Origin of the sequence: Paenibacillus germinis, from assembly GCF_013141785.1 — a bacterium.
Taxonomy (GTDB): domain Bacteria; phylum Bacillota; class Bacilli; order Paenibacillales; family NBRC-103111; genus Paenibacillus_E; species Paenibacillus_E phytorum.
Genome location: NZ_WHOC01000073.1, coordinates 1 through 57,671 on the forward strand (window position 1 = coordinate 1; position 57,671 = coordinate 57,671).

The following is a 57,671-nucleotide window of genomic DNA, read 5'->3' on the forward strand; positions in this document are numbered from 1 at the left end:
CATGGATTACAAACACATAGCAATGTTTTATTTTTCCAATTTAAATCTTTTTTTAAAGATAAACAAAAAAGGCAGATTCCAATTAGGAATTGCCCTTTTTTGTCGTCTTCTTATCGTCTTCTTAATGGAGATTCTTTTTAGGATCTACATGACCCTAGGTTTTGTGGGATCACAATTCTGCGGGGGAACAACTCCGCTTTGAGATAACTTCAATAAATAGTAACACTCTTCGCGATACATATGATCCGGCACGAGAGGGTTAATCCGCGATAACAGCTCTGCACTTAGCCCAAGCTCCTCGACTTCTTTCAAGAAAGCCATGAATATAGACATTTCCATATTAACATCAGAATGGAACTTCATAATTGAAGGGTAACTAGCTCGCAACGTTCGTAAATAACCTGCAAGTTCTATCGCTTTTAAATAAAACTCATTGAAATTCTTTTCAAATTGCTCGCTTTTCTTGATTAATCTCTTCTCTACCATATCCAAGTCCGTCGCAATAATTGCCGCATGACCTGCAGCATCAGTCAGCCAAAGCAAATGATGATGTAAAGATGCATACTTCGGGACCGACTTACCCTCCAGAAGCACGATGAGTATTTTGAAGTACTCCTCAAGCTCATTCAACATATGATTGAGAAATGTCGGTGTTAATCCGAGCTTTATTTGCCCGAGTAAGAGACGATCTAAAAGATTCAGTTTATACTCGCGTAAATTTGCCGTTAAATCGTAAGCCTGTTTGTTTAATTGAGCCAAATTGGCAGCTTCCTTCATTCGCGCTTGACCAAGGAGTTGATCATATAGGTTTATGTAAGAATGGGCGATAGCAATATCTTTGAGCTCCACAGGAGCAAGGGCATTATAAATAAACCTCGCATGATCCCCTAAAATTTGCAGCCAAAATCGATGCTCAAACAACGTTTGATCCATCAGCTCGTGCCCCTTTCCCGCTAACACTTTATCTAATTGTATGTAACGATCTAATTATAAAAACCAATCTCTGTTACTTTTAAGATAAAATGAAAAAAGACGCCTCGTGGCGTCATAACGGGAAGCAACTATTTAACTAATACATAGAAGCTTCTCCAGAATCTCATCATAGTTAGGAAAGGGTTACCCCTTACCCTCTTACACGATCAGCTTTAACCTTTGTTAAAGCCACTTTATATCGACCCAAATATTGTGTCCCGATCACCCCCGCTAGAATCATCACAGAACCAATCAAGTGATATACCGTCACTTTTTCCCCAAGAAAAAGGGCTCCCGCAGTTATGGAGACAATAGTTGATAAATTAGTGAACACGCTCATTTTGGAGGCTTCTATCTTGGACAAGACATAGTTACCTGTCAAAGCCGTCACCAGTGAGGAGAACAAGCCCAGGAATAGAATGGCCACAATGAAAGAAGGGTTAGACAATGGTGAAATAAAGGCCTCAAATGTCCCCGCACTAGCATGACTCGAAAGCGAAACAACAAGGAAGGTAGCAAATCCGATACCGAGCATAAAATAACTGATCTCCGCTGGGCTAAACTGTTTCGAAAGCGAACGAGCCAGAACACTGTATCCAGCAAAAGCCACACAAGTAAGAACCAATAGGATGATCCCTGTCATGTTTGACAAATCTACCGTGCTCCCTTTCATGATGAAAATAAACAGAACGCCGAATACAGAGAGGAAAATCGACAGTTTCTGGAAGACGTTTGTGGTTTCCTTTAGAAACAATGAAGCCAACACCATCGTTACGATCGGCGTGAATGCGTACAGGATGCCTCCCTCTGCGGAAGAGGTATGCTGCAGCCCATACGCTTGAAGCGTGAAGAATCCTAGTGGATATGTCGTTGCCAACAATAGTGCTTTGATTAGCGGTTTGCCACGGTAATTCAACTTAACCAAACCTAGCGCAACAGGGATAGAGAAGACTGCGAACGAAACGGCAAAACGATAGGTGAGCGTATCGAGTGGGTTGGCATGATCAAGAGCTATTTTGGCAAACAAGAAAGAAAATCCAATGATCACCGCATTTAGTATGGCAAATATATAGGCAAGTTTGATTCCTTTTCGGTTATTCATAATTTTCCCCCGCTTCCTAACGAATTATGGTACTTTATTGATAATGGTGCCGGCCGGCTGTTGCTTTCAAGCATAGAACGAATACTGTCTTACTACAATCTATTTACGGACCAACTGTACCGGTACAATTAAAGAGCGGGGACATATATATGCATAAATATTCGCTTATTTTCAATGACATCGAACGGCGAATTGAAAATGGACAAATACGATCCGGTCAAAAGCTGCCGTCAATAAGGGAGCTGTCTATCGCCTATTCCTGCAATAAGAGCACGGTCATTCGTGCTTATACCGAGCTTGAGAATCGCCATCTCATTTACTCTATCCCCCAAAGTGGGTATTATGCGGTACAGAAGCGAACAGATGGCATCCATCCTACGGAACAATCAGCCTATGATTTCTCATCAGGTGCACCGGACCCTGAGCTGTTTCCTTATCTGGATTTTAAACATTGTATTAATAAAGCGATTGATACCTATAAGAAAGAATTGTTCGTGTACGGAACTCCGCAAGGACTACCATCGTTATTAAAGGTGTTAACCAAGCATTTGGCCAACTATCAGGTGTTCACGAATCCAAGTAACATTCACGTTACTTCAGGCGTGCAGCAAGCCTTGTCTGTCTTGGCTTTGATGCCTTTTCCGAATGGAAAACGAGGGGTGTTGCTTGAACAGCCTAGTTATTATTTATTTATACGCCTATTAGAACTTTATCAAGTCCCTACTTATGGCATCACAAGAACAGTCAGCGGCATCGATCTGGATGAATTAGAGCGCTTGTTCCGTACAGAAGATATTAAGTTCTTCTATACCATGCCCCGCTTCCATAATCCTCTCGGCAGTTCTTATTCGGAACAAACGAAGAAAGAAATAGCCCGATTAGCCAAACGCTATGACGTCTACATCGTCGAAGATGATTATCTGGCCGACTTGGAGAACGATACGAAATCTGACCCCATCTTCGCTTATGCTTCAACCCATGTTGTTTATTTAAAAAGTTACTCCAAGATCTTGTTTCCAGGATTACGAGTGGGCGCAGCCGTCCTCCCTACAGACCTCACACTCACGTTCAGCAACTACAAGAAATTATCGGACATTGACAGTTCTATGCTCTCGCAAGCCGCATTAGAAATTTATATTCAAAGTGGTATGTTTGAACGGCGCAAGCACAAAATCAGAGATTCTTATTCGCGTAGACTGATGCATCTGAATAAATCCTTACTTGCAAACAGTGACACTGCATATCTACCTCTATCTGAAGTGATTTCGGGTGTGTACACTCATATCATCGTCCCAGCCCATCTGCACATCCCCACCCTGTTGGATAGATTGCGTAAGAAGCGTGTTATTCTGCAGGACCTCCAACCATATTACTTATCTGCGTTTAATCCTGAGCAATTGTTAAGTCTTAGTGTAACGCAAGTGTCAGAGGAGCGGATCGAAGCCGGCGTACGACTTATTGCGGATGAGATCAAGCGGATGCTTGGGTGAAACGGAGTTCCTTCGCTCCCCGAAGGCAATCAAATACCTATTTAAAAGCAAAAGCCCTTCTGATTCACTTTCATCAGAAGGGCTTTATTTATACATTCATCTGCTAGGAGATTCCGTAAAGAAGCAGATCCCAAACCGAAGCAAATTCCTGTTCAATCGTGTCTGATGACCATTCCTTCGCATGTACAGGATGATGAAAACGGGAAGTAGCGATAAAAATAGCTCTCGCAGTAACGATTGGTTCAAAGGATTTGAACTCCTGGGACTTCATTCCTTCTTCGATAATGCGGGCAATCTGATCGATTAATTGATTGACATGCGTATTTATCATTTCGACTGCATCTAATGTAACAGCCGCGTACATGGCAAACATTTCGGAATCATTGATTGCATAGGCCTTCTTCGTACGGATCAAGGTTTCAAACCACGTGCGTAAACGCTCTGTAGCACTACCACCAGACTGGACGGCAATAGCTTCTAAGGGATCTAAGATGATTTTGTGCAGCCATCGCTCAGTTACCGCCTCTCTTAATGAGGCTTTACTTGCAAAGTGTCGATAAAGAGTGCCATGGCTAACTTGAAGTGCTCGAGCCACATCGACTACGGAAGTTTTGTCAGGTCCATAACGCCGAAGCACCTGTTCCGCCGCATCTAGTATGGCTTCTTTCGTTAATGGAAGATCATTGGACATGTTGCTCCCCCTCTCTATTAGTAGTTCCATGATATCACAGTAAGTATCAAAAACAAAATGACAATATCGTTATTTTGTATTATGTTTTTACATACAGGAGGGGTTTTTCGCATCATAAAAAACAAAATGCTAGGTCATCATTCGTTTGACTAATTCTCGATTGCGCTTTTTAAATACTTCATTATGCGAAGACACCATGGCAACCTTATTAGCCTCAGGCTGGATATATTGCTTTGCTTTATTTACAGCGTTTGCAGCGTCTTGGAATGCACCGGCAATTAAATGCAGCTTTCCATCGTGGTGTAAAATATCTCCAGCCGCATAAATTCCATCTATCGAAGATTCGCTAGCCGCATTACCAGCAATGTAATAGTTATCTGCGATCGCAATCTTTACTTCACTATTCTTAAGTAGTGTTGTATCACGTTCATAACCATGATTAATAATCACTTCATCAATGGGCAAATACGACACCTCACCTGTTTCATGGTTGGTAAGTTCGACACGTTCAATGACTTCATGATTACTGCTAGCAACTAGTTTGGTTATGGACGTATGGAAGAAACAAACAACGGAACTCTCCATGAGCTGCTTTACTTGTGCTTCGTGACCTGTTAAAGCCTCTTTTCGATAGGTTAAATAAACGTTTTTGGCGATAGGCTCTAGTTCATTTGCCCAATCAATTGCAGAATTGCCCCCGCCAGAAATGATCACCGTTTTGTTTCTAAAATGCTGCAAAGACTTCACGGTATAGTTCAAATTCGACACTTCATATCTCTCTGCGCCTTCGATCTCCAGCCTTTGCGGATTCAATATTCCCCCTCCAACAGCAACGATAACTGTTTTCGTGTAATGCTTCTGACCAGAAGCAGCTTGCAAGACAAAAATACCCTCTTCATTACGTGTGATCGACTCTACCTTTTCATTCAACACAACTTCTGGATGAAACGTTAGTCCTTGCTCTACAAGATTTTCAATAAGCTTCGCTCCTGGAGTTGGCGTGTGTCCTCCCACATCCCATATCATTTTCTCCGGATAGATATGTATTTTTCCACCTAGTTGGGTTTGATACTCAATAAGCTTGGTCTTCATTTCTCTAAGTCCACTATAAAAAGCGGAGTAAAGCCCTGCTGGCCCTCCTCCAATAACAGTCACATCATACAATTCCTGTTCTTCCATTTCCCGATCACTCCTCGGCTACGAAACGTAAATGATTATCATTCTCAATTAAATATACGTCTATTCTTCTCATTTGACAACAAAAAAAGTTATTGACAAATAAAATTGTTCGCTTTATTGTGTGTAATATAGTGAAATTGATAATCATTATCAGTTAATGGGTAGTGCCTATATTGAAATAAATGGGGGTTATCTTATGGTTCGCCTGTATACAGATCAGCTAAACATTGGTTATGGTGAACGTTTAATTGTTAAAAATCTCAGTGTAGAGATTCCAGACAACCAAATCACCACCATTATCGGAGCGAATGGCTGTGGAAAGTCTACCCTATTGAAAGCAGCCACGCGGATTATTTCCCATCAATCGGGTTCAATCGTTCTGGATGGTGAACATATTGCCAAAGAACATACAAAGATACTCGCTAGAAAAATGGCGATCCTTCCACAAGCACCCGAGAGTGCAAGTGGTTTAACCGTCGGTGAGTTAGTATCGTATGGTCGCTTTCCTTACCAAACGGGCTTTGGGCGCTTATCGAAAAAGGACTATGAAGTGATCGACTGGGCGCTTGAAGTTACGGGCACCATTGACTTTAAGTTACGTCCTGTAGATGCACTATCCGGAGGACAACGCCAACGCGTTTGGATTGCCATGGCGCTTGCGCAAGAAACGGAGATTATCTTCCTTGACGAACCTACCACCTATTTAGATTTGGCGCATCAATTAGAGGTTCTAGAGCTTTTGCAAAAACTTAATAGGGAACAGGAACGCACGATTGTCATGGTCCTCCATGATTTAAATCAAGCGGCTCGTTTTGCTGACTATATCATCGCTCTCAAAAATGGTGAAATCGTGAAAGCTGGCACTTGCGAAGAAGTGATAAATCATGACGTGCTCAAGAAAGTTTTCCATATTGACGCTGAAATCGGACGAGATCCTCGAACAAATAAACCTATGTGCGTTACCTACAATTTATTAAAGGGAGATAACCAAAATGAACAAACGACTAATTCCGTTCCTGCTCTTCATCTCATTAGCTCTTAGTGCTTGCAGCAGCCAAACAACCCAAACAGAGAAGAACGCAGCGAAAGCTGAAAACAAACCAACAACCATTACCTACCAATCTGAAAATGGACCTGTCGAAGTTCCGGCCAATCCGCAACGCGTCGTTGTCCTTTCTTCTTTTGCAGGAAATGTAATGGCTCTAAAAGTTAATCTTGTTGGTGTCGATTCATGGTCTAAAATGAACCCCCGCTTCGAAACAACATTGAAAGCTGCGCAAGAAGTTTCCGATGAAAGCTTAGAAAAATTGATTGAATTAAAACCGGATTTAATCATTGGTCTATCTAGTGTCAAAAACGTGGATAAATTGAAGCAAATTGCCCCTACAGTAACGTATACATATGGAAAGGTAGATTATTTAACCCAACACTTAGAAATCGGCAAACTTTTAAATAAAGAAAAAGAAGCGCAAGCTTGGATAACTGACTTTAAAAACCGGGCGCAGAAAGCCGGAGAAAACATTAAAACAAAAATTGGTGCGGATAAAACGATTTCTGTTGTTGAAAATTTCGACAAACAGCTTTACGTCTTCGGAAATAACTGGGGTCGTGGCACCGAAATTCTTTACCAAGAAATGAAGCTAGAAATGCCTAAAAAAGTCAAAGAAATGGCTTTAAAAGCCGGTTACTACGCCTTGTCTTTGGAAGTACTTCCGGAGTACGCAGGTGACTACGTTATCTTCAGCAAGAACCCAGACACAGATAATTCATTCCAACAAACGGATACCTACAAAAACATTCCAGCGGTTAAAAACAAACAACTATTTGAAGTCAATGCGAAAGAGTTCTATTTCAATGATCCACTAACCTTAGAATATCAACTCGATTTCTTTGTTAAAAGCTTAGGTAGTAAATGATTACGGAACATCAACGGTTCATCCCATTCGTATATAAACTGATTGCTGGAATCGTAATCTTTGTGGGTATGTTTATTGTTTCCATGGCATTTGGGGCCGCAGATGTTACCGTCAAAGATGTCTGGCTGGCCCTCACTTCTCATGCTGCAGGTGATAAAATATCGATCATTCGCGAAATTCGATTACCTCGGGAAATTGCGGGGATTTTTGTTGGAGCCGCGCTAGCCGTTTCCGGAGCTATCATGCAAGGGATGACCAGAAACCCGCTTGCTGATCCTGGTTTACTTGGCTTGACCGCCGGAGCAAACGCGGCTCTGGCATTTACGATTGCTTTTATCCCTTCAGCCAATTACTTCGGGATTACGATTGCTTGTTTTATTGGAGCTGCTGTAGGTGCAAGCATCGTCTTCGGTATTGGCGCAGCGAAAAAAGGCGGCTTCTCTCCTCTTCGCATTGTATTAGCCGGAGCAGCTGTATCTGCGTTCCTATACGCGATCTCGGAAGGTATCGGTATTTATTTTAAAATTTCAAAAGATGTATCCATGTGGACGGCAGGAGGGTTGATCGGCACTTCATGGGGCCAACTCCAAGTTATTGCGCCATTTATTGCGACCGGTACACTGATCTCCCTACTCCTCTCTAGGCAGCTTACTATTCTAAGCTTAAGTGAAGAGATCGCTGTTGGGTTAGGACAGAAGACGACACAAATCAAAACCGTGCTTTTTATCATCATTATCTTACTCGCGGGTGCCTCTGTTGCGCTTGTTGGGAATATGGCGTTCATTGGTTTGATGATTCCTCATATTGTTCGCGCCATTGTTGGAACCGATTATCGTTTTATTGTGCCAATGTCGGCAATTATAGGAGCCGTATTTATGCTTTTTGCGGATACCCTTGGACGTACGATCAATTCTCCCTATGAAACACCAGTGGCGGCCATAGTGGCGATGATGGGTTTGCCCTTCTTCTTGTTCATCATACGTAAAGGAGGAAAGGCATTCTCATGATTCATCCTCCCGCTTTAATTAAAAAACAACGGCTGCTATTATATGGTTCACTTGCACTTATTACGATGACGATTGTTCTCGGGCTGGGAATGGGATACTCCTCTATATCCTATGATAGGCTGATTCCGACCCTTCTCGGTCAAGGCACATTCAAAGAAGAGTTTGTTTTATTTTCGATTCGATTACCACGCATAGTGATCACTCTGCTAGCAGGCATGGCACTTGCCTTATCAGGTGCTATTCTACAAGGGATTACACGAAATGATTTAGCTGATCCGGGCATTATTGGCATTAATTCTGGGGCTGGTGTTGCTATTGCCGTATTCTTTTTATTTTTTCCTATCAAGGCAGGATCGTTTATTTACCTTCTCCCACTTGTCGCTTTTATTGGTGCTTTAATTACGGCATGCTTGATCTATCTACTTTCATTTAACCGCACCGGTGGCCTTCAACCTGTCAGATTGGTGCTAATTGGAGTCGGTTTTTCAATGGCGCTATCCGGGGTCATGATTGTCATTATTTCATCTGCTGAACGGGCCAAAGTCGATTTTATCGCAAAATGGTTAGCCGGAAGTATTTGGGGCTCTGACTGGCCTTTTATTTGGGCAATTGTTCCTTGGTTAGCTCTGCTCATTCCATTTACCTTATACAAAGCAAATCGTTTGAATCTGCTGGGACTAGGCGAACCTGTAGCGATTGGCGTAGGTGTATCTGTTGAAAAGGAACGTATTGTCTTACTTTTAACAGCAGTTGCCCTGGCCGCTTCGGCTGTTTCGGTCACTGGAGGAATTGCCTTCATTGGACTGATGGCTCCGCACATGGCCAAAGCTTTGGTAGGACCCAGAAATCAATTATTTATTCCAGTCGCCATTCTGATTGGTGGTTGGCTATTAGTAATGGCAGACACCATTGGACGTAATGTGATTGAACCTGATGGCATTCCCGCCGGCATTATGGTCGCTTTTATTGGGGCGCCGTATTTTATGTATTTATTATTGAAGAAATAAGCTTGTATATGAGAAAAAAACTGAACTCCATGGCATCATGGGTTCAGTTTCTTTCTGTATATTTATTATCGGATTACGTTGCTCGATATTTCGCTGATTGTTTGGATTTCATTAGCAGTAAGCTTAAATTGCATGGCTTTTACATTTTCTTGAGCATGATGAATTTTAGAAGCACCGGGAATGGCAAATACTGTTTCTCCGTGAGCGTTAATCATCCAATTCAATGCGATTTGTGTTGGAGAAGCATCGTACTGAACAGCTAGCTCTTCCAAGTGATCGATGAGAGGCTTTGATTTCTGAAGTCCTGATTGTTTAAAAGAAGACGTCCATTTTCTAGGACCCGTTATCCCTTTCACGAGATCAGGATTCTTATGGAATTTGCCGCTCAGAATTCCTTGCTCTAATGGAGAGTAAGCAATAATTGCAATCCCTAACTCTTTAGCTGTCTCCATAATCCCATTCTGTTCAATACGCCGATCTAGCAAGCTGTACTTCACTTGATTGGATGCTAAAAGAAGGCCATGCTCCTTCAGTACTCGGTGAGCCTCCCGCATTTGCTTTGCCGAATAATTACTCACGCCCACGTTTTGAATTTTACCGGCTTTGACCAATTGAGCCATGGCTTTCATTTCACTTGCTACAGAGGAGAAAGAGTAAGGCTGATGTACTTGATGCAGATGGATCGTGCGATTATCTAAGTATCGAATGCGCTCATCGATTGTACTTACAATGCTTCCGGCTGTGCGAAAAATCGGCCACCATTTCGTAGCAATTCGAGCGTCATCCGCCAAAGACCCTGAATCTCGGAGAGCTTTCGAAAGCATTTGCTCCGACTGTCCTTTACCATACACTTCCGCTGTATCAAACCAATTGATGCCGCCTTCAAGGCTAATCTTAACGATCTTCAGCACATCATCGGCACCCAGCACAGGCCAAAACTTGCCTACTACCCCTTGCCCATTGCTAAATTGCCAGCAGCCAAGTCCAAGTGGTGAAAGCTCTAAATTCGTGCTTCCCAGTTTACGGAGTAACCTTGTTTTCTCCATGACACTCACCTTTTTTTCAAATTGAATGAGGGATATCGTTTTTCGCAGAATTTAGTTCAACTTAACACTACTTTGCTTACTACAAAATAGCAACCTAGGACGTGAATTTAAGGGTTGAGTCGATCCACCAACTGCTGCCTGTACAAGCTGAGCGGTAAAACATGCTTACCCAGTGCATTCAGATACCCATCTTTCCTCGAACGAGGATCATAGTCATTCGGTGCGCGTCCTTTCTTCATCTCACCAACGTGACCAATCGCGTAGTTTTGCGCGGTAGGCGGCTGCTGCAGCGTCAATTCTCCCTCCGTGTTCCAGGTGACATAATTCGCACCTGCCCAACCGTGTCCGCTGCCTAGCCAAATGCGGTCTTGGATAGCGATTGGCGCCTTCACATTATCGTACAGACCGCCTACCGACCAGCGATGATGCGGTTCACTTGTGTTATAGTCGGTGGAGGATTTGCAGTCGAGAAATACATTCGGTCCCGTCACCCACTTATCGACAACGAATGCATGCCTCGCTGTTTCCGTATAAGCTCGCTGGACTAAAATCATTTGTCCGCAAACATGAAAGCTGTAGCGGCGACCGCCGGTTATGATACTAACCATATCCAAAACCGTACAATCTTGAATGGTCACCCACTTGCTCCCGTAGTCGGCAAGGACAAGGCTATGATCAAGATGGTAACCTGTAACGTCACGTACCCAAGCATTCTTCACATGATTCAGGACGGCAAAGTTGGTTGTGTGGTTTTCGTCAGCACAATACGGATCAAGAGCACCCTTCCGATCATCAATCTGTGTATCCGTCACAGAAGGATCGAATTCGACGTCAATACGCATATTTTCTACACCAATATGCTCGATTCGGTCTGGATCTTCATATTTGAAAACCCGTGCCCCGCCCCAACGCAGCTCAATTGAATTAGTAAGCGGTGCGTCTACGGTTATCTTGTTGCCTTCCATATGAACGATGATACGGTCAAAATCAAGTTCAAATGGGCTCCACATCTTGGTTCCGCCGGTAATAGGCCGTTGCACTATGGCATCCATTCCGATTTCATGAATCCAAGCGTCGTTCCCATAGCGGCGTACAATGACCGAATCCCCGACTTGGAGATGGCGTGCATCCGCCACATGGAAAGAATTCGATCCTGAAGGAACATATAGATCGGTAACCGTCGTACTTGTGTCTTCCAACAGCTTGATCCCGCTTGCGCCACCAATTTCTAAAATATTTTTCTTGGTTGCACCTGTCGCATACAAGAGCGTGCCGTCTTCCCTTTGTCCTTCTCCGCGAAGGACAACCCCGCTAGCTGCTATTTTCAGCGTTCCGGCTAAATGGTACGTTCCACGTCTCAGCAAGACAGCACCGCGTAATCCTTCTGGCGTAAGCGGAAGCTGGGACACAGCATCAATGGCTTCCTGAATGCGTGCTGTCGCATCCCCTTCTCCAGGCTCGATGGTCATTTGCGTTTGTACATCTGGAAGTTGTATGCCGCCGATGTAACCTGCATGAGAAAAATCTGCGATCCGATTTCCTTTGTAGTCCGGTATGTAAACAAGCTTACCGCTCGTCCCCATATAAGCAATGTCCGATTGGTCGTTCTGAATGACCGACGGATCCTTTACATAAAAGTAGAAAGCATCGTGCAGATCCGAATAACCGGGACGCGAGAAGGTTAGCCGCAAGATGTGCATCCCAAACCGTTCAACCGTACCCGGGATCGCGATTTCTGCCTCATCCCCGAGTTGGAGGGATAGTGACGTCAGGCGAATGATATCGCCTTTCTCTAGCTCTACAATTGCGCTAATCGTCATTGCTGCGTACACATGAACTCGTAAGGTTGGGAAAAGGTCAGCTGGCTGCAGCTGAGCCGGTTGACCGATCTCCCTAATGAGAGTTGGGTGTTCTAACCATGTTCTAACGACTTCCATCATTTCCTCCCCTTGATACTAATTTGTTCTATATGGAAACCGGAAAAATGAGCATGATCTTCGTCCTATAAATTGAGACATACCATGTCAGCAGTAGATATTCCGGTCTGATCACAACATCAATTTCAAATTCAGGATTAACCCTATGGCGCAAGATGACCAAATAGTGCATCAAATGTTTGAGTTCATTCTCCCCCTTCTCCTTTGATCTTAAGTTTGATTCTACTATGCTAACTATCATCTAACCATGTAAAATCTTTTTGCCTAGTTGGGTTATTTTATGGTGCTTTTAATGTTGAACCAGAAAAGATGTTCTGAAGAGCGCATCGGGATGTGCTGGTTGATTGATAGCTTAGTCCGGAGAATTCGAAGAGGTACTAACAATTCTATTCGAGCTGCGGGGGGAGACAAGGATAGGCGGCTTAGTCAGTCTTTTCTAGCTGTGAGAGTGGGTTTGTTCAAGCAATGCATACTCCAAACAAGTTGTACTTTGTACAACAATAGGCTGACCAATCTGCGTTTTTTCCGCGATTTTTGCACGAAAATACAACATTTTCTCCCGAAAACAGCTCATTGGCATGAAATTAGGCTAAATTGTTGCACAATATACAACAACGACTGTATCTAGAGAAGAAAACTCTGAGAATTGTTGTACTCCGTACAACATTAGCCCCTTGCAACGATCGCAGCACCCCACTTCTTAGCTGGCCATACTAATAAAAGGGTAAGTTTCTCTCACTCCCACACCCATGACATAGCACACTTGATTGTAAATAAACAAAAAACAGTCCAAAAGTTGGACTGTTCTTTGTTTATTTACGTTGGTTTCACGCTAACGCTCAATTCACCACAAGAACTGGATGAATCGCGGATTGACATAAGTATATGTAGCGCATTCCTTATTAGCTAAGGCGGTACCCTTCACCGTTCCTAACTACGTCTGTTAGTCCGCTTGCGTTTTCTTCAGATATGCCCGCCAGGTAATACACCATTCCTTCGGATCGTCGAAGCTGGAATGGTCAATGCGGTGCACGGTGCTGCGTGTTGGCGCATTTTTGACGATTTCCGGACTTTCGTAGGCTTCCTTCGAAATTTGCGCCAATGCGTTGATATATTCGTCGAGGTCTTCCTTGGAGTAAGACTCTGTCGGCTCCAAGGTAAACGGCTGAGGGACGACGTACGGATGATGGCTGGTCCAATAGTGCAGACCGAAATCGCACATTCTGTGCGTCACATCCTCCGTCGTAACGCCCGTTTCCTGCGCCATCTGCTCCCAGCTGTAACGCACCTGCTCCAGGCGGTTGCCCTTGACGTAAGGAGCGGATGCCCCGCGAATTTGCAATATTTTATGATACAAATAGTTATTGTTGAGGACAGCAGTCTGCGCCACGTTCAGCAATCCTTCCGCTCCGAGAGCGCGAATCCATGCATAGGCTCTTAGTACGGTCTGTGAGACGCCATGGAAAATACGCACTTTGCCGATGCTGTTGTCGCCCGTCCGGTTCAGCACATACGTGCCGTCCTCCAGCTCCACAACAGGACCTGGCATAAAAGGAATCAACTCGCTCACGACGCCAAGCGCTCCCGTCGCCGGACCTCCGCACATATGCGGTGCCGCAAATGTTTTGTGCAGGTTGAAGAAGCACATGTCGAAACCCGCTTCCTTCGCCCGTGTCACGCCGAGCAGCCCGTTCGCATTCGCTTGGTCGTAATAGCAAATGCCTCCTGCGGCATGAACGATATCCGTAAACTCTCTGATTCTCGGGTTGAAAATTCCGGTGTCCTCCGGGTTGGCAACGACAAAGCCAGCCGTACGGTCGGAAACGACCTTCTTGAGCGCCTCGATATCTGGGAAGCCGTCCGCGTCAGGGTAGAGTGTAATGATTTTGTAGCCTTTCACCGCAGCGGTTGCCGCCTGCGACGGGTGAGAGAAAATCGTTGTAATGATTTCGTCACGCTGATCTCCTTCACCACGAGACTCGTGATAATTGCGGACGATGGAGGCCATCGCTAGCAGTGCCTGCGTGCCACTGCTCGGCTGGAATGAGAATTTGTCCATACCGGAAATTTCGCGCATGGCGAGATCCAGCTTGTAGAACACTTCCAGAATACCCTGAACGTTACTAACATCCTGCAGCGGATGAAGCTCCGCCAGCTTCGGCGTGCGAATCATCATCTCGTTGATGCGTGGGATGTATTTCATCGTGCATGTGCCCTGCCCGATTTCTACGTTAAAGTCGGAGCCCATCGTTTCCTGCGAAAGCCGCAAATAGTGGCGAAGCACCTTCGCTTGACCAATTTCCGGCAGCTTCGGAAGCTCTGTCCTGCGCATCGACGCAGGGATAGCTGAGACTCCGTCACCTACTGCCGAGGCAATCGCCGCTTCAATTTGCGGCACTTGTACTCCGCGCTCGCCTTCTTTATGGAGCTCGAAAATAACAGGTTCATCCCATTTAGCCTGATGAAAGTTTCTTACCTTACTTTCTCTGCGTATACGTTTCATACGGAAATCACTCCTTCAGCCGAATAGGCTACACAAGTAGAAATCGCACGAACTAACTGTTCAATCTCTTCCTGGGCGTGCACCTCGGTCACACAGTATAGGGCGCACTGGCCAAGATCGGGAAAATCGTCCGACAAGTCTTTGCCGCCTTGTATACCAAGTGCTAGCAGGGCGCGATGAATATCTTCAACCTTCTTGCCCGTTTCCGTAAAATCAACGACGAATTCTTTAAAGAACGGCGACCCAAAACGCACCGCAACTCCATCGATCTCCGAGAGCAGCTTTGCCGCATACTGTGACTTTTGCATAATCGTCTGGCCAAGCTCCTGCATGCCGTGAGGTCCGAGCAGCGCGAGATAGACGCCTGCCGTAATGCCCCACAACGCGGTTTGCGTACCGACCGATTCTTTTCCTTTTTCGCGCAAGGCAAAAGAAGTGCGATCGTAAGCTACGTCTCCGAAGCCGTATTCACCTTCAACGATCGTCGGAGCGATGCCGAACAAGCGGGATGGATATTCCATAACGAATTTTTCTTCATCCCGTGTCGCGATGAACCCGGCTTGACCGCCGCCATAGTTCATATGCATACCGAGCGGCTGCAATTCGCCGCAGACGATGTCCGCGCCGTACTGGCTTGGCGGCTTCAGCACGCCGAGCGAGCTGGGATCAACGCCGACGACACACAACGCGCCTACGCTATGCGCCAGATCTGCAATCTGCTGCCCTTGCGACTCAATAACACCAAGGAAGGTTGGATTTTCAAAGTAAACAGCCGCTACGTCTTCGTTCAGTTTGCTTTGCAGGTCGGCCAAATCCAGCTCGCCTGTCTCGCCTAAATAATCGACGAAGCTGTATGACAAATCAGGATGAATGTAATTCGCAATCACCATCAGCTTCTCGGCATCCATATTACGCGGCATCAAAACGTGCTTACGGCCTGTAATTCGACCAGCCATCCGCAAGGAAGTCGAAGCCGCTTGCGGCCAGTCGAACGTTGGAACGTTAACGACGTCCATATCAACCAGCTCCGCGACCAAGCTTTGGTATTCAAACAGCGCCTGAAAACGGCCGTGATCTTCGTACGGTTCACCCGCATAGGCCGTCACGAATTCGGAACGCTGATTGATCTCATCGCAAACCGCTGGGATAAAATGCGGCCAGCAGCCTGCGCCAAGAAAGCTGACGACGTCTTTGACGCTTTTATTTTTAGCCAATAATCCTTCCACGTAGCGCTGCAGCTCATATTCCCCTAGAGCCGGGGGCAGGTCCATCATTCGGTTCAATTTCAGCGAATCTGGTATGATATCGTATAAATCTTCGATACGCTGAACACCTATTTCGTCCAACATTTGCCGCTGTACGTCGGGCACTGTGTTAGGAATATAAGGATGTACTTGCTTTCTATCGTTCGTATTCATCTATTGCTGCCTCCTTATGAGTTTGTATTACGCCAAACCGCCGCCATCGACAACAAGCACGCTCCCCGTTACCCATGTGGATAAGTCGCTAGCAAGGAAAAGCACGGCACTTGCAATATCGCGCGGTGTTCCGAGCCGTTCAAGCGGGCGCCCCGACGCTGACGATACAAGGAACGAGCCTTCCTCTTGTCCGAGCTGCTTCGCTTCGTCCCGTAATAGAGGTGTATCTGTATCTCCTGGGCAGACGCAATTCACACGAATGTTGTCTTGACCATGGTCGATCGCCATCGCCTTCGTCAGATTAACGACGCCAGCTTTTGCTGCGCAATAGGCGGCCGCTTTATCTCCACCTTTGAGCCCCCAGCCGGAGCCTGTGTTAACGATACTTCCGCCGCCGCTTTGCGCCATGAACGGAATCATATATTTAGAGAGCAGATACACGCCCTTGAGTGAGACATCAATCACAAGATCCCAATCCTTTTCCTCTAACTCAACGACCGTTTTCCGTCGAATGACACCCGCATTGTTGAACAAAATGTCGATACGGCCGTGGTCGTGCATAATGGCTTCCGAAGCGCGCTTACAGCCCTCGCCGGACGTCACGTTACACACATAAAACGCAGCTTTCCCGCCGCCTTCCGCGATACTTGCCGCAGCGGCCTGTCCTTGCGACTCATTAATGTCCAGCAGCATGACATTCGCACCGAACTCGGCTAGCATGGTGGCTGTCGCCAATCCGATGCCCGAAGCGCCTCCCGTTACGACCGCTACTTTCCCTGTCAAATTGAGTGCGTCCCCTGTTTTGTTCATTTTGTCATCGCTCCTTTTTTCGCTAATGCCGTTGGTGAAATCAGTTCTTTATGATAAGGCGTGATCGCGAGTTCAAATCGGAACTTCTCAGCCTTCAATGCATAAGCAGGAAGCTGGGCAGGACCGCAGCTGTTGCTGCCAAGCCCATTTTGCCGATAGTCCAGGTTCAGCGTAATCGTATCTCTCGGCGCCAACTCCGTGCTGATCTTAGCCTGCTCAAAGTCTTCGGCCCTATAACGATGAGCGGAAAACTCAAGCTGCGGCTCCCCGACTGCAAGCAGCCCAATGCCGCGGACGTTAGTAAGCGACACCCAAGCAGCATCCGTCCGGTTGCCGTTGTCCTGCGGAAATACGTATGGCGTATACAGTTCATCGACGGAAGCTTGGTAGAGTCCAATCAAATTGGCTCGCTTACTGTCGCTATAGCATTCGCCAGGTCCCCTGCCGTACCAGTTCACGCAGTCGAGATTACCCGGCAGCTCCATTCGGAGGCCGATTCTCGGCAGCATGCTCGGCAGCTTCCCAGGTCCATCAGGCTCGCCTTCAACCTCAATACGGACTTCACCGCTGCTGGAAACCGTATAACAATACGTGCAGCGGAACCCATAATCATGAACTGGCGGAGCGATTCGTACATATGTTCTAACAATGGCCGTCGAAGCTCCTGATTGCTCCCATTCCACCCGCTCTACGCGATGCTGCAGTCTGTCGAGATGAGCTTTGCGCCATTCCTCCACGACGTACATATCGTTGTCGATCGGCGCCCGCCAGAAGTTTAGCACAGGGCCTTTTCCCGCTGCAATAACGTCCGTACCTTCGTGCTTCCACCTCTGAATCGTCCCTTTCAGCAGGTCGAATACGAGCTCGAACTGCGGCCCCGTAATCGCCAGCAAGTGCCCAGATGTCTTACATATTAACGGCTCTGCCTCATCCGCCATAAGCCCGGGGTTTTCGAACACATCCTGCTGACCGTTTGTTTGCGTCCCTGCCGTCAGTTGAAATTGCGCTGTCGCCACTTCATGACCCCTTTTCGCCCAGGAGACATCCTTATTCAAGCAAAAACTCAATATAAGCTGGCAATCCGTGTGCGCCTCTGAAACCCGCGATCCTTTGGCAATCGGCAGTTCAATCGTTGCATTCCCTTGTGCCGGAATGTGCGGCAATTCCCGGGAACCGCTATCCAGCAGCTTGCCATCCCCGTACACCGACCAGAACAGTTCAAGCCCATTTAGCGATATAAAATCGTATAAGTTCGTAATTTCCAGCAAACCGAGGCTCAAATCGACCTCTTTCACTTGTACCGGTTCAATGACTTTCTTGTATTCGAGCAGGCCAGGCGAAGGCGTGCGATCAGGGAAAATAAGTCCATCCAAGCAAAAGTTCGCATTGTTCGGCACATCGCCGAAATTTCCGCCATACGCATAATATGTCTTGCCGTCTTCCGTAGTCTGCTTCAGTCCATGATCGATCCATTCCCACACGAAGCCGCCCTGCAGCCGCTTATGTTTACGGAACGTTTCTTGATACTCCGTCAGTCCCCCTGGACCGTTGCCCATCGCATGCGCATATTCGCAAATGACATGCGGCAGCTCATAGCCTTCTTCCTCGGCAAGTGCGGTCAGCTTTTCGACCGATGAATACATCGTACTGCTGATATCAACAGCTTTCAGCTCTCGATCTTCTTCATAATGAATCAGCCTCGTCGGATCGTTCGCCCTGCACCAATCGGCCATCGCCATGAAATTGCAGCCGAAGCCGGATTCGTTGCCGAGCGACCAAAAGATGATGCAGGCGTGATTCTTATCCCGCTCCACCATCCGCTGTACTCGATCCACGTATGCTTCCTTCCACGCGGGATCGTCGCTAATGCGGCTAATGTTGCCGAGCGGTTCGAAGCCATGCGTCTCCAGATCTGCCTCATCCATCACGTACAAGCCGTACTCATCGCACAGGTCGTAAAAGCGCGGATCGTTTGGATAATGCGCTGTCCGTACCGCATTGATGTTATGCTGCTTCATCAGAAGCACGTCCTGCAGCATTGTCTCGTAAGGCGTGATGCGTCCGAGCTCCGGGTGATGGTCGTGCCGATTCACCCCATTAAGCATGATGACAACGCCGTTTACATAAAAGTTGCCGTCCTTCAGCCCAACCTGGCGGAAACCGACGCGCTGCGGAACGATTTCTATGTCCTGTCCCTTCGTATTGGTCAGCGTGAGCAGCAGCTTGTAAAGCTGCGGATCCTCTGCCGACCACAGCTGAGGATTCGCCACGTCCAGTCGAAGCTCCACGACTTGCTCTGCCCCGCCGGGCAATGTCACATTGTTCGACTGTATGGCGCCAATCAGGGCAGTACCCGAAGCGTCCAATAGCTGCGCACTCAGCATATATCCAGCCATCTCATCTTCAAGCAAATTTGCGATACTTGCCTTGATGGCTAACAAACCGTGCGTATACCCTTCCGTCAAATCCGTCCGAATCGTAAAATCCCGAATCTGCACTTGCGGTCTTGCAAACAAACTAACATCGCGAAAAATTCCGCTTAGCCACCACATATCTTGATCTTCCATATAACTGCCGTCCGACCATTGAACGACCCGAACCGCAAGTGTATTCGAGCCGGAATGTACAAAAGGGGTAATATCGAATTCCGACGGTAAACGGCTTCCTTGACTGTAGCCGACCTCCTGCCCGTTCACCCAAAGATGAAATGCGCTGTCCACGCCTTCAAATCGGAGCACGATTTGCCGGCCGTCCCACATCTGCGGAACATGAAAAGACTTGCGATAACAGCCGGTCGGATTATCCGAAGGCACATACGGCGGGTCTACGGGGAACGGATAGTGCAAATCCGTGTAATGCGGTTTTCCATAGCCTTGCAGCTGCCACATGCCCGGCACGTCCACCCGGTCCCAGCCGTCATCCTCGTAATCCTCCGTATAAAAGTACTCCGGCGCACTCGCCGGGCTTTCCGCGTACGCAAATTTCCACGTCCCGTTCAACAAACGATACCAGGGAGAATTCCCTCTCTCATAGGTGAGAGCGCTTTCTCTTGTCGTATAAGATTGAAAGTAGCTGCGCGGCTTCATCCTGTTTCGCTGCAGCACCTGCAAGTTCTCCCAATCGTTCATTAACGCTCGAATTCCGACTTTCAACGTCCTCGCCCCCCGTCATGATAGTATTTTATTAATGATTGCGCTTAGAATTGCTGTTAGTATAAAGGGAATCGGCTTGCAAAAGAACGGAATTCTAACGCCATTTTTGTGCCAAATTGTCGTTCACAAGAGCTTGTTCTTGCCTTTCAGGTGCCTTTTTGTCCGGTCAAATTCGTCCTTTTGTTCGCTCGGTATTGGCTCGGCGTCATACCTGTACACCGTTTGAACCATTTGCTAAAATAATTCGCGTCGATCATCCCGAGCTGATCGGAAATATCGTTCACCGTAAGCCCCGTGTTAAGTAACAGCTCATCTGCCTTTTGCAGCTTGTATTTGGCTTGAAAGTCGATGAAATTTTCACCTACCGACTTTTTGAAAAGCGTGCTAAAATGACTCCGACTAAGCCCAACCCGGTAGGCCAGCTCGGCAACCGACCAGGTGACGGATTCCCCGGACGTAAGAAGCTGCACCGCCTTGGCGATTGGCTCGGGCCAGCTCCCTGCCGCTTGATCGTACAGCGTATTTGACTGCATATCCGTATACGTCTCGCTTACAGCCTTCATCCAACTGTGCGAATCGGTAACCGGACCATTTCGCGTCCAGCTAAGTGATCCAATCCGACTTTTCGCTTCCTTCCATTTCAGTTCTAGTGCGCCGGGCGTATCTTCCTTGCAAACGAACAACTGCTTTTCCGAGCCGCATGGGATGCGGATGTGTCTTTGTCCCGGCGCCGGTTCCCATTCATTGTCCTGCATCCGCTCTAATTCGCCGACAACAACCCCATAAACTACGCAGCCTGTTTTCATCCAGGCCCAGTCACCATCAAGCCACTTTCGCAGCTGCTTCTCCATCTCCTCGGCAGAATAAAAACCGCCAAGCCACGCACCAATATAGGCGATTTGGTCCTTCGCATCCAGTGCGGCATCTTCGGACTGTTCACCCTGCTGTCGCTGCCTCTTGTGAAAAAGCTCCTGAAACTGTCTCAGGTATGACTCCATTTCCTCTTCGTCCATGTCTGTCTTCAGCACATAACCAGATGCTCCGAGTTTGAGTCCTTGCTTCGCGTAAGCAAAGTCCTCATGGCAACTGAGCAGCAGCACACTCGTCTCCGGAGCGACTTCCTTTACCTTCAGCGCTAACTCCAACCCATTCAGCTTCGGCATCACGATATCTGTAATGACGACATCTGGCTTGTACGCCACGAACGCCTCCCAACCTTTCAGGCCGTTAGCTGCATCCGCCACCACTTCCATATCGAATCGTTCCCAAGGGATTGTTGCGCGAAGCCCCTTGCGAACAATAAGTTCGTCGTCTACAATAAGCACCTTGATCGATTTATCTGCCAATAGTGTCGCCTCCTATACAGTCCAAACGGATTGCTAACACTATTTTAACCTTTCACGGAGCCATCCATAAGCCCTGATATAAGCTGCTTCTGGAAAATGAATATAATCGCAAGCATTGGCAAAATGCTGATGACCGAGCCTGCCATGATCAGGTTGTACGGGGTGCGTACACCCGCCTCCAAAGAGCGGATCGCAACGGCTATCGTCAAATGCTCAGGCGAGCGCAGTAAAACCGTCGGCCACAGAAAATTGTTCCACTCTTCCACGAAAAAAATGATGCCAAGCGACGCGAACGCAGGCAAAAGGATCGGAACGATGAGGCGGAAGTACATCCGCACCTCGGAGCAACCGTCGATTCTACCTGCTTCCAACAGCTCATTTTCGATAGAAGCACAGTACTGCCGCATGTAAAAAATACCGAATGCACTCGTCAGTCTGGGCAAAAGAACGCCCCAAAGGCTGTCGATTAGTCCCAACTTACGGTAAATCATAAACAGGGGAATCATCGCCGACTCCATCGGCACCATCAGCGAAGCTAGCACCAGGCCGAACAACAGTCCTTTGCCTCGAAACTTGTATTTGGCAAATGCGAATCCCGCTAGCGAACAGAACAAGAGCGCGCCCGCCGTTCCTGTCGTTGCTGTAAACAAACTATTCAGGATGACATTTCCGAAATGTTTCTCCGTAAAAAGTTGCGTGTAGTTTTCCCAGTGCAGGACACTAGGAATCCACACCGGGGGTGTAACGAAAATATCGCTCCTCGCCTTGAGCGACGAGCTGAGCATCCATACAAACGGAAATAAAAACAAAGCCGCTATCGCTAGAAACAGCACAAACAAGAGACCAGAGAGGGCCGTTTGCCTTTTGTTCATGTCATGCACCCTCCCTCTTAATCGTTATCGCGGAACAGCCGCAGCTGAACCACCGAAATAACCAACATTAGAATAAAGAAAAACATCGCTAATGTAGATGCGTATCCAAAATTCAAATTTTGAAAGCTTTCCTTGTAAATCAACACGACGGGTGTCGTTGTCGCTTTGGCCGGTCCTCCGTTCGTTAAGATGAACGGCTCCGTAAACAGCGAGAACGTCCCAAGTGTTGAAAGAACGGTACAGAAGGCGAGCAGCTTTCTCATCATTGGCACTGTCAAGTAGATGAACGATTGCAGCGCATTCGCTCCATCCACCTTCGCCGATTCATAGAGTGATTTCGGGATATTTTGCAAGCCGCCAAGCAGTAGAATCATGTTGTACCCCGTCCAGCGGTAAATAACGAGCAAAGCGACCGAAATCCGCGCCCACCCCGGCGTCTCCAGAAATGGAATCGGTGAATCAATCAGTCCAGTCGATAGCAGTAGTTGGTTAAGCACACCATTGCTCGTATTGAAAATAAGCAGAAAAACAAACGATATGGCGACGACCGAAGTAATATTCGGAATGAAAAAGACAGTGCGAAAAAAACCTTTTGCTTTCATCAAGCCGCTGCTGAGACATACGCCAAAAACGAGCGCAAGCAGCAGCATGATCGGGACGTAAAGCATGAAAATGATCACGCTGTTGAACACGGAATACCAAAAATCGCCGCTTTGCAGCACGTTGATATAATTCGTCCATCCGACGAACTCCTTCTCTGCTTGGCCGTGCCATTTCGTAAAGCTCAAGTAAATCGAATACACAAAAGGCGATAGTGTAAATAGCAAAAAACTGACCACGAACGGAGCGACGAACGCGTATGGCGCGGTTTTCAATTGCCATTTCCAATAAGGACTCTGCATCGTGCCTCCTCCTAAGCGTTTTGCGTTGCGCAGTGCAAAAATGACTTCGCAAGCATTTAATTGAAAGCGTTTTCTTTGTACAACAAAGAGCCTTCAGCTCCGTTTATTTGTCGTATGTCATGTTGTCTTTCACGGAGCGAAGGCTGCTGCTTATACATTTTTTTGCGATATACTTATATGCTGCCGCCGAATTACTTGCGGCCTGTTTTTTGCCTAAGCTGAGTGGCAGTTTTTTGGAAGACGCTTTCCACCGATTTGTTGTCGAGGAATATTTCAGCAAAGGCGTTAATGACCATTTCATTGGCTAGCGGATAATCTTTTGTGTATACGATCGGCGCAACCTTTTTCACCGCGTCTACATAAAGCTGTCGGACCGGCTGATTGTTGAAATACGGTACTTTTTCCTGAAAAATAGGATCGCTGTACGTTGTTTCAAGCGAAGGGAACAGTCCGCCTTCCTTCATCATTTTCAGCTGAGAGTCCGAACTCCCGAGCATAAATTCGATAAACTTCCAGGCTTCTTCCGGGTGCTTGGAGTTTTTGTTGATGGCTAAGTTCGAGCCGCCGTCGATGGCGCTTGCGTATTTGTCGTCTTTCGACCATTTCGGCATCGGTGCGACCGACCAATTGCCTTTGCCCTCCGGATCGATCTGCGTCGGAAGCAGAGCATCGTACCAGGAAGCGCCTACGACCGTGGCGAATTTGTTTTCCTTAAACGAGTTATACCAAGCATCGCTCCATGGTTTCGCTTCATAGACGAATCCTTGTTTAACCATATCGACGAAGTATTGCCCCATCTTGATGACTTCCGGATTGTCGAGCTGTACCGAACCATCTTGTCCGAAATACCAGAGTCCGTGCTGCCACAGCATTTGCCCGAAGAACGTGGCGTCGGTTTTCGTCTTGGAATCGGCCATCATTGCATATCCCGTTTTTTCCTTCAGCTGCTTGGCAAACCGCATGTAGTCATCCCACGTCTGCAATTGCGACGCGACTTCCTTCGGATCGGACGGCAGTCCCGCCTTCTTGAACATATCGTTGCGATAGAACATGACAACCGGTCCGCTATCCCACGGCATCGCGTAAACTTTATCGTCTTTCGTCGCATCCGCCCACTTGTAGGCGTTCATTTTATCCTTATAAGGCGCTACTTTGCTGCTGATATCGAGCAGTCCGCCCGTTTGCACCATTTGGGACAAACGCAGCGTTTCCAAATTCACAACGTCCGGAACGGCGTCGCCGGAGCTCGCTGCGATCAAGAAGTTCTGATATACGTCCGCCTGAGCCAGCACATGCAAATCGACATCGATATTCGGGTACTTTTGCTTGAAGGCAGGCATGTTCAAATCGATCACGTTCTTGGCATCTTCCCAAATCCAGACGACAACCTTCGTCTTCTCACCGGAACCGCCGACTTCAGCTTGCTGCTTCGAGCTGGTACAGCCGGAAAGCACGGTCGTCAGCCCAACCACCATGCAGAGCGCTGCTAGCGTGAGTTGTTTATTTCTCTTCACTTTACATTCCCCCTGTTTATGTCCCTTGCCTGTGCTCTCATTATACGAGGATTGTAAGCGTTTCAAAATGGCGGTTTGTTCGGAATGTAGTGTCAACTTATTCGAACTTTTCAGGGCTATGTGCCATTTTGTCCGAACCATCTGGCAATTTGTTTGAAAGCGGGTTATGGGATTCCCGAATTTCTTCCTTCATAGGCCAACGAATCGTAATCGTCGTCCCATTTCCTTCCTGCGACTCGATCTTCATGCCATATTGCTCGCCAAAATGCAGCTTAAACTTCTGATCCACATTGAAACAGCCTAGTCCTCCCCGACCCGACCTCGGCATCTGTTCGTCAAGCAGCGTTGCCAATCGTTGTTCCGGTATCCCTTCTCCATTATCGGCAAGAACGAGCATCAGCTCTCCTTTATGTTTGGCGACCGTTAACTTGATGGTACCCTCCCCATCCTCAAATCCATGAAAAAAACAATTTTCGAGCAAGGGCTGCAGTGTCATGCGCGGTATCAAATAATGGTTCAGTTCCTCCTCGACGCTCGATTGAAATTCGAACGCGCCTCCGTAGCGCACCTCTTGTATTTTCAAATAATGCTCGACGGTGCGCAGCTCCTTATGCAAAGGAACTAGCTCCTGAGTCGTAATGAGACTGCCTTCCAGCACCTTTGTCAGATGATAAATCGTTTGTCTGATTTCATCGTCCCCTTTGAGCTTTGCTTGCCATTGGATCGAGTTCAACGTGTTTAAAAGCAGATGGGGATTGATTTGGTAATGAAATGCTCGCAGCTCGGCTTCCTTCTTCAGCTGTTCTTTCTTCGTTACCTCTTGAATAAGCGTCTGAATTTGCTCGACCATGCTGTTGAAACTATTACCTAGCCGTCCGAGCTCATCTTCGGATCCTAGATCGATTCGCGAATGCAGCTTACCGATGCCGACGAGCTCCATTTTGTTTTTGAGCCGCTTGATCCGCTTCGTAATTTGCGAGGAAAACAGAAACGATACGATAAGCGCTAGTAAAAGTGTTCCCGCTATAACAACCGCCGTCAGCGGCTGAATAACATTAACGGAGCGATACACCTGCTCATAGGGCGTTCGGACTTCCACCGTCCATTTATTCGATTCGAGCGTTTTCGTCCAGACAAGATCATCGGCTTTGGACATTGCCGTTTGCGGAGTAGTGTAGATCGCTCTACCTGACGCGTCACGGATGGATACGAACGAATGCAGCTCTCCCTCCAGCATCCGAAACGAATCGAGCACTTTCGTTGCATCAACCTCGATGAAAATAAATCCGTTCGTGAACGTCCCGTACTGACTGCTTAGCGGAAAGACGAATCCCATTACCTGATCCGGTAAATTCAAATTACGGGCGATATAATAATCCGGCGCATGAAAGCCCGTCCAATATTCGCCGTGCAGCCCGCTAGGAATCGCTTTCCACCAGTCTGACTGACGAAGCCGATCGACATTAATTTGCGGAGAGCCGTAGTAATAGCCCGACTGCGTGATGAGATAGATGCCCGTTGAGTCCATCGTCTTATGTGCATCGAGAAACCGCTCGAAATTTTTTTGATCGAGAAAGCTGGCGTAGCTGCTGGACTCCTCTTCATGGAGTGTGTTGTTGAGCGGATCGAGCAAATAGGAATAAATATAGCGCGAGGTCATTTGCATTTGACTGGCGTACGTGTCGAGCTGTGCTTGCAGCTGATTGACGGCGGACTGCCCGTATTGACCGATTTGGGCTTGCACGATTTGCGACGATTTGGCGTACGACAAGTAACCTAGAATGTTGAGCGGAATAATGGCGACAATTAGAAAAAACAGAAACAGCTTCGCGCGGAGGTTTCTTTTTGGATAGAAAAACAAGGATTGCATGCGGCGGATCGCTGTATTCATGGAAGTAATCTCCTCACGTAAGTGACAATAGTTGAGTTCGCGTTGTTTTAAACTTAGCACTACTTCTTTACGGGGTCTACATCTCCTTTTTTCCAAATTCGGATGTTATCCAACTCTACCCTTTCCTTTACCTATACGATGGTAACCAGAATTTGCTGAGGGAGCGTACAGGCGCTATTTGGACGAATAACCCCCAGATTCATGAGGAAGAGGAACGACGAGGCGTTATTTCGCTGTTTTTTGCGTCCACATCGTTTATTTTGATCAAATAACGCCCTCTCGTTCCTCTCATTCGATTTCTAGTGCAGATTTCCCAAAATAACGGATCGACGTTCCTCCAACCAGAGGTCGGGTGACTTTTGCATTGCAATCGACAGAAACTAAAACAAAAAAAATGAGATGGCAAGAATAACCTTGCCACCTCATTTTTTTGTTTACATTAATGAATTTTATACTTATTTCTTTACAGTTGCATACCAATCGTTGACTTCTTTGAAGCTTACATCTCCGCCAGATGATTTAAATTTAGCTATGAATGCGTCCAAACCGCTTAACGGCTCAGCTCCGAAAATCAACTTCGTTGTATAGTCGCCTACCATGGTGTTCAACTGTTGGAAGTTTTTAGTGAACTCAGGCAAGTAAGGAGCGAAGCCTAGTGGATCTTTGATTCTGGTATTCGCCGGTTGAATCGTGTTCATGAAGTTCCAAGCATCGAACAAACGCATATCCTTACGAACACGTGCCTGCCAGTAAGTCGGATAGTTTGTGTCGTCCGTACCCATCAAGAAGTTGTTCGCTCTATTGCGCTCATCAGTGAAGATCGGTTGAATCGGCGTATATGCGCCATCCTTGAAGGTATAATGCTTATTTTCTTCGCCAATCGCCATGGTCTTGAATGTTTCTTTTTCAAGCTTAGCGTTCATCCACTTGATCGCATCTTCAGGATGCTTGGAAGCTTTAGGTATAAAAGTGATACGGTCAAAGCCTGATGGAGCGGTTAAACCGGCTTTTCCATCTTTACCTTTTAGCGCTGGAATAAAGTTAGCTTTCGCAGTAGGGATATTTTTAGCCAATGCATCAGCAATGACAGGTACGTCAGCCCAGTGAAGCATAATCATGCCTGCTCTTCCGCTTGTGAATTTCTCTTTAGCGGTAGCATCTTTATTAGCGGCAAACTCTTTGTCGAGCAAGCCTTGTTTAAAGAGATCAGCGGCAAAGGTCACATAATCTTTGTAGGCAGGGTCTAGAACTCGCGGTGTTAACTTGCCATTCACATCATTCCAGAAGGTCGATATGCCAAAAGCACCGACGATGTTATTAATGAACATCGCTTCGCCTCTTATCGTTAACGGAATATTCTTGTCTCCGTTTCCGCCAGGATCTTTCTCTTTGAAGGCCTTCAGAACGGCAACGAGTTCATCCAATGTAGTAGGCGCTTTCATACCTACTTTATCAAGCCAATCTTGCCTGATGTACAAGCTTTCGCCTGCAGAGGGAAGCGTTTTTGTTGGGATTGCATATAGTTTACCATCTACTTTTGCAGCTTCCAGGGCGTTAGGATCAATTGCCGCTTTAATATTCGGTCCATATTTGTCGATCAACGGCCCTAAGTCCGTTAAAGCTCCTTTTTTCGCATAATCTGCATATAGCGCTTTGAAGTCTGCGGTTCCGTTTGTAGTAATAGCATCATAAGGTTCGCCGGAAGCAATCAAGATGTTCAGCTTGTCTGTAGGCTTGTCCTGTGGCATCATATCGTATTTCACTTTGTAGCCGGTCTTTTCTTCAAGGAATTTAGCTACGGGATATGTGTTGTAATCTTCCTGCTGCCAGACTTGAAGCGATTTTAACTCCGGTTTTGGTCCAGCTGATGCTGGAGCTGCTGAGGCGGTGCTGTTTGGAGTTGCGCTGCTTCCTGAGTCTGTACTTTTCGAAGAGCAAGCGACAAGAGAAGTTACAGATAAGCTTGCTGCGAGCGTTAGCAGCATCATTTTTTTGTGTTTTTTTAACATGCGTGAACCTCCCTAGTAATTGTGTTTAATATATCATTAAACCCTTGATGCTAGTATCCAGGGTTTTAATGCAAATTTACCCTTTTACAGAACCGATGAGCACACCTTTGACAAAGTGCTTTTGCAAATAGGGATACACGAGCAGCATCGGTATGATCGAAGCGATGACGGTTGCAGCTCGAATACCTTCCGGTGATGCGTTCATCATATCGTCAACACTTTTGGTTACGGCACTTGAGCTATCTGCATCCAGGACAATATCACGCAAGTACAACTGCAAAGGCTTAAGGCTTGCGTCATTAATGTAGAGCATAGGGTGGAAGTAGTCATTCCAGAAGTAGACTGCATAGAAAAGAGCAATCGTTGCGATTACAGGTACGCTTAAAGGAAGAATGATGCGAAAAAGAATCGTAAAGTTACGAGCGCCATCCATTTTGGCGGATTCTTCAAGAGCTTCAGGCAAAGATTCATAGTAGCTTTTGATCACCAGCATGTTGAACACACTAATGAGAGCAGGCAGCATCAGTGACCATAAGCTATTAATTAAGTGGAGCTGTTTCATTAGCAAGTAATTGGGAATAATACCGCCATTAAACATCATCGTGAAAATAAACAGCAGCATAATCATCGAAATGCCTGGAAGATGCCTTTTGGACAATGGATAAGCCGTTATTGCTGTTAGCAGAATCGCAAGCACTGTACCTACAACCGTTATTAGTAGAGAAACCCCTATTGAGTGGAGAAACTGGCTCGAGGATACCACATATTTCATCGTTTCTAGCTGGAAGCCGACCGGAAAAATCCCTACTTTACCGGATATCACTGCCGATTCCTCACTAATTGCTTTGGATAAAATATTGACTAGTGGCAGCAAAGTAGCTAAGCCGGAAAGTATTAAAACAAGATAGATACAGATGTCTAAGGACCAATCACTAAGCGTTTTTTTATGCATGTTTCCAGCCCCCTACCATATGCTTCGCTTGATCAGCTTTTTGCTGAGTTCATTACCAGCAATAATTAGGATGAATCCAACGACAGAGTTGAACAATCCGACTGCTGTACTAAAGCTATAATCCTGTTGACCGAGCCCCTGCCGATAAACGAAAGTACCGATCACATCACCCGATTGATACACGACAGAGTTGTACATGGTCAGAATCTGCTCCGTGCCTGCTTCAAGCAAGTATCCCATGCGTAAAATTAAGATGAGAATGATCGTTGGCATAATACCTGGCAATGTAATGTGGAGCATTTGTCTAATGCGTCCTGCACCGTCAATGGAAGCTGCTTCATATTGTTCCTGCTCGATGCCTGCAATGGCTGCGATAAATATAATGGCATTCCAGCCTGATTCCTTCCAACCTGCTGTAAAAACCACTACACTTCGGAAGTATTGGTTGTCCAGAAAGAAGGATATCGGCGTCCCTCCGAACCACTGAATCATATTGTTCACTAGACCGCCTGATGGGGACAGGATATTAATAAACAATCCAGAAATGATCACCCATGATAGAAAATGCGGAAGAAATATAATGGTTTGAATCGTCTTCTTGAAAAAGGCCTTCCGAACCTCATTCAAGAAAAGCGCGATGATGATCGGTATCGGAAAAAGAAGCACAAGCTTGTAAACGCTGATCAACAAGGTATTCATGAAAACCTGATAAAACTCTTCGGAATGTATGAGCTTCTCAAATTGATCCAAACCCACCCATTTACTTCCAGCAAAACCATCAAAAATGTTGAAGTCTTGAAAAGCGATAATAATCCCGTACATAGGCGCATATTTGAATAAAAACAGAACTAATAACCCCGGTACTAATAATAGGTATAAATCATAATTAGTTAGAATTAGTTTCCAACGGCCACTACCTTTTGTTTTGGGCTTGGCGTGAGCTTTTTTTCGTTCAAGCTCTGTTAGCGAAACACTCATGAATGGCTCACCTCCGTGATCTTATAGGTTAATTATATAGGTGCCCTGAAACGACTTGTAGATGGTAATATTTCTGTTTCTGGTGCAATCTTATGGTATTTACGCAAACAAAAAGCCGACCTCTTTCTTATAGAGGCGGCTTATCAGATGAATGTTTATATGTCATTCGAACCGTAACTATTGTCCCTTCTCCGAGCGTGGAGTGAAGCTCCAGTCCATAGGCGTCTCCTGCGAACAACTTGATCCTTTCATTCACATTGTACAAACCATACGAGCTTCCGGAAACGTCTGATTTCATGGTGGGACGCGGCTCTGTCAGCAGACTTTGCACAAGCTCTGGCTCCATGCCGATGCCATCGTCAGTGACGGATAAGATTAGAACCCCCTCTTCTTGTCTGGCCTTGATCAAAATTGACCCTGTCTTGCCCTTTGATTTTCTTATCCCATGCAAAAGGGCATTTTCCACAATTGGCTGCAGTGTCAGCTTAGGCATTTCAATATCATCCAGGCCTTCTTCGATGTCAAAATGAACCTCAAAGCTCTTAGGAAATCGGGTTTGCTGAATCTCTAAGTAAACCTTGGCTAAATTAAGCTCATCGGTCACACTGACCAAATCTCTGCCCTTGTTTAAGCTTAGCCTGAAATATTTGGCCAAACCATCGATCATCTGGCTAATATCATGAGCGTTATGTCCAATAGCAATCCAATTGATCGTATCCAAGGTATTGTACAAGAAATGAGGATTAATCTGCGCTTGCAAAGCCCTCAGCTGCGCCTCACGCTCCTGCACCTTCGATTTATACGTCTCTTCCATTAAATCTCGGACTCTATGAATTAGATGGTCGACGCTTTTTTCAAGTAAATAGAAGTCGCCTTCTGACGTTCCGCTCCGTTCATCCAGCCCCTCCATGCCTTCTCGTTTAATTGCTCTTATCACCGTCTGCACTCTAAGATTCATTCCGCGTACGATAAAAGCAATCAGAATAAAAACAAGGATGAGGAACAGTATCGTCACTCCTGACAAAGTAGCCACACTGGCAAATTGATTCAACGAGGCCGTACGCGAGCTAATGACATTCTTAGGCACTTCCGCAACCAACTTCCAGTCCGTCGAGCCAATCGTCGTATAGACGACATATTGCTGGGTGTTGTCCTCAATGATGGCAGATACGCCCTCATTCTGTTGTTCTATAGCGCTAAGTACGGCGCTAGATTTCAGCTTCGTCCCGAGTAAGGATTTGTCGTTGTGCAGGACGATGGTGCCATCCGGTGCGACCATGAATACATTTTGCTCTTTGTTCAACTCAATATTGAATAGGATATTTTCTATGGTCTTAGCAGCGACTTCAATGGATAAAACACCTGACATATGATCATAATTATCCGGATCCCGCAGTACTCTAATACCCGAGAAAACGTAGCGGGTGCTCTCTGTATCATCTAAAAATCTTTCCAAGTAAGCTCCCGTCCACACGAGATTGCCACTGGAGTTCACTACATCTGTGTACCAAGGACGGTTTTTGATGCTTTCCCACGGAAAGAAATTCACTCTCTCATGGGAAAAAAGCTTGGAGTCGTCGACATACAATCGAACGCGGAATACAATCGGATTCGTTTGGGCATTATCAACTAAGATACGCAGTTCCTTCATAGCATCGAGTTGATCGCTATCCGATGTCGAGTTGCTTAAATACTGATGCAGCTTAGGATTCATGAGAATCGTATTCGAAATATCTCTGGCGGAATCGAATTGGTGATTTAAGTTGATTTCAGCCTGCTTCAGCGTCTGAAGCATCGTTCGCGTTACTTCTTCTTCCAAAATGCGGGAGTACCTCTGTGAGTAAGCATACAATAATACGGAAGCCGGTATCAGGATCAATACGATGTATGCGACCAGCCATAGCCTTGCTGCAACAACGCCCTTGAAGATCATCGATACGTAATTCAAGCCTCTAGTCATGAGTTGCTTCATTTCCCTCCACCGCCTTTACAAGACTTGATCGCGAAATGAGCTAGGCGTATGTCCGGTGTATTTCTTAAATATTTTGCTGAAATAGCTAGGATCCGAGTAGCCAACGGCATAGCAAACCTCATAAAACTTGTTGCTTGGGTCTTTCAAGAGCTCCTTCGCTTTGTCTACCCGAACTTTCGTCATATATTCGTTGATGGTTTCACCTGTCTCTTGTTTGAACAGCAGACACAGATAAGTCGTTGATAAAAATACTTCCTTCGCAATATCCCCAACTTGAAGGTTTTCCGCGAATCGTTTATCGATTAGGGAGCGAATACGTTCAATGACATTTTTGGCTTTGCCGCTGCGTTTCTCACCTATTCGCTCACAAACCTCGATGAGATGGGACTCCACAAGCCACCTTAAATCATCTAACGTTTCTTGCTGGAAAACCTCAGCCAGAAGCTCGTTCCCTTTCTCCTCCAGCCCCTGCCTGTGAACATTTAGCTCTAGCAAAATTCGGCTTGCAAGCAGCAGCAGCTGCAAGCTTAAGTTGCGCCCATACGGCATGCCTTCTGCACGATTGCGGGAAAGAGCGCTATAAATAACGTGAAGCTCCTCCTGCACCTTGCCAGCTTCCGCAGCTTTCAGAGAAGAGATCAATCTCTCATTCTGCGCTGGATCAAAGCGATACATGCTTTCCTCACGTTGTTCCAAATTATCCATGGAAATGATCTGGTTTTTTCCGAGAAACCATCTTTGATCGGCAGCTTCTCTTGCTTGCGAATACGACTGCGGTAAGCTGGCTAGCCTCGATATTCGCTCGCCCACGCCGATGGTCACACTAATTTTCAAATAGTTATAGAGACTTTCGCGAACTTCCTCGGCTAATGTAAACAAAAGACTTTCCTGATCTTCCTGCTCCACCAGCCGAAGAATGCCAACAAACTCGCCTATTTGATTTTCAAAAACATATCCACCAATCTCTTTCTCAATAAGCTCTTGCACGATATTAAGTACAGAGTAGGATAACAACTGCTGATCCCTTTCCGAACGAGTCTGTGCAACCTCAGAAGCATTATCCATGCGAATCGCAATCACCCAGTATGTCGCCTCAAGCGGAAGCTCAAGACCGAGGAATTGGGTGCGATCCTGTATACGTGTAGGAAAAGTAACCCCTTCCCTAATTAATGACATAAGGAATTTTTCCCGCAGCAAGGGCATGCTCTGAATGAGCTTGACCTGCATGTCCTCAATCAGTTTTCGTTCCTGTTTTTCCGTCTGCAAGGTACGAACCAAGCGTTCAACCACCACGCTAAGCTCCCCTAAATTGACGGGCTTAAACATATAATCGACCGCTTTGACTTGAAGCGCAGATTTCAAATATTCGACATCATCATGGCCGCTCACAAAAACAATTTTGATATGAGGGAATCGTTCGCTGAGTCTATTCGACATCTGAATGCCATCCATATTGGGCATGCGCACATCCGTTAACACTAAATCCGGCTTTAATCGTTCTATAACCTCTAACGCAACGTCACCGTCATCCGCATCACCCACCACTTCAATCCCATAAGCATTCCAGTCAAAATAAGTCCTTAACCCAAAACGAACTGTCGGCTCGTCGTCCACAATGACTAATTTATACATCTCGTGTCGGCCTCCCTTTAGCTGCAGATCTACTTATTATATCGTGCAAAAAAGCCAAGGACATATGAGAATATTATGATTTCTGGTTCTATATTTACTTGAATTCAGAAAAAACACGGCTGTTTGAAGGCGCTGTTGTTGTACTCCCAACAAAAAAATCACCTTGAATGCGAATGTGTTCAAATGGCAGTGTCGGATTGGCAATTCGCCACAGCATCCGGTCGGCAGCACGGTAACCGGTCTCTCGGATCGAAAGAAGCGGTCTTGTGAACGATGGCAGAGACTCGGATTGCTCATTCAGGAATCCAACCAAGGACACATCCTCAGGCACTCGCCACTGTAGCTCGTTGCATAACTTATATACGACCGGAACTTCATGGTCAATTCCGCAGATGATGGCGCTTGGCGTAAAATGTTCCATTCGTTGCAGCAGCTCTTCACGCCAATGTGCTTGGTTGGTCCGTTCACCGATGGAATGCATAGAAGGGTCGATCTCGACACCGAGCATATTCATCGCGTGACAGAAGGCTTGCCAGCGCAAAATAAAGCCACGCTGCAAATGGATATCTCCCACATACATAATTCGCTCATGCCCAAGGCTTCGCAGATAGGTTACCGCTTGAAACGCAGCTTCATAAACATCCCAAATCACGCTGTCTATTTTCACTCCTGGAGGAGGAAAGCTGAGCAATATTCGTGGCAGCTGCAGCCCAAACAGAGCGGGCTCCCACGCTTTAGGCACAATGCTTGGAGCGATGAAAATGCCATCCGCATAGGCCATTCCGCTTTCTTCGATCCAATCGTTTATATGTTCCTTCTTGATCTTTTGCGGTAACATGAGCAGCTCGATTTGATGGCCGAAGGAAAAGAAACGATCTTGAAGCCCTTGAAGCAACAGACGATTGTAAGCCACGGATTCTGCGGTCTGCACCAAAAGGAAGCGCTTCCGCTCATTGGGATAAGGAGCAATGCGATCGAGCCTAAGGCTGCGAATCTGATCCATTGTATAATAACCCAGCTTCTCGGCCGTATGGACAATAAGCTGTCTGGTAGCTTCCGACATGCCGGGTTTTCCTTTTAGCGCTTTAGACACGGTCTGTACAGTCAACCCAAGCTCCTTGGCAATCGTTTTTAACGTAACTTCCTTTCGGGTAGGCATATAGGGCTGCACCTCATAGTAGTCCGGATTTGTTATTCGTTTAGTTATCATATCACGTCCTCTTTTTTGATTAAACTAAAATTAAACTAGTTCCTCCATGTCAGGGACCTATAATGAAGGCAATGACAATCAAATTTAGCTTTAGCGAATGATTACAATTCCAGTTTTGCTGAAGCAGAACTCTTAGGAGGAACATCAACATGACGAAGTTGAACATTCAAACCGTAACAATACCATCGCAAAGCCTTCCTGTTAGTCACACCCCCGATGTGGTTGTCGTTGGAGGCGGCGCATCCGGCATTGCAGCAGCTATTGCCGCAGCCCGCAATGGCGCTAACACGTTATTAATTGAGCAAAGAGGTTACTTTGGCGGGATGGGGACAGCTGCTCTAGTTCCTGCCTTCTGCCCTTATACCGATGGGGAGAAGCCGGTTATTCGCGGAATCGGACTTGATCTGCTCGAGAAGATGAAACACGCTGCCGGTGATGACTTTATGCGACGTTACAAGGAACAGTTGGACTGGGTTCCCATCGATGTGGAAACGCTTAAGCGCGTATATGACGCAGAAGTACTGTCAAGCGGAGCGAAGGTACTGTTCCATACAGTAGCGGATCAGGTACTGCTGGATGGCGATCGAATAACTGGGCTAGTCATAAGCAATAAATCCGGACGGTCTGTCGTCCAAGCCAAACTGTACATCGATGCTTCGGGCGATGCGGATCTCGCTGCGCTGGCAGGTGTTCCTTTTCAAGTTGGAGGAGAGAACGGGGAGCTTCAACCTGGTACCATGTGCTATGTGGTTACTGGTGCAGACAAGGCACGCTATGAGCAGTTCCTTCAGGAGACAGGAGCGCATAGTCAACTGGAGAACATCGTCATTGAAGCGCAGCGAAACGGTGATCTCCCAGAGGGACGCAAGCGGATTTCCGGCATGGCCTGGATTTCCGATTCAATCGTCGGCTTTAATTTCGGTCATATCTTCAACATTGACGGCACGAAAGCGGAGGATTTGACCCGTGCCGCGATCGAGGGCCGGAAGCTTATCGACACCCAGATCCGGTTTTTACGTAAATATGTGCCTGGCTTTAAGCATATTTTCCTCGTTCACTCCGGCGACCAGATCGGTATTCGCGAAACTCGTCGAATCCAAGGGGACTATACCCTCGTAGTCGAGGACTTCTTATCGATGCGGACATTCGAAGACGATATCGCACGCAATTCTTACTTTATCGATATCCATTTGGCAAACGCCAACAGCACAATGACGATCAAGCATCTGCCAAAAGGCAAATCCCATGGCGTACCATATCGCTGCATGCTTCCGCAAGGCAAATCGAATTTAATCGTAGCCGGACGTTCAGTCTCTTCCGATCGTCCTGTGCAGGGCTCGCTTCGCGTCATGCCAAACTGTTTTGCGATGGGAGAGGCCGCAGGTGTCGCGGCAGCTATGGCAAGCTTCGCTGGCATTGGTTTCCGCGAGGTTCCGATCTTAGAACTGCAGAACAAGCTGATCGCGCAGGGTGCATGGCTTGGTGAACGGCCGGGTAAAGCTGATGCGGATCAACCCGTTGCCGTAGGTGCCGTTACATTTGATGAAGAATGTTAGTGTAGGGAGTGTTCATGAAATGCAAAGTAAGTGGGTAGAAAAAACCTGGGGGACACTCGGCGACAGCATTACGGAGGCCGGAGGATATCAGCCTCTCATTCAGTCTGCTCTAGGCTTTTCGAGCGTGATCAATTATGGGAAAAGCGGCTGTCCGATGACTGCCGGAGGCGACCGCGATTACGGAGCCACAACACATGTGGGCAAAACGATAGATGCTTCCTTGAATTGCGTCACCATCTTCGCGGGAGTGAATGATTTTCGCTTGGATAAACCGATTGGCGACATCGGTTCGAACGATATTTATACGTTTTATGGAGCCTACACGACCCTTATCGAAGATATTTTGACGAAAAATCCGCGCTGCCGCCTAAGCTTGTGGACACCCCTGCAGCGGGATAAAGATGGTTATGACATCTTCTACATCAACGCTGCCGGGCACCGTTTATCCGATTATGTCGAAGCCATTAAGCATATTGGTCGTCTGTATGCGCTCCCTGTCCTTAATCTGTATGAACAAAGCGGGCTTAATAAGCTGACGCTGCCCCTTTTTACTTCAGATGGCTTGCATCCAAATGAGTCTGGGCATCGACGCATTGCGGATATGGCGATACCCTTTTTATTAAGTTTGTGAAAAAAGCCCTTCTCAGGTCTATGAACCTGGGACCCCATTCGTGGAAAAGATGGCTCCTGTATTCGGTATTCGCCGGGAGTCATCTTTTTTATGTCCATTGACTCCAAAATTCGATTATGAGTCGTTCAGCAGCTTCTGGAGGGTAGATGGGTTACCGTGGTTTCCAATGTTGTAGTCTCTACAACAATTCACACGCCTAAAGGCTATTTTGCAAGTAAAAATTGTAGTTTGTACAACTTTTCGAACCCATTTGTCGCGAAATGGCCTGTATGGGGCTGGAATTGTTGCACATTATGCAACAACGAGGGGAGAGAGGCGGGATCTAGGCAGAATTGTTGCATTTTCTACAATATCATTCAACCGAGAAGATGGATTCATTCGAACCTTATTCCCCCGCTACTCCAACTATTTCCCACGTATAATCCTCAAAGGACAATCCCACAAGCTATGGGAATGATCCTTCCTCCTTATATTTAGACATCTTGTCTCGCAGCGTACGTTCGCCGATATCCAGCATATCGGCTGTTTTGCGTCGGTTTCCGCCAAGCTCCCGAAGCGTTGCCAATATGAGCTTTCTCTCCGCCTCTAGGGCGGTATCGCCCACATAAACGGGAACGAGCCGGCCGTCTGCGATTTGCCCGCGCTGTGGCTGAAGGTCCATCGGCATATCTCGGATCGTCAAATGTTCGCCGTCCGCGAGTGCGATAGAACGCTCGATAATGTTTTGAAGCTCCCTCACGTTGCCGGGAAAAGGATAGTCGTTCAGCAGATTGAGCGCTTCCTGCGAGATGCCCTTTATTTGCTTGGACATTTTTCCGCCGATTTTGTCCATAAAATGCCGGATTAGCAGCGGGATATCTTCCTTGCGCTCGCGGAGCGGCGGAACCTGGATCGGAATGACGTTCAACCGATAATACAAATCTTCCCTGAACTTGCCCTGCTGCACTTCTTTCTTCAAATCCCGGTTCGTTGCGGCAATAATCCGAACATCGATCCGCTTCTCCTTATGCCCTCCGATTGGCGTTACCGCCTTCTCCTGCAGCACCCGCAGCAGCTTGCTTTGCAACCCGATATCGAGCTCACCGATTTCGTCGAGGAACAAGGTGCCCCCGTCTGCTGTCTCGAAAATGCCAGCTTTGCGTACATTCGCGCCTGTAAACGCGCCTTTTTCATAGCCGAACAGCTCGGATTCCATCAAATTGGCGGGAATGGCGGCGCAATTAATCGTGGAAAACACCTGCTCCCGCCGCTCCCCTGCAAAATGAACGGCACGGGCGACCAGTTCTTTTCCCGTCCCGCTCTCCCCCAGGATCAGAATGCCAGAATCGATGTTCTTCACTTTATCGATAAGGGCAAATACGTGCTTCATCCGATCGCTTTCGCCGATCAGACCGTGCACGTCGTAGGCTTTGCGGATTTCTCCGTCCAACCATTCCACTCTTGATTGAAGGTGATACTGCTCCTGCGCTCTGCCGCACAGCACTTTGAGCTCCTCCATATCGATCGGCTTCTGCACATAATAGAAAGCGCCGAGCTTCATCGCCTCAACAGCGGAAGCGATGCTGCCGTACGCGGTCATCATGATGACGACCGTCTTAGGTGACATTTGCTTGACCGTCCGCAGCACCTCGATGCCGTCCCTCATGCCAATTCGCAGATCCAAGAGCACGATCGCAAACGAAAGATGCGCGAACAAAGCGACCGCCTCGTCAGGATCAACGGACGTATACACTTGATAATCGTCTTCCAAAATAAACGACAACGATTTGCAGATCGAGATTTCGTCATCAATAATAAGCAAATTCGGTTTATGCATGTTCGCTCTCCCCCTGCTCGCCCGGTAATTTCAGCGTCACCTTGGTTCCGGTTCCCTTCTTGCTCTCCACTTCGATCCCCCCGTTGTTCTCGGCCATCAGCCGGTAGCAAATCGACAGCCCAAGTCCGACCCCTCCGGCTTTTCGCGTAAAAAAAGGTTCATAAATGTTTGCCAAGTCCCGGGGATCGATGCCTTCGCCGGTATCTTCAATCGTCATCATGACATGGGGACCATCGCTGTAAGCCGTTATCTGCAAATGCCCACCGTCCTCCATCGCATCGATCGCATTTTTGAACAAATTGATCAGCACCTGCTTGATTTGCTGGGCATCTGCCCAAACAACGCAAGACTCCGGCACTTCAAGCCGGACGACGATACGTTGATTCTCGAAAAGTTGATGGAACAGCAGCACGACGGCTTGAACGGTTTCACTGATAGCAAAAGTCGTTTTCTCAGGCGGCTTGTCACGAGCGAAGTCCAGCAATTCGCCGACGATCCGGTTCAACCGCATCACTTCCCCAGTTACGTGCTGTGCAAAAAACTCGCGGTATTCCTTGTTTTCGTATTTGGTAGGCAGGAGCTGGGCATAGGATAAAATGGACGTAATCGGATTGCGGATTTCGTGGGCTATCCCTGCGACTAATTGACCTAACGATTGCATCCTATCTTTACGCGCAAGCTCGTCCAGTGTTTTTTTGTAAGTGTCGACGCGCTTCTTCAATTCTTTCTTCAACGTAAAATTCCACCATAAAATGATGAGCAGCACGCAGGTTATCGCGGTCAGGCCGATGATGAAATAAGTAAGCAGGCCGCGGATATTGCGAGTCGACGGATAAATGTATTCGCCGAACCATTTGCGTTCGATTTTCGGGTACGTACCGTTTGTTTTAATTTTCCGCAGCCCTGCGTTGATCGGCTCAAGCAGCTGTTCGTTCCGCTTCAGGACGACCATGCCATAGTTGGTAGGCGAAATCGGATCTCCGACGAGCTTCACCTTGTCCTGTTGACCATCCGATTGCAGCAAATATTGACCTGTAATTTGATTGCCGATAACAGCGTCCACTTTGTGCTCTAGCAGCATCTGGATTGCCTCTTCCTGATTTTCCCCAGCAAGTACGACGGCATCAGGAAGCCGTTGTAGTGCTTCCCCGCTAATATCGCCTTCCTGAACGGCTATTTTCCGGTGCTGCAAGTCGCCCAGCGAGAACACGGAATAATTGTCCTTCAATACGAAAATCGCCTGCGTACTTGTAAAATACGGTTCGGAATAAGCGTATAACGACGCACGCTCCTTACTGTATTTCATCCCTTGGATGGCATCAACTCGACCCGATTCCAACGCCTTCAGCGCTTCGCTCCACGGCATCGGATAGAACTCGAACGTAATCCCGGTTTCGATGGAAAGCGCGTTCATCATATCGACGTTAAAACCTTGAAATGTACCGTTGACCTCGAATTCGAACGGTGGAAACCAGTTATCGCCAGCAACGCGAATCACTTGCCGCTGCTCGGATGGCGTATCATCAGCGGCGCCCGCGAAAAACGGGAAGCAAAAGGTCGCCACAAACATGGCAAACGCTATACAGAGAAGTGGAATGCCAGTAACAAGACCATCTCTGCGCATTATCCTCATCCCCTCTCTATCATGGATAGTCAGTATTATATCTCAATTCGGGAAATTTCACGATTAGCTCCACTACGGCCCGGTCTCTGATGTCCAACGGTTTGCAGAGTGTTGAAGTCAGTAAACAGGTTAAGCTCGTCCCGCCCTGTGCTCCTACCTTGCTCTATTGTATAATAATCGAGACAACAAGGAGGAATTCATCTTGGAAACTAGCAAATTGAAACCGCTGAAAGCTGATCTTATCATGTTATTTGTCACCATATGCTGGGGATCTTCTTACCTATTTATGAAAATGGGCCTAGATTCGATACAGGAGTTTAATTTAATTGCTCTTAGGTTTGGATTGGCCTTTATTCTTGCATCTATCATCTTTTCCCGACACCTGCGGCAGAAGATTAACTTAAAGATCTTACTTTATTCCTTCATCCTAGGCTTTATCTTATTTGCTATATTCACCTTGATTACATTTGGCTTGAAGACAACGACATCTTCCAACGCAGGGTTTTTAATAAGCTTAACCGTTGTTTTTGTTCCTTTAATTAGCACTTTCATCTTCAAAAACAAAATCCCAACAAAAACTATACTCAGCATCATAATAGCAATAACGGGAATTGCATTTCTGACTTTACAATTTCCTCTTACTATGAGTATTGGTGATCTTTTGTGTATAGCGGCTGCATTCTTATATGCCGTTCACATTATTGTGGCAAGCTTCGCTGCACGAAGATTTGATACTCTTAGTCTAGGTATTCTACAGCTAGGATTTACTGGATTGTTTGGTTTCATCTTTTCCATAATTTTCGAAACACCTTCGCTACCAAAAACATCATCTGGATGGTTTGCAATTCTCATGCTTAGTATCTTTTGCAGTTTAGGGTTTGTCTTACAGATTATTGCCCAAAAATATACTTCACCAGCTCGAACGGGGTTAATTTTTTCACTAGAACCTGTTTTTGCAGCTATTTGTGGGTTCTGGTTTGCACAAGAAATCCTTGGCTTTAGAGGATATATAGGTGCGATACTCGTTCTTCTTAGTATTGTTCTAACGGCAGGTAACATTAAATTCACATCATTCCCATCAAAAGCAAAACACTTAAGCAAAGCGAACGAATGAAGAAGTTTACTATGCCAAAAAAGGGGCTGTCCCAAAAGTCTTATTTGGAAAATTCAGCTCCCACTTAGTGAGTTATTGCAGTCTGCCTGCCACTTCCATTGGAAAAATCCAATGGAAGTATGAATTTTGTTCTGAATACCGATTCGAATGCCCCAGATGGTTAATTAGGGGCTGTCCTCAGGTAGAGAGATTTATCTACTTTTGGGACAGCCCCTTTGCTATTAAAACTAAAGTTTGCCTTTGGCTATCAAAGGGGCGGCGAAATCCACCGCATCGGCAAAAACTGCCGCTTTTGTCTCTCCTAGCGAATCCTCTCGTTATCGCCAGGTTTATTTAGAAACCCTTACAAACACTCATGTTTTTCTCTCTATCAAACGGTTGGCATGAAACTTGCTATATATAGAATTGCAGTAACAATTAAATCACAATGGGGGAAAAAAACAATGACTCACCAAATGAAAAAAGTAATGCCTCTCGCGATCTTGTGCGTACTAACGATTCTTGCAACCGCTTGCGGTGGCGGGAAAGCGAATCCCGCTCCGAGCGAACAGGCCAAAACGACGAGTGCATCGGCGAAAGTCAGTACGGACGAAGTGCTGCAAAAAATCGCAAAGAACAAAACACTTACAGTCGGAACGGATGCGACTTTCAAACCGTTCGAATACAAATCGGGTGACAAATACGATGGTTTTGACATCGAGCTCATTCAAGCGGTTGCCAAAGAAATGGGTGCGGATAAAGTGGAATTCGTCGATACGGAGTTCAAGGGGCTGATTCCAGGCTTGCAGGCCAAAAAATTCGACTTGATCGTTTCCGCCATGTACATTACCGACGAACGCAAACAGACAATCGATTTCTCCGACACATACTTCCCGGGCGGTCTGACGATCATGCTCAAAAAGGACAATGACAAGATCAAAGGCATCGAAGATTTGAAAGGCAAGAAAGTAGCTGTGCAAATCGGCACCAAATCCGTCAAATTTTTAGAAGAGAACTACAAGGACATTCCGCTGGTGAAGGTCGAGAAGAACACCGAGATGTTCCTAGAACTCGAAACTGGCAAAGTCGAAGCTGTCGTAACTGGTGGACCTGCTGCCATGACGTACGCGAAAGAAAAAGGCACAATGAAGGTGCTGCCTAAAGGACTGACGCAAGAATTTTATGGGTACGGTATCCGTAAAGATAATCCGGAATTCCAGAAAGCAGTTAACGAAGCGCTCGTGAAAATAAATGCGAACGGCAAATACAACGAAATCTTCAAAAAATGGTTTGAATAACTGGAAATGAGGGTTGACCATGCAGCATCTTGATTTTAGCATCCTAGCGGAATGGCAAAACATTCGTCTCCTTCTGAAGTCTTTATGGTATACGGTTGCTTACACGCTAGCAGGGTTTACGCTTAGCATCGTGGTCGGAACGATCATTTCGTTTGGGCAGATGGCCAAAAACAGACCGATAAGGTTCTTGTCCCTAGCCTATCTCTCCTGGTTCCGGGGAACGCCTCTGCTCGTCCAGCTTTTCCTCTTATACTACGGCTTACCGATCCTGTTCGGTATCGATACGGTCCCGTGGGTGTCTGGCATCATCGCCTTGGCGATGTACGGCGGCGCCTACTCGTCGCAAATCATCCGCAGCACAATCCAATCGATCGATCGGGGACAGATGGAAGCCGGACGATCGATCGGCTTCTCCTACGCGCAAACGATGCGGAAGATCATCATTCCGCAAGCGGTTATCCGGATGCTGGCACCGATGACCAACGAGCTGATTTCGCTGACCAAAAACTCGTCGCTGCTGTCCACAATCACGGTGGTAGAGCTGTTCCGGCAGGCGAACATCCTGATCGCCGATACGTACAAGACGCTGGAATTTTTGATTGCTGTCGCCATTCTTTATTACGTGGTCAACAACATTATCGGACTCATCGGGATGAAGTTGGAGAAACGTCTGAGCACAGGAGATGACATGCGATGATACGAATTAACTGCTTACACAAAACGTTCGGTAACAACCGCGTGCTGCGGGGTGTGGATCTTCAGGTGAATCGCGGGGAAGTCGTGGTCATACTCGGACCGTCCGGTTCGGGAAAAAGCACGCTGCTGCGCTGCATCAACTATTTGGAGACGTTCGAACAAGGGAACGTGTTCATCGAAGGAAAGGCAATCGGCCGTATAACGGCCGGCGGACATTCCCGGGAAATGCCCCAAAACGAACTGAATGCGATGAGGCAGGAAGTCGGAATGGTTTTTCAATCATTCAACCTTTACCCGCACATGACAGTACTGCAGAACATCACGCTGGCCCCAATTTCATTACGCGGCATGAAAAAAGAGGAAGCGGAACAACAGGCGCTCGAACTACTCCGCAAGGTCGGTTTGGAGGAAAAGGCGAATGCCCGTCCATCGAGTCTGTCCGGCGGCCAAAAGCAACGCGTCGCGATTGCCCGCGCCTTGGCGATGAAGCCGAAAGTGATGCTGTTCGACGAACCTACATCCGCTCTCGATCCGGAAACGGTAGGAGAAGTGCTTCAGGTGATGCGCAATCTGGCGCAGGAAGGGATGACGATGATCATCGTGACGCACGAGATGGGATTCGCCCGCGATGTGGCCGATAAGGTTGTAGTCATGGATGGCGGTGTTATTCTAGAAGAAGGAGCGCCTTCGACCATTTTTACGAACCCGTCGCATCCGCGTACGCAAACATTTTTGAGCCAGGTGCTGCAAGCAAATGATCCGAAGCCAGTCACGTCTTCGATTTCAGATAGGAGGCATTCATGATGAAGCAAATCCCTTATTTACAGCGGCCGAGTCTGGTTTACACGCACGGTCAAGGAGATCCTAACGTAACCCGGCTCAGCGATTGGATCACCGAATGGGACGGCGCCGAATCGTTTCACGCTGCCCTTATCGGTGCACCGCTTTCGAAGAGCTCGATCAGCTTCTCCGGCGCTCATATGCATCCGACCGTATTCCGCCAGTTATTCAGCGCGTTCACGACTTATAACTTCGAAGACGATGTGGATTTGCTGCCGCTTCACGTACGCGACCTCGGTGACATCGTCATGCATACGACCGATATTCCGCAATGCCACCATAATATTGAACATGCCTTTGAGGAAGTGGCGAAACGGCTCCCGACCGTCGTTCCGTGTTTAATCGGCGGCGACCATTCGATCACGTATCCAGCACTAACTGGTCTACAACGTGTCCGCGGAGAACGGATCGGACTGATCCAATTCGACGCCCATCTCGATGTGCGCGACACAGCTTCCGGGGGAAGATCGAACGGGACTCCTGTGCGCAGCCTTATGGAAACCGGAGTCTTGCGAGGCGAGGACGTCGTGACAATCGGCCTCCGCAGCTTCGCCAACTCCAAGCAGTATCGCACCTACGCCGAACAACAGGGTGTTACCCTATATACGGCGAAGCAGGTCAGAGAACGCGGCATTCAGACGATTCTAGAAGAAGCGATCGACAAACTTAAGCAGAACGTCGATGTTGTATACGCTACGTTCGACATCGATGTGCTCGATCAGTCGGATGTGCCTGGGGTGCCGGCGATCGGACCGGGCGGCCTTTCGCCACTTGACTTGTTTTATTGCGCAGAGGTGCTCGGAGCGTGGGACCGCGTCATCGCTATGGACATGGTTTGCGTGGACCCGAACCGGGATACGCGAGACCGGACGACGCGGATCAGCATGCACGTACTTTTATACTTTTTAACCGGACTGGCCAAGCGGCTCAGGCTTACACCTGACCATGTTTGATAGAACCCAATGCTACACCATCGCCTTGCTCACCTTCTGCTGGAAGGGAGCTGGCAATTTCCCTTGTATTACATGCAAAAAGACACCTCTAAGGTGTCTTTTTGACTATCATTTCTATTCGCTAATTTTCGCTAAAGCCCCACATTTAATGGTTCAAAAATTCGCATAAGCTAAAAAACCGAGCAAGGGCACGATCCAGAGCAGCGGAACAAAGTTCCAGATCAGCGAAGCCTTATACCTCCGCCGGGAAAAAAGAATCCATCCCGCAATTAGTGCTGCCAGGAGTCCTAACGGGTAAATGACAATATAAGAAAAAATAAGCCAAGTCGTTACATCATTTACCGCATCAGGATGGTCGAACATCATGACCGACATTCCGGCGACAAACAGCCATACAATTACAAACAAGACGTACACGATTTGTGACATGATCAATGTCCAAAGCGTTTTTTTGCGATTCATTCACTTTACCCCTTTTTATTGGTAATTATTACCTCACCTATATTTCGACATCATTTTCAAAACTCCTGTCATTATTTAGGGTAATAAGAAAACCCCGGATATTTGACGACCGGCCATTCCTCTTTACGCAGCGCATCCAATAATTCGGGTCCAACATGCAAATTGTCTCTAACCAAGTTGCGAGGGGTAAGCGCCATCCATTGATTCAATGATACGTCAACAAAACGGTCACTCTTGAATATTTCCAAAAACCATAACGTTTGATTCCCGGTATTCTGAATATAGTGCCCCGTAGCAAATGGTACATAGCCGACATCACCAGCTCTATAATCAAATGTTCGGGCCGTACCATTACCAGCAAATACCGTCATGCGTCCCTGTCCGGTCAGGTAATACTGCCATTCGTCGTTATTCGGATGCCAATGCAGTTCTCTCATTGCTCCCGGTTCAATCTCAACAAGCGCCGCTGCGATATTTTTAGAAATAGGAAAATTAGAAGAGTCCACGATTCGTACGCTGCCGCCAGGTGTTTTGACTGGTGTTTGCGCTAGCAGCTGATGCTTGAAGCTCAGGGGGATGGTTCCGTAAGGGGACTGTACTCTCTCACTTTCCATCGGACCAGGAATTTTGTCTTGATAGATATAAACCTGACCGGAAGGAATGTTATTGAAGGCACTCATGGGTACTCCGAAATTGGCCGAAAGTACATCTTTAGGCGTGTGTGCAAACCAATCGGAAATCGATAAGGTGTTAAGGTCAGAAAAGTTACCATCATCGAAGACGAGCAGGAATTCGCAGTGTTCCAACCCCTGAATGGAATGGGGCAGTCCCGGAGGAAAGTACCACAGGTCGCCTGGGCCAACGTCGGCAATGAAATTTCGCCCCTCTGAGTCGATTGCCGTAATTCGCGCCCGTCCCAAAATCATATAGGACCATTCTGCTTGTTGATGCCAATGCAATTCCCGGACACCACCGGGCGTCAAGCTCATATTTACACCTGCAAGCGTGGTCGCAATGGGCAGTTCCCTGACGGTGATTTCCCGTGACCACCCTCCGTGATTTAACGTCATAGAAGTGTCAGAGAATGAAAATTTCATGTTAGGGAGCAAGCCAGAATCCGTTACAGGCGGAACCAGCATGTCAGGGTTTTCGATATCCCTCATAACATCCCTGGGACCTGTATCCATCCCTCCCGCGCCGTCATTTCGGATGGGCTGAGGCACATTTCCGTACGTACCTTGATTCCGTCTCGGAATTTCCATTTCATTGACTCCTCTCATGGTCCGCGTTCTTTGCATACTCATTCTAAAAGATATATGAGACATAATCTGTGTCAATGACTTTCGTACCACTAACTGCTTATTATAGATGAACAAAAATAAGGACCTGCTTCTGCAGGCCCTGTTTTGGTTTTTAGATACAATAGTAAGAATATGATTAATTCAACCGCAGTGTTAGAAGCTGTTTACACACTTTACTTGATCAGCATCCGATCATCGATATATTGCCTAACATTACTCGCGCAATGTCGAATGTACTTGCTATCATCAAATAATTTGCTCAGCATAACGCCTCCTTCAACCACAGCAATAATATAGCTGCACACCTCTTCAGGATCTATCTCTTTTCTAAATTCTTTATTCTCAATGCCTTTGACAATAATCAAGGTTAACCTTTCGATGAAAATTTTCATTGCTTGTTGAGCGCGTTCTTTGAGATGGGGGTGTCCGTCGTCACTTTCAATCGCTGTATTTAATATCGGACATCCTCCTTCCAAGGAGTTGGTTTCAATGAGATCGATATAAACCTTGCATATGGCCAACAGTCTCTCTTTGGAGTTGGATGCATTCTCTAGTGCTTTGGATAGGTGCCCTAGAATTTGCGAAAAAGAATAATCAAAGGCCGCAAGAGCAATTTCATCCTTATTTTCAAAATGATTATAAATCCCGCCTTTACGTATACCGCAACGCTCTATAATTTCAGATAGGGAAGCACCTGTATATCCCTTTGTATTAAACAAACCAGCAGACTCGCGAATGATATGTTCTTTCGTTATTTGGCCCTTACGCATGGTACAACCTCCAATCAAAAAAGTACCGTTTGGTCTTAAAATAGCATACTACTTTTTGAAAAACAATCCAAATTACATAAGATTCGCAAAGCAAGGTGGAAAAAACTTCTTGCAGAATACTTATCGCTGTGTTAATTTAAAACAGACCGGTCGGTACTTTATTTGAAGTGCGATATTCACAAAATCAGGAGATGATAGCCATGTCTTTTTCTATTCAACATATCCGTAACGCAACCTCACTTGTTACAATGAATGGCAAAAGATTTCTTGTCGACCCTATGTTAAGTGATGTGGGACAGCTCCCTCCAGTTCCTTTTACAAGGACTTTACGTAGAAACCCCTCCGTACCTCTCCCTGTAACGTTAGATACTTTTGATAATATCGATGCTATTCTACTAACTCATTTACACTTTGATCACTTCGATAAAACAGCAAAGACCGTTCTAAACAAGAAGGTCCCCGTCTTTTGCCAACTTGCTGATCAAAAATATATTAAATCCTGTGGTTTCTTTAACGTTTATCCAATAGATGATACCCATCAATGGTGCGGAATTGATTTCAGGAGAATTAGTGGCCAGCACGCAAAGGGAATCGTATCTAAACTGCTTGGTCCAGTTTCCGGATATATTCTGAGTACTTCAGATGAGGACTCCTTGTACATAGTAGGAGATTGCATTTTTACTGATCAAATCAACCAAGTTTTCAAGCAGTACCAACCTAGGGTTTGTATCTTAAATACACCAAGGGCTCAGCTGCTGTTGGGATCTATTATCACTATGACCCCTCAAGATATCATTAAAGTCTTACAGGTATCTCCCTCGTCTAAAATTGTAGCCGTGCATATGGATGCAATTAGTCACTGCACGTTAACAAGAAAGGATCTTTTTACGTATCTAGAGAAACAAAGCGCGTTAGATTCGGTGTTTATCCCCCAAGATGGCGAGTTCATTTATTTTTGAATGACCTTCTGCATGCTCCCCTAGCGATGGACAATTATTTGCTATATACTGGTTGTAAAATGGTCGTGAAGCACACGCCGCTCTTAATCTCATGAAGCGCTAAGTAGATTTGTTACTTTGCGTTCGTGGATTGGAGCGGCGTTTTTATTTAGGACCGGTACGATGGAGGATGATATGGTTTGAAATTTGAACAAGCATTTGAGCAGTTTATGCAGCAGCAGGTGGAAGAAGAAGCGAACGGGAGAAGACGGGAACGTCTGGAAAAGGGACTAGGCCACGCGGAGACGGAATTTCTGCGCACGATTTGGTACCCCGTCGTCGGGAACTTTCATCATCTTTACCCCGAATGGGAGGTGCGCGACTTCTCCAATGGGTATCGATATTTAGATCTTGCCTACATGCCCGGTGATGCTAAAGGTGTCATTGAAGTGCAAGGCTTCGGCTCTCATGCTCGCGATATCGAAGCATGGCGATTCAAGGACCTATGCTTGAGGCACAGTCACCTTGCATTAGACGGATGGGTAGTTATACCGATCGCCTATTCATCGATAACCGATACACCGAAACAATGCCAGCAGCTAGTGCTTTCCTTAATCGGAAAATTCGTATCAACGGGCGTGCCTAAGGACTTGTCGTGGCTGGAAAGCGAAGCTTTGCGGTTTGCTCGAAGGCTGCTTCGCCCCCTTACCCCAGCTGAGTTGGCGGATCACCTTAATGTCACCACGAGACATGCGAGAACGCTCCTTCGTAATCTAGTAGACAAGCAGATGCTGGTTGTCATAAGTGGTAAGGAGCGAATTCGGACATATAAGCTGCTAATCTAGGCTGGCGGGGAACGAGGAGCCTCTATTTCAGCGATTATGCCGATATGGGGCTTGTACGCGGAACGTAGCGGCGCTATTTTGGTGTTTTGCGGCTTTTACAGCGCGAAAACGGGAGAATAGCGGCTCCTCGTTCCGCGAAAACGAGAAATAAGCCGTTTCGAGCAAAATAGGGTCTCTACGTTCCGCGAGCATAATGGTAGTGCCGGGGAGGACTGAGCACGGGCCTTAGAGCTGGGCAGCACAATCCCGCATCGATTTTTACTTGTTCTATCAGCAATTATAACCCGCAAAACTCCGTATCAGGGCTTTGTCTACGCTAGCCGTAACTCGAAGCCGCAGCTGCTTGGTACGGACCGTTTCAAACTGGTCGATTTTCTTGTGACCGACGGCACTTCCTTTGACTAGTTCTATCCATTGCCCTTGCTGCTCTGCCTCGAGCACGTAAGAGTGAATGCGTTCGCCGTGGGCAATATCTTCCATTAAAATCACGTGATTGACATCGGTTTCCGCCTCAAACGACAATAGTACAGCATCTCCCTCTCCATCCGTCGCGGAAATGGGGTTAGAGAATCTTCTCTTGATTTCGCCTGTGAATTCAATCAGTCGATTAACGTCCGCCTCAGGCAAGAGTCCCCGGTTATCGGGGGCCAAATTTAGCAAAAGCGTGCAGCCATGTCCAACTGAGCGATAGTAAATATCGAGTAAGTTGTCCAGCGAGCGAAGTGTGTGTTCGTCATTCGGATGCCAGAACCAGCGATCCTTGCGGATCGGCACATCGCACTCGGCGGGCACCCATGCCGGGGTTTCTGGCAGCCATGCCGCCATATCTTGCGTATACATGCTTAGCTTGGCGGATTCAGCCGTGTTCCAGCACGGATAAGGTGCAACGCCATCCTCATTGCCTACCCATCGGATCGTCGGCGCCCCCATGTTGAAAACCATCGCATCCGGTTGATACTGCTTCACTAATCCCATGATGCGTCTCCAGTCGTATTCCCTGCCATGAGAACCGGCCCCGTCGAACCAAAGCTCGACAAGCGGCCCGTATTGCGTAAGCAATTCCGTCAGCTGGGCAGCATAAAAATCGTCATAAGCCTCCTTGTCCGGATAACACGGTTCATGCCGATCCCACGGCGACAAATACAGACCAAAACGGATACCCTCCTGCTCACACGCACTCGCAACTTCACGAACGACATCGCCTTGTCCATTTTTCCAAGGGCTCGATTTAATAGAATAATCGGTCGTTTCCGTCGGCCATAAACAGAATCCATCATGGTGCTTGGCCGTTAAAACAAAATAAGCGGCTCCCGCTAGTTTGGCTGAGCGAACCCACTGCAGAGCATCAAACTGCGTCGGGTTAAACAATTCCGGGGAATCCGTACCTTCCCCCCACTCCTGATCGCAAAACGTATTGATACCGAAATGACAAAACATCCCAAATTCCAAATCCTGCCACTTAAGCTGCTGCTCCGATGGCTTGGCTAGTATAGTGTGATTCATTATATTAATCCCCTTTCAAACAATGTGATTGATATTTATTGTAAGATGCGGAAAGTGGGAAATGAATATATAATAATAGGAGGTTTTTGCACAATAGTAAGCTATCTTCATGAAAAAGGTGAGTAACAGGATGGATTTGGCTCGTACCTATTTATCGAATACACAGATCCACATGTCGACAGGCGCTCTTACGAGAGTGAGACCTGATTGGGGCGGTACCAACATCATTCAAGGAGAAAACGTTCTCTATTTTTTTCTGGAAGGAGAAGGTTGGCTGAAAATCAATAATATCGAATACTACCCTGTTCCAGGGGAGCTGTTTCTTGTGCCAGCCGGCACGCGTATATCTTGTTCAACCGATGAGAGCAATCCTTTTTTAACATATTGGTGCCACTTTACCGCAACCGTTGGGGAAAATAATTTGTTTGATTTGTTGATCACACCTCATTGCATCGCCATGAGAAATGATGAAACGATAAAAAACCAGTTTCAAGAGCTGATTACCCAGCATGAAAGCGATGGACTAGCTGCGCCTTTTATTGTCAAATCGTTATTATTTCACTTGATGTCACGGTTCATTGAACGATCCACGGTAGATCCGCTGCAAACGGCATCGATTCCTTCCGTCCATAAACTGTATATCGTACTGCAATATATCGAAAAACACCTGACTGAGCAAATGACAGTAGACATGTTGTCCCAACTCGTCCACTTTCACCCGAAGTATTTTTTGCACTATTTCAAATCAATGCTCGGCGTCTCACCTATCGTCTACATCAATAAAAAGAGAATGCAAAAGGCTAACTCCCTGCTCCTCCATTCGGATATGACCATCGCCGAAATAGCCGAACAACTGGGCATGCAAACGCCTTATTTATCCCGAATGTTCAAAAGGTTTACGGGCTTTTCGCCGAATGAATTCAGGCAGCAGCATAGGATGAGTCAACGTTTATAAGGCAACAAACCAGCAAACTCAAGGGTTTGCTGGTTCTTCTCGCTCTTCTCTAAATGTGCCTATTTTTGTAAAAGCTCAATACGAACATGGTGAAGCCCCTCAACCTCATGAGGCTTCCCTTCAGTTATTGACCAATATTTCGAGACAATCTCCCGCAGTTTGTTCAAGTCCTCCGTACGAAGCTCAACATCTGCCAGATAATCGCCTTCATCTCGCGTCAATCGCTCAACTTCTTTGCCAAATTTAACTCGCAATAAATACCTGATTCCGTTTATGGTATTGTATTTGATTTCATATCCCTCTAGAATCGCTGCTTCAAAGGATGCCCAATCCGCGTTAGCGAATGGAAGCAATTCGCGATAATCAAAATCGCTATTCCCCGAAGCTTGCAGATCAGTGAGGTTTGCACTTCTCACTAGCTCAAGCAGAGCTTGATCGGAAGTTCCCTGAGCTCGAATGCTTTCGATCATCAGTGCATCGTGTTGTGAGATTTTGACAGCAGGCATGTTATCACCCTTCACTTATTTACTTTCACTGTACTTCTTCAAGAATTCCTTCACTTTGTTAGGATCCGCCTTCAACTCCAAACCTGTTTTAACCAAAGGCGTTAACGTTGAAACTGCCTTAAACTTATTGTTATTATACGTTTTAATAAGCTCATCTTGATTAATGGCATACAAGACTGCTTTTCTCAAATCTTCACTTTTGGATACTTCTCGGTTGTTCAAGTTAAACAGGAGATAAGCTACCCCATTGCTTTCAAGCGTTTGCAGCTTGAGCTTGCTGTCATTTTTCACTAAATCAAATTTAGTTTCCGAAACACCGTAGTACACATGAATCTCGCCGCTTCTTAATGCCGATAACGCGCTATCCGCATCTTTGATGAAACGTACCACGACTTTAGAAATCTTAGGCTCGTATTCCGTACCTATTCTGTAACCTGGATTCTTATAAAATACCGCTTCATAATCATTCTTGTAAGAAAGAATGTAAGGACCGCTGGCCGCGAGTGCATTGTTATACTTTGCGCCTTCTGTTACTGTCGCTTGATCACCGTAGGAAATATCCTTATTCACATCATACTTGGCCACATCAAATGTATTAATACTTTCGACCTGCTTCTTCGAGACAATACCTGCTGATTGATGCGCCAAATAGTTCAATACTTGCGGGAATGGTTCTGTCGTCGTTAATTTAACAACTTGGTATTTCCCAGATTGATTGTTAACATCCGTCTTATTGCCCGACAATTCGCTGATCGGAGACTTCAATCCTTTTTCAAGAACTTCTTTAATCGTGCTGTTTGACCCTGATTGTTTGACAGATGATAACGTATTTAGATCGGTTACAATCTCGACACTTTTGATATGCTCATGCAAGCTGTACGTTCTGTGGTCTGGAACAGAGTCCTTGTTCTTAGCACGGTTTAGGGAGAATACCACGTCTTCAGCGCCTACTCGATCTTTGGAGTCGACAGCTGCTTTCGCTTGAATTTTGGCAAAATTGATGTCATCCCTCAAGAGGAAATAATACTCTGAATTGCCATTAGCAATGGCGAAGTTATGGGATAACGCTCCATCTGCCGTAATTTTGTCATCATCAGTCAAATTAACCAGCCTTACATACATGTTCGTGTTCAGCATGTTAATCGATCCATCATTCCCTTTAATCGGATCAAGAGAGGTTAAACTTGCAATACTTTGTTGTAAAATTAACGGATCCTTATCCCTTTTGGATGTATCCGCGAAATCGATAGCTTCCCATACCATCGATCTTGATTTGGACAGTCGTACGGAGCTATCGTTCAATACATTCTTATTTAAGCCTTGGTTCTTCAACGATACATATAGAGGAGCGATATACGCTTTATCAAAGACCAAACGCTGCTCCAGTTTTTCATAAGTTGCCTTATACTGTTCAGGTGTTTGAGACGCTGCCGTATCTATTAACTTGTCGATTTCAGGATCGCTGATCGGTCCTTTATTATAATCTCCACCTGTTTTGAACAAGGATCTTACCGCATAATCTGGATTTCCGGTTACTGTCGTCCAACTGGAGATGGCAATATCAAAGTTGCCCGCCTTTTGCTGAGCTGTAAAGCTACCAAAGTCGGGCTGTAGGTTCAATTTCACATTGAAACCTGATTTGGATAGCTGATCCCGAATGACGTTGGCATCTGTTTCATTGCTGCTCATTGTAAGCAGTTCGATATCCACCGGTTTCTGAACGTCAGCGGGTTCCTTACTTGTCTCTGCGACAACATCTTTCTTCGTTGCAATTGAGCAACCTCCGAGTACAAGCATACTACTTAGTAATAGTGCGGGTATGGCTCTCTTTTTCATCTAAAATCCTCCCAGTAATTGTTGTATAGCTATATATAACCCACTCAAATAGTTGAGGAATTAATGATAATGAAGTAGTCCTTGAGCAAATTCTTCAACCCTATGACAGGCAACAAAATGGTCATCTTCAATTTCCTTAAATTCAGGATCTTTCTCCAGACATGCGTCTTGAACGAAAGGACACCTTGGAGCAAAACGGCAGCCCGGCTTCGGATTAATAGGAGATGAAATTTCCCCCTTCAGAATGATCTTGTCCTTCTTCTCCTTCACGTTGACAGACGGGATCGCCGATAAGAGAGCCATGCTATAGGGATGCAGCGGCCTTTTGAAAAACGCCGACTTAGACGCTTTCTCAATCAGCTGGCCTAGGTACATCACGCCGACATGGTTGGAGATATGTTTGACGACGGACAGATCATGGGAAATGAACATATAAGTTAGCCCCAGCTGCTTTTGCAAATCCACCATCAGATTGAGAATTTGCGCTTGGACGGATACGTCGAGTGCACTGACTGGTTCATCACACACGATAAAGTCAGGATTAATGGCTAAGGCTCTAGCGATAACGACCCGCTGCCTTCGTCCTCCATCAAATTCATGCGGGTACGCATTGTAAGCTCTTTGCGGCAGCCCGATCAAATCCATCAACTCTGCTACTCTGGCTTTACGTTCTTTGTCTGTTTTGTAAAGTTTAAAGAAGGTTAATGGCTCCTCAATGATTTGCGAAACCGTCAATCTTGGATTTAGAGAAGCATACGGGTCTTGGAAAATAATCTGCATATGCTGTCTCATTTGCCGCATTTCCTCTTTACTGAAGGTGGTAATGTCCATATCCTTAAACAAGATATTGCCTGCTGTCGGTTCATGTAATCTTAAGATGACTCTTCCTAAGGTACTCTTCCCACACCCGGATTCCCCTACAATCCCTAAGGTCTCACCCTTCTTCACGCTAAAAGAAACATCATCTACGGCATGCAGTAAGCCTTTTGGAACGGCAAAATGTTTTTTTACGTGTTTGATCTCTAACACATTTTGTGAACTCATGCCAACACCTCATCTCGTAGTGAGAAATGGCATTTGCTAAGATGCTCTTCTCCCTGCATCCCCGGTGAAATGGTTTCACAAATGTCCGCTTTGTATTTGCATCTAGGGTGAAAGTAGCAGCCTTTCGGCAATGAGGCAGGACTAGCCATAGTTCCTTCAATTTGAAATAACCTGGATTGATCTTCCTCGAGCTTGGGTATCGATTCGAAGAGCCCTCTAGTATAAGGATGCTTAGGATTGGTGTACACTTCTTCAACCGTGCCAATTTCGACGATTTCCCCGGCGTAAATGATGGCAACTCTGTCGCATGTCTCCGCAACAACACCCAGATCATGACTGATTAATATCATGGACATGTTATATTTTTTTCTTAGCTGCTTTATAAGCTCGAGTACCTGAGCCTGAATAGTTACATCCAAGGCTGTCGTAGGTTCATCTGCAATCAACAATTCCGGATTGCACAGCAGCGCCATCGTGATCAGCACCCTCTGCTTCATGCCACCGGAAAATTGATGCGGGTAATCATTGTATCGGTCCGCCTTTACCCCAACGGTTTCCAACAAATCGATGACCTGCCTTTTGGCTTCCGCTTTACTCACCTTGGTATGCGTAATGACCACTTCGGCTAGTTGATCGCCAACCCGCATAATCGGGTTTAACGCCGTCATCGAATCCTGAAAGATCATGGAAATTCCGTTGCCTCTGAGCTGTTTGTTCTCTTTTTCTGTGTTATGAATTAAGTTCTTCCCGTTAAAAAGAATCTCACCCTCTACGATTATTCCGGGAGGGTCGGGGATCAGTTGAATAATCGATAGCGCTGTTGTCGTTTTCCCTGCGCCTGTTTCGCCGACCAGACCCAGACTGTCCCCTTTCTTGATTGCCAGATTCACACCATTTACAGCCTTAATTTCGCTATCCTCCGTCACGTAATGAACGTGGAGATTTTTGATTTCTAGTATGTTGTCCAATGTTCCATCCATCTCCTATTTCAACTTCGGATCCAAGGCATCTCTAAGCCCATCCCCAAAAAAGTTAAAGGATAACACCATCATAATGATCGCCAGCCCTGGGTAAACGGCCAAATACGATTTGGATTCCAGATAATCGCTTCCTATTTTCAAAATATTACCCCACTCCGGGATATGAGGCTCAACGCCCAGGCCTAAGTAACTTAAACTGCTGGTAGAGATGACAGCTACACCTATCGTCAACGTGGCTTTCACAATAATCGGTGCCAAGGAATTCGGAATAATATGTTTGAAAATAATGATATGATCCTTCGCTCCACACGCTCTAGCCGCTTCAATAAACTCATAATTCGAAACGCTTAAAACCGTCGCCCGCATAGTCCTCGCATAGGTAGGGATGTATCCGATACTAAGCGCTAGTATTAAATTAGTTGTATTAGCCCCGAATGCTGCCACAATTGCAATGGCTAGGAGCATCCCCGGAACCGCATATAAAATATCTAAAGCTCTCATAATGAAGTTATCGAT

Annotated in this window: 47 protein-coding genes (1 of these 47 running past the window's edge); 15 read left to right on the forward strand and 32 right to left on the reverse strand. The window is 46.5% G+C overall.

All coding sequences use genetic code 11. The annotated features are described in order from the left end of the window. Positions 1 to 144 precede the first annotated feature (144 nt). Both GC102_RS14510 and GC102_RS14515 read right to left on the reverse strand, forming a co-directional pair. Positions 145 to 933: a DUF2935 domain-containing protein gene (locus GC102_RS14510; protein ID WP_171690174.1), complete on the reverse strand. Its 789-nt coding sequence runs from the start codon at positions 931 to 933 to the stop codon at positions 145 to 147. A 190-nt stretch (positions 934 to 1,123) separates the two neighbouring features. Next, the gene (locus GC102_RS14515) at positions 1,124 to 2,074 is read right to left on the reverse strand and encodes a DMT family transporter (protein ID WP_171690175.1); all 951 of its coding nucleotides are present in this window, start codon (positions 2,072 to 2,074) and stop codon (positions 1,124 to 1,126) included. Positions 2,075 to 2,223: 149 nt separating this feature from the next. Between GC102_RS14515 and GC102_RS14520 the strand changes: the two genes are divergently transcribed. Then, the gene (locus GC102_RS14520; protein WP_171690176.1) at positions 2,224 to 3,564 is read left to right on the forward strand and encodes an aminotransferase-like domain-containing protein; all 1,341 of its coding nucleotides are present in this window, start codon (positions 2,224 to 2,226) and stop codon (positions 3,562 to 3,564) included. A 103-nt stretch (positions 3,565 to 3,667) separates the two neighbouring features. Here the strand turns inward: GC102_RS14520 and GC102_RS14525 are convergent, their stop codons facing one another. Together GC102_RS14525 and GC102_RS14530 are read right to left on the reverse strand one after the other, a co-directional pair. Further along, positions 3,668 to 4,255, reverse strand: coding sequence for a TetR/AcrR family transcriptional regulator (locus GC102_RS14525; RefSeq protein ID WP_171690177.1), 588 nt, complete (start codon positions 4,253 to 4,255; stop codon positions 3,668 to 3,670). A gap of 129 nt (positions 4,256 to 4,384) precedes the next feature. Further along, positions 4,385 to 5,434 carry an NAD(P)/FAD-dependent oxidoreductase gene (locus tag GC102_RS14530; RefSeq protein WP_171690178.1) on the reverse strand — a complete coding sequence of 350 codons (1,050 nt, stop codon included), beginning with the start codon at positions 5,432 to 5,434 and terminating at the stop codon, positions 4,385 to 4,387. Positions 5,435 to 5,630: 196 nt separating this feature from the next. Between GC102_RS14530 and GC102_RS14535 the strand changes: the two genes are divergently transcribed. The 4 genes from GC102_RS14535 to GC102_RS14550 are packed head-to-tail and all read left to right on the forward strand — an operon-like array spanning position 5,631 to position 9,364. Beyond that, positions 5,631 to 6,476: an ABC transporter ATP-binding protein gene (locus tag GC102_RS14535; RefSeq protein WP_171690179.1), complete on the forward strand. Its 846-nt coding sequence runs from the start codon at positions 5,631 to 5,633 to the stop codon at positions 6,474 to 6,476. Beyond that, positions 6,427 to 7,350: an iron-hydroxamate ABC transporter substrate-binding protein gene (locus tag GC102_RS14540; protein WP_171690180.1), complete on the forward strand. Its 924-nt coding sequence runs from the start codon at positions 6,427 to 6,429 to the stop codon at positions 7,348 to 7,350. Before GC102_RS14535 ends, GC102_RS14540 begins: the two co-directional genes overlap by 50 nt. After that, positions 7,347 to 8,357 carry a FecCD family ABC transporter permease gene (locus GC102_RS14545; protein WP_171690181.1) on the forward strand — a complete coding sequence of 337 codons (1,011 nt, stop codon included), beginning with the start codon at positions 7,347 to 7,349 and terminating at the stop codon, positions 8,355 to 8,357. Before GC102_RS14540 ends, GC102_RS14545 begins: the two co-directional genes overlap by 4 nt. After that, entirely contained in the window at positions 8,354 to 9,364 is a 1,011-nt protein-coding gene (locus tag GC102_RS14550; protein ID WP_171690182.1) for a FecCD family ABC transporter permease, read from the forward strand. The genes GC102_RS14545 and GC102_RS14550 overlap by 4 nt, the downstream gene beginning before the upstream one ends. A gap of 65 nt (positions 9,365 to 9,429) precedes the next feature. On the opposite strand, the gene GC102_RS14555 is transcribed toward GC102_RS14550, so the two are convergent. From GC102_RS14555 to GC102_RS14635, 17 genes are all read right to left on the reverse strand, one after another. Continuing rightward, positions 9,430 to 10,410 carry an aldo/keto reductase gene (locus tag GC102_RS14555; protein ID WP_171690183.1) on the reverse strand — a complete coding sequence of 327 codons (981 nt, stop codon included), beginning with the start codon at positions 10,408 to 10,410 and terminating at the stop codon, positions 9,430 to 9,432. A gap of 107 nt (positions 10,411 to 10,517) precedes the next feature. Beyond that, entirely contained in the window at positions 10,518 to 12,347 is a 1,830-nt protein-coding gene (locus GC102_RS14560; RefSeq protein WP_171690184.1) for a hypothetical protein, read from the reverse strand. Between the two features lie 943 nt (positions 12,348 to 13,290). After that, positions 13,291 to 14,850, reverse strand: a complete 1,560-nt coding sequence (gene gcvPB / locus GC102_RS14565) for an aminomethyl-transferring glycine dehydrogenase subunit GcvPB (RefSeq protein WP_171690185.1) — start codon at positions 14,848 to 14,850, stop codon at positions 13,291 to 13,293. Continuing rightward, a complete protein-coding gene (gene gcvPA, locus GC102_RS14570; RefSeq protein ID WP_171690186.1) occupies positions 14,847 to 16,268 on the reverse strand; it encodes an aminomethyl-transferring glycine dehydrogenase subunit GcvPA in 1,422 nt (473 codons plus the stop codon). The genes gcvPB and gcvPA overlap by 4 nt, the downstream gene beginning before the upstream one ends. Before the next feature lie 27 nt (positions 16,269 to 16,295). Further along, positions 16,296 to 17,078: an SDR family NAD(P)-dependent oxidoreductase gene (locus GC102_RS14575; protein ID WP_171690187.1), complete on the reverse strand. Its 783-nt coding sequence runs from the start codon at positions 17,076 to 17,078 to the stop codon at positions 16,296 to 16,298. Next, complete coding sequence (gene ebgA / locus GC102_RS14580; RefSeq protein WP_246320921.1) at positions 17,075 to 20,230, reverse strand: beta-galactosidase subunit alpha; 3,156 nt, start codon at positions 20,228 to 20,230, stop codon at positions 17,075 to 17,077. Before ebgA ends, GC102_RS14575 begins: the two co-directional genes overlap by 4 nt. A gap of 146 nt (positions 20,231 to 20,376) precedes the next feature. Next, on the reverse strand, positions 20,377 to 21,576 hold the full coding sequence (locus tag GC102_RS14585) for a response regulator transcription factor (RefSeq protein WP_171690188.1): 1,200 nt from the start codon (positions 21,574 to 21,576) through the stop codon (positions 20,377 to 20,379). Between the two features lie 44 nt (positions 21,577 to 21,620). Beyond that, positions 21,621 to 22,448 carry a carbohydrate ABC transporter permease gene (locus tag GC102_RS14590; RefSeq protein ID WP_171645706.1) on the reverse strand — a complete coding sequence of 276 codons (828 nt, stop codon included), beginning with the start codon at positions 22,446 to 22,448 and terminating at the stop codon, positions 21,621 to 21,623. Between the two features lie 17 nt (positions 22,449 to 22,465). Further along, a complete protein-coding gene (locus tag GC102_RS14595; protein ID WP_171690189.1) occupies positions 22,466 to 23,350 on the reverse strand; it encodes a carbohydrate ABC transporter permease in 885 nt (294 codons plus the stop codon). A gap of 191 nt (positions 23,351 to 23,541) precedes the next feature. Beyond that, positions 23,542 to 24,864 carry an ABC transporter substrate-binding protein gene (locus tag GC102_RS14600; protein WP_312883273.1) on the reverse strand — a complete coding sequence of 441 codons (1,323 nt, stop codon included), beginning with the start codon at positions 24,862 to 24,864 and terminating at the stop codon, positions 23,542 to 23,544. A 97-nt stretch (positions 24,865 to 24,961) separates the two neighbouring features. Next, the gene (locus tag GC102_RS14605) at positions 24,962 to 26,755 is read right to left on the reverse strand and encodes a sensor histidine kinase (protein ID WP_246320922.1); all 1,794 of its coding nucleotides are present in this window, start codon (positions 26,753 to 26,755) and stop codon (positions 24,962 to 24,964) included. 455 nt (positions 26,756 to 27,210) lie between these two features. After that, entirely contained in the window at positions 27,211 to 28,764 is a 1,554-nt protein-coding gene (locus GC102_RS14610; RefSeq protein ID WP_171690190.1) for an extracellular solute-binding protein, read from the reverse strand. A 76-nt stretch (positions 28,765 to 28,840) separates the two neighbouring features. Beyond that, positions 28,841 to 29,716, reverse strand: a complete 876-nt coding sequence (locus GC102_RS14615; RefSeq protein WP_171690191.1) for a carbohydrate ABC transporter permease — start codon at positions 29,714 to 29,716, stop codon at positions 28,841 to 28,843. 12 nt (positions 29,717 to 29,728) lie between these two features. Beyond that, on the reverse strand, positions 29,729 to 30,694 hold the full coding sequence (locus GC102_RS14620; protein ID WP_171690192.1) for an ABC transporter permease: 966 nt from the start codon (positions 30,692 to 30,694) through the stop codon (positions 29,729 to 29,731). Between the two features lie 127 nt (positions 30,695 to 30,821). Continuing rightward, positions 30,822 to 32,666 carry a cache domain-containing sensor histidine kinase gene (locus GC102_RS14625; RefSeq protein WP_171690193.1) on the reverse strand — a complete coding sequence of 615 codons (1,845 nt, stop codon included), beginning with the start codon at positions 32,664 to 32,666 and terminating at the stop codon, positions 30,822 to 30,824. Positions 32,667 to 32,681: 15 nt separating this feature from the next. Beyond that, the gene (locus GC102_RS14630; protein WP_171690194.1) at positions 32,682 to 34,298 is read right to left on the reverse strand and encodes a response regulator; all 1,617 of its coding nucleotides are present in this window, start codon (positions 34,296 to 34,298) and stop codon (positions 32,682 to 32,684) included. A 94-nt stretch (positions 34,299 to 34,392) separates the two neighbouring features. After that, positions 34,393 to 35,508 carry a LacI family DNA-binding transcriptional regulator gene (locus tag GC102_RS14635; RefSeq protein WP_171690195.1) on the reverse strand — a complete coding sequence of 372 codons (1,116 nt, stop codon included), beginning with the start codon at positions 35,506 to 35,508 and terminating at the stop codon, positions 34,393 to 34,395. Between the two features lie 149 nt (positions 35,509 to 35,657). Between GC102_RS14635 and GC102_RS14640 the strand changes: the two genes are divergently transcribed. Both GC102_RS14640 and GC102_RS14645 read left to right on the forward strand, forming a co-directional pair. Then, on the forward strand, positions 35,658 to 37,064 hold the full coding sequence (locus GC102_RS14640; RefSeq protein ID WP_171690196.1) for an FAD-dependent oxidoreductase: 1,407 nt from the start codon (positions 35,658 to 35,660) through the stop codon (positions 37,062 to 37,064). Positions 37,065 to 37,083: 19 nt separating this feature from the next. Beyond that, positions 37,084 to 37,695, forward strand: a complete 612-nt coding sequence (locus GC102_RS14645; protein WP_171690197.1) for an SGNH/GDSL hydrolase family protein — start codon at positions 37,084 to 37,086, stop codon at positions 37,693 to 37,695. Positions 37,696 to 38,140: 445 nt separating this feature from the next. Here the strand turns inward: GC102_RS14645 and GC102_RS14650 are convergent, their stop codons facing one another. Both GC102_RS14650 and GC102_RS14655 read right to left on the reverse strand, forming a co-directional pair. Next, positions 38,141 to 39,511, reverse strand: coding sequence for a sigma-54-dependent transcriptional regulator (locus GC102_RS14650; protein WP_171690198.1), 1,371 nt, complete (start codon positions 39,509 to 39,511; stop codon positions 38,141 to 38,143). Then, positions 39,504 to 41,135, reverse strand: a complete 1,632-nt coding sequence (locus tag GC102_RS14655; protein WP_171690199.1) for a transporter substrate-binding domain-containing protein — start codon at positions 41,133 to 41,135, stop codon at positions 39,504 to 39,506. The genes GC102_RS14650 and GC102_RS14655 overlap by 8 nt, the downstream gene beginning before the upstream one ends. Positions 41,136 to 41,352: 217 nt before the next feature. Between GC102_RS14655 and GC102_RS14660 the strand changes: the two genes are divergently transcribed. From GC102_RS14660 to GC102_RS14680, 5 genes are all read left to right on the forward strand, one after another. Beyond that, a complete protein-coding gene (locus GC102_RS14660; RefSeq protein ID WP_171690252.1) occupies positions 41,353 to 42,249 on the forward strand; it encodes a DMT family transporter in 897 nt (298 codons plus the stop codon). 443 nt (positions 42,250 to 42,692) lie between these two features. Beyond that, positions 42,693 to 43,526: a transporter substrate-binding domain-containing protein gene (locus GC102_RS14665; RefSeq protein ID WP_171690200.1), complete on the forward strand. Its 834-nt coding sequence runs from the start codon at positions 42,693 to 42,695 to the stop codon at positions 43,524 to 43,526. 19 nt (positions 43,527 to 43,545) lie between these two features. Beyond that, a complete protein-coding gene (locus GC102_RS14670; RefSeq protein ID WP_171645718.1) occupies positions 43,546 to 44,223 on the forward strand; it encodes an amino acid ABC transporter permease in 678 nt (225 codons plus the stop codon). Further along, positions 44,220 to 45,026, forward strand: coding sequence for an amino acid ABC transporter ATP-binding protein (locus GC102_RS14675; RefSeq protein WP_171690201.1), 807 nt, complete (start codon positions 44,220 to 44,222; stop codon positions 45,024 to 45,026). The genes GC102_RS14670 and GC102_RS14675 overlap by 4 nt, the downstream gene beginning before the upstream one ends. Continuing rightward, positions 45,023 to 46,015 carry an agmatinase family protein gene (locus GC102_RS14680; protein ID WP_246320923.1) on the forward strand — a complete coding sequence of 331 codons (993 nt, stop codon included), beginning with the start codon at positions 45,023 to 45,025 and terminating at the stop codon, positions 46,013 to 46,015. The genes GC102_RS14675 and GC102_RS14680 overlap by 4 nt, the downstream gene beginning before the upstream one ends. Before the next feature lie 153 nt (positions 46,016 to 46,168). Here GC102_RS14680 and GC102_RS14685 read toward each other — a convergent pair whose 3' ends face one another. From GC102_RS14685 to GC102_RS14695, 3 genes are all read right to left on the reverse strand, one after another. Continuing rightward, positions 46,169 to 46,477, reverse strand: coding sequence for a hypothetical protein (locus tag GC102_RS14685; RefSeq protein ID WP_171690202.1), 309 nt, complete (start codon positions 46,475 to 46,477; stop codon positions 46,169 to 46,171). A gap of 71 nt (positions 46,478 to 46,548) precedes the next feature. After that, positions 46,549 to 47,739, reverse strand: coding sequence for an oxalate decarboxylase family bicupin (locus tag GC102_RS14690; RefSeq protein ID WP_171690203.1), 1,191 nt, complete (start codon positions 47,737 to 47,739; stop codon positions 46,549 to 46,551). A 212-nt stretch (positions 47,740 to 47,951) separates the two neighbouring features. Then, the gene (locus GC102_RS14695; protein WP_171690204.1) at positions 47,952 to 48,548 is read right to left on the reverse strand and encodes a TetR/AcrR family transcriptional regulator; all 597 of its coding nucleotides are present in this window, start codon (positions 48,546 to 48,548) and stop codon (positions 47,952 to 47,954) included. Between the two features lie 200 nt (positions 48,549 to 48,748). Here GC102_RS14695 and GC102_RS14700 point away from each other — a divergent pair, with 200 nt between their 5' ends. After that, the gene (locus GC102_RS14700) at positions 48,749 to 49,507 is read left to right on the forward strand and encodes an MBL fold metallo-hydrolase (protein WP_171690205.1); all 759 of its coding nucleotides are present in this window, start codon (positions 48,749 to 48,751) and stop codon (positions 49,505 to 49,507) included. 209 nt (positions 49,508 to 49,716) lie between these two features. After that, the gene (locus GC102_RS14705) at positions 49,717 to 50,331 is read left to right on the forward strand and encodes a transcriptional regulator (protein WP_171690254.1); all 615 of its coding nucleotides are present in this window, start codon (positions 49,717 to 49,719) and stop codon (positions 50,329 to 50,331) included. Between the two features lie 270 nt (positions 50,332 to 50,601). On the opposite strand, the gene GC102_RS14710 is transcribed toward GC102_RS14705, so the two are convergent. Continuing rightward, on the reverse strand, positions 50,602 to 51,834 hold the full coding sequence (locus GC102_RS14710) for an alpha-L-fucosidase (RefSeq protein WP_171690206.1): 1,233 nt from the start codon (positions 51,832 to 51,834) through the stop codon (positions 50,602 to 50,604). 130 nt (positions 51,835 to 51,964) lie between these two features. Between GC102_RS14710 and GC102_RS14715 the strand changes: the two genes are divergently transcribed. Further along, the gene (locus GC102_RS14715; protein ID WP_171690207.1) at positions 51,965 to 52,789 is read left to right on the forward strand and encodes an AraC family transcriptional regulator; all 825 of its coding nucleotides are present in this window, start codon (positions 51,965 to 51,967) and stop codon (positions 52,787 to 52,789) included. Between the two features lie 59 nt (positions 52,790 to 52,848). Here the strand turns inward: GC102_RS14715 and GC102_RS14720 are convergent, their stop codons facing one another. The 5 genes in view from GC102_RS14720 to GC102_RS14740 are tightly spaced (at most 60 nt apart) and all read right to left on the reverse strand, a layout consistent with a single transcriptional unit that may run on beyond the window. Beyond that, the gene (locus tag GC102_RS14720; RefSeq protein WP_171690208.1) at positions 52,849 to 53,295 is read right to left on the reverse strand and encodes a hypothetical protein; all 447 of its coding nucleotides are present in this window, start codon (positions 53,293 to 53,295) and stop codon (positions 52,849 to 52,851) included. 15 nt (positions 53,296 to 53,310) lie between these two features. After that, on the reverse strand, positions 53,311 to 55,131 hold the full coding sequence (locus tag GC102_RS14725; RefSeq protein ID WP_171690209.1) for an ABC transporter substrate-binding protein: 1,821 nt from the start codon (positions 55,129 to 55,131) through the stop codon (positions 53,311 to 53,313). 60 nt (positions 55,132 to 55,191) lie between these two features. Further along, positions 55,192 to 56,175, reverse strand: coding sequence for an ABC transporter ATP-binding protein (locus GC102_RS14730; RefSeq protein ID WP_171690210.1), 984 nt, complete (start codon positions 56,173 to 56,175; stop codon positions 55,192 to 55,194). Continuing rightward, positions 56,172 to 57,143 (reverse strand): ABC transporter ATP-binding protein, encoded by a 972-nt coding sequence (locus tag GC102_RS14735; RefSeq protein ID WP_246320924.1) that lies wholly within the window; start codon positions 57,141 to 57,143, stop codon positions 56,172 to 56,174. Before GC102_RS14735 ends, GC102_RS14730 begins: the two co-directional genes overlap by 4 nt. 15 nt (positions 57,144 to 57,158) lie before the next feature. Next, on the reverse strand, positions 57,159 to 57,671 hold the end of the coding sequence (locus GC102_RS14740; RefSeq protein WP_171690255.1) for an ABC transporter permease. Its footprint extends 996 nt past the window's final position; 513 of the gene's 1,509 nt are visible here — the last part of the coding sequence; its start codon lies beyond the right edge, outside the window; it ends in the stop codon at positions 57,159 to 57,161.

Bases quoted from the DNA above. Each gene is read 5' to 3' on its own strand.
- GC102_RS14530 (WP_171690178.1), bottom strand. From the start codon at position 5,434: ATGGAAGAACAGGAATTGTATGATGTGACTGTTATTGGAGGAGGGCCA.
- GC102_RS14695 (WP_171690204.1), bottom strand. From the start codon at position 48,548: ATGCGTAAGGGCCAAATAACGAAAGAACATATCATTCGCGAGTCTGCT.
- GC102_RS14625 (WP_171690193.1), bottom strand. From the start codon at position 32,666: ATGAAGCAACTCATGACTAGAGGCTTGAATTACGTATCGATGATCTTC.
- gcvPA (WP_171690186.1), bottom strand. From the start codon at position 16,268: ATGAATACGAACGATAGAAAGCAAGTACATCCTTATATTCCTAACACA.
- GC102_RS14690 (WP_171690203.1), bottom strand. From the start codon at position 47,739: ATGGAAATTCCGAGACGGAATCAAGGTACGTACGGAAATGTGCCTCAG.
- GC102_RS14705 (WP_171690254.1), top strand. From the start codon at position 49,717: ATGCAGCAGCAGGTGGAAGAAGAAGCGAACGGGAGAAGACGGGAACGT.
- GC102_RS14590 (WP_171645706.1), bottom strand. From the start codon at position 22,448: ATGAACAAAAGGCAAACGGCCCTCTCTGGTCTCTTGTTTGTGCTGTTT.
- GC102_RS14640 (WP_171690196.1), top strand. From the start codon at position 35,658: ATGACGAAGTTGAACATTCAAACCGTAACAATACCATCGCAAAGCCTT.
- GC102_RS14675 (WP_171690201.1), top strand. From the start codon at position 44,220: ATGATACGAATTAACTGCTTACACAAAACGTTCGGTAACAACCGCGTG.
- GC102_RS14730 (WP_171690210.1), bottom strand. From the start codon at position 56,175: ATGAGTTCACAAAATGTGTTAGAGATCAAACACGTAAAAAAACATTTT.
- GC102_RS14715 (WP_171690207.1), top strand. From the start codon at position 51,965: ATGGATTTGGCTCGTACCTATTTATCGAATACACAGATCCACATGTCG.
- GC102_RS14510 (WP_171690174.1), bottom strand. From the start codon at position 933: ATGGATCAAACGTTGTTTGAGCATCGATTTTGGCTGCAAATTTTAGGG.
- GC102_RS14520 (WP_171690176.1), top strand. From the start codon at position 2,224: ATGCATAAATATTCGCTTATTTTCAATGACATCGAACGGCGAATTGAA.
- GC102_RS14700 (WP_171690205.1), top strand. From the start codon at position 48,749: ATGTCTTTTTCTATTCAACATATCCGTAACGCAACCTCACTTGTTACA.
- GC102_RS14615 (WP_171690191.1), bottom strand. From the start codon at position 29,716: ATGCATAAAAAAACGCTTAGTGATTGGTCCTTAGACATCTGTATCTAT.
- GC102_RS14645 (WP_171690197.1), top strand. From the start codon at position 37,084: ATGCAAAGTAAGTGGGTAGAAAAAACCTGGGGGACACTCGGCGACAGC.
- GC102_RS14575 (WP_171690187.1), bottom strand. From the start codon at position 17,078: ATGAACAAAACAGGGGACGCACTCAATTTGACAGGGAAAGTAGCGGTC.
- GC102_RS14605 (WP_246320922.1), bottom strand. From the start codon at position 26,755: ATGAATACAGCGATCCGCCGCATGCAATCCTTGTTTTTCTATCCAAAA.
- GC102_RS14545 (WP_171690181.1), top strand. From the start codon at position 7,347: ATGATTACGGAACATCAACGGTTCATCCCATTCGTATATAAACTGATT.
- GC102_RS14550 (WP_171690182.1), top strand. From the start codon at position 8,354: ATGATTCATCCTCCCGCTTTAATTAAAAAACAACGGCTGCTATTATAT.
- GC102_RS14655 (WP_171690199.1), bottom strand. From the start codon at position 41,135: ATGCGCAGAGATGGTCTTGTTACTGGCATTCCACTTCTCTGTATAGCG.
- GC102_RS14535 (WP_171690179.1), top strand. From the start codon at position 5,631: ATGGTTCGCCTGTATACAGATCAGCTAAACATTGGTTATGGTGAACGT.
- GC102_RS14595 (WP_171690189.1), bottom strand. From the start codon at position 23,350: ATGCAGAGTCCTTATTGGAAATGGCAATTGAAAACCGCGCCATACGCG.
- GC102_RS14560 (WP_171690184.1), bottom strand. From the start codon at position 12,347: ATGGAAGTCGTTAGAACATGGTTAGAACACCCAACTCTCATTAGGGAG.
- gcvPB (WP_171690185.1), bottom strand. From the start codon at position 14,850: ATGAAACGTATACGCAGAGAAAGTAAGGTAAGAAACTTTCATCAGGCT.
- GC102_RS14685 (WP_171690202.1), bottom strand. From the start codon at position 46,477: ATGAATCGCAAAAAAACGCTTTGGACATTGATCATGTCACAAATCGTG.
- GC102_RS14650 (WP_171690198.1), bottom strand. From the start codon at position 39,511: ATGCATAAACCGAATTTGCTTATTATTGATGACGAAATCTCGATCTGC.
- GC102_RS14540 (WP_171690180.1), top strand. From the start codon at position 6,427: ATGAACAAACGACTAATTCCGTTCCTGCTCTTCATCTCATTAGCTCTT.
- GC102_RS14720 (WP_171690208.1), bottom strand. From the start codon at position 53,295: ATGCCTGCTGTCAAAATCTCACAACACGATGCACTGATGATCGAAAGC.
- GC102_RS14725 (WP_171690209.1), bottom strand. From the start codon at position 55,131: ATGAAAAAGAGAGCCATACCCGCACTATTACTAAGTAGTATGCTTGTA.
- GC102_RS14710 (WP_171690206.1), bottom strand. From the start codon at position 51,834: ATGAATCACACTATACTAGCCAAGCCATCGGAGCAGCAGCTTAAGTGG.
- GC102_RS14620 (WP_171690192.1), bottom strand. From the start codon at position 30,694: ATGAGTGTTTCGCTAACAGAGCTTGAACGAAAAAAAGCTCACGCCAAG.
- GC102_RS14610 (WP_171690190.1), bottom strand. From the start codon at position 28,764: ATGTTAAAAAAACACAAAAAAATGATGCTGCTAACGCTCGCAGCAAGC.
- GC102_RS14680 (WP_246320923.1), top strand. From the start codon at position 45,023: ATGATGAAGCAAATCCCTTATTTACAGCGGCCGAGTCTGGTTTACACG.
- GC102_RS14555 (WP_171690183.1), bottom strand. From the start codon at position 10,410: ATGGAGAAAACAAGGTTACTCCGTAAACTGGGAAGCACGAATTTAGAG.
- GC102_RS14665 (WP_171690200.1), top strand. From the start codon at position 42,693: ATGACTCACCAAATGAAAAAAGTAATGCCTCTCGCGATCTTGTGCGTA.
- GC102_RS14525 (WP_171690177.1), bottom strand. From the start codon at position 4,255: ATGTCCAATGATCTTCCATTAACGAAAGAAGCCATACTAGATGCGGCG.
- GC102_RS14515 (WP_171690175.1), bottom strand. From the start codon at position 2,074: ATGAATAACCGAAAAGGAATCAAACTTGCCTATATATTTGCCATACTA.
- GC102_RS14670 (WP_171645718.1), top strand. From the start codon at position 43,546: ATGCAGCATCTTGATTTTAGCATCCTAGCGGAATGGCAAAACATTCGT.
- GC102_RS14630 (WP_171690194.1), bottom strand. From the start codon at position 34,298: ATGTATAAATTAGTCATTGTGGACGACGAGCCGACAGTTCGTTTTGGG.
- GC102_RS14635 (WP_171690195.1), bottom strand. From the start codon at position 35,508: ATGATAACTAAACGAATAACAAATCCGGACTACTATGAGGTGCAGCCC.